General features: G+C 50.5%; 42 protein-coding genes (2 of these 42 cut by a window edge). 17 read left to right on the top strand and 25 right to left on the bottom strand.

What is annotated here, in order from left to right:
• Nucleotides 1–66: the 3' end of a GntR family transcriptional regulator gene (locus R9X49_RS00240; protein WP_319846744.1), read on the top strand. 621 nt of this gene lie to the left of the window's left edge; 66 of the gene's 687 nt are visible here — the last part of the coding sequence; its start codon lies off the left edge, out of view; its stop codon occupies nucleotides 64–66.
• A 66-nt stretch (nucleotides 67–132) separates the two neighbouring features.
• Here R9X49_RS00240 and R9X49_RS00245 read toward each other — a convergent pair whose 3' ends face one another.
• The 7 genes from R9X49_RS00245 to R9X49_RS00275 form a co-directional block, all read right to left on the bottom strand.
• Nucleotides 133–1,494, bottom strand: a complete 1,362-nt coding sequence (locus tag R9X49_RS00245; protein WP_319846745.1) for an esterase-like activity of phytase family protein — start codon at nucleotides 1,492–1,494, stop codon at nucleotides 133–135.
• A 33-nt stretch (nucleotides 1,495–1,527) separates the two neighbouring features.
• Nucleotides 1,528–2,874, bottom strand: a complete 1,347-nt coding sequence (locus R9X49_RS00250) for a phospholipase D-like domain-containing protein (RefSeq protein WP_319846746.1) — start codon at nucleotides 2,872–2,874, stop codon at nucleotides 1,528–1,530.
• Nucleotides 2,867–3,550 (bottom strand): MotA/TolQ/ExbB proton channel family protein, encoded by a 684-nt coding sequence (locus R9X49_RS00255; RefSeq protein ID WP_319846747.1) that lies wholly within the window; start codon nucleotides 3,548–3,550, stop codon nucleotides 2,867–2,869. The genes R9X49_RS00250 and R9X49_RS00255 overlap by 8 nt, the downstream gene beginning before the upstream one ends.
• A 195-nt stretch (nucleotides 3,551–3,745) precedes the next feature.
• Nucleotides 3,746–5,986 (bottom strand): TonB-dependent receptor, encoded by a 2,241-nt coding sequence (locus tag R9X49_RS00260; RefSeq protein ID WP_319846748.1) that lies wholly within the window; start codon nucleotides 5,984–5,986, stop codon nucleotides 3,746–3,748.
• A 90-nt stretch (nucleotides 5,987–6,076) separates the two neighbouring features.
• Complete coding sequence (locus tag R9X49_RS00265; protein ID WP_319846749.1) at nucleotides 6,077–6,823, bottom strand: energy transducer TonB; 747 nt, start codon at nucleotides 6,821–6,823, stop codon at nucleotides 6,077–6,079.
• Nucleotide 6,824: 1 nt separating this feature from the next.
• Nucleotides 6,825–7,229 (bottom strand): ExbD/TolR family protein, encoded by a 405-nt coding sequence (locus R9X49_RS00270; RefSeq protein WP_107168199.1) that lies wholly within the window; start codon nucleotides 7,227–7,229, stop codon nucleotides 6,825–6,827.
• A gap of 291 nt (nucleotides 7,230–7,520) precedes the next feature.
• Nucleotides 7,521–8,732, bottom strand: coding sequence for a multidrug efflux MFS transporter (locus R9X49_RS00275; protein WP_319848553.1), 1,212 nt, complete (start codon nucleotides 8,730–8,732; stop codon nucleotides 7,521–7,523).
• Between the two features lie 407 nt (nucleotides 8,733–9,139).
• On the opposite strand from R9X49_RS00275, the gene azuC reads away from it, so the two are divergent.
• A complete protein-coding gene (azuC, locus tag R9X49_RS23105) occupies nucleotides 9,140–9,217 on the top strand; it encodes a stress response protein AzuC (protein WP_014914323.1) in 78 nt (25 codons plus the stop codon).
• Between the two features lie 108 nt (nucleotides 9,218–9,325).
• On the opposite strand, the gene R9X49_RS00280 is transcribed toward azuC, so the two are convergent.
• From R9X49_RS00280 to R9X49_RS00295, 4 genes are all read right to left on the bottom strand, one after another.
• The gene (locus R9X49_RS00280) at nucleotides 9,326–11,191 is read right to left on the bottom strand and encodes an Svx/AvrXca family virulence/avirulence protein (RefSeq protein WP_319846750.1); all 1,866 of its coding nucleotides are present in this window, start codon (nucleotides 11,189–11,191) and stop codon (nucleotides 9,326–9,328) included.
• A 309-nt stretch (nucleotides 11,192–11,500) separates the two neighbouring features.
• The gene (locus R9X49_RS00285; RefSeq protein WP_319846751.1) at nucleotides 11,501–12,817 is read right to left on the bottom strand and encodes a cytosine permease; all 1,317 of its coding nucleotides are present in this window, start codon (nucleotides 12,815–12,817) and stop codon (nucleotides 11,501–11,503) included.
• 14 nt (nucleotides 12,818–12,831) lie between these two features.
• Nucleotides 12,832–13,521, bottom strand: coding sequence for a helix-turn-helix transcriptional regulator (locus tag R9X49_RS00290; RefSeq protein WP_319846752.1), 690 nt, complete (start codon nucleotides 13,519–13,521; stop codon nucleotides 12,832–12,834).
• Between the two features lie 29 nt (nucleotides 13,522–13,550).
• Nucleotides 13,551–13,964: a GNAT family N-acetyltransferase gene (locus tag R9X49_RS00295; protein WP_319846753.1), complete on the bottom strand. Its 414-nt coding sequence runs from the start codon at nucleotides 13,962–13,964 to the stop codon at nucleotides 13,551–13,553.
• Nucleotides 13,965–14,511: 547 nt separating this feature from the next.
• Here R9X49_RS00295 and R9X49_RS00300 point away from each other — a divergent pair.
• The 3 genes from R9X49_RS00300 to fhuE all read left to right on the top strand — a co-directional run bounded on the left by R9X49_RS00300 (nucleotide 14,512) and on the right by fhuE (nucleotide 18,933).
• Nucleotides 14,512–15,405, top strand: coding sequence for a LysR family transcriptional regulator (locus R9X49_RS00300; protein ID WP_319846755.1), 894 nt, complete (start codon nucleotides 14,512–14,514; stop codon nucleotides 15,403–15,405).
• 146 nt (nucleotides 15,406–15,551) lie between these two features.
• Complete coding sequence (locus R9X49_RS00305; RefSeq protein ID WP_319846756.1) at nucleotides 15,552–16,478, top strand: AEC family transporter; 927 nt, start codon at nucleotides 15,552–15,554, stop codon at nucleotides 16,476–16,478.
• 208 nt (nucleotides 16,479–16,686) lie between these two features.
• Nucleotides 16,687–18,933, top strand: a complete 2,247-nt coding sequence (gene fhuE, locus R9X49_RS00310) for a ferric-rhodotorulic acid/ferric-coprogen receptor FhuE (protein ID WP_319846757.1) — start codon at nucleotides 16,687–16,689, stop codon at nucleotides 18,931–18,933.
• Between the two features lie 116 nt (nucleotides 18,934–19,049).
• Here fhuE and R9X49_RS00315 read toward each other — a convergent pair whose 3' ends face one another.
• On the bottom strand, nucleotides 19,050–19,499 hold the full coding sequence (locus R9X49_RS00315; protein ID WP_319846758.1) for a hypothetical protein: 450 nt from the start codon (nucleotides 19,497–19,499) through the stop codon (nucleotides 19,050–19,052).
• A 427-nt stretch (nucleotides 19,500–19,926) separates the two neighbouring features.
• On the opposite strand from R9X49_RS00315, the gene R9X49_RS00320 reads away from it, so the two are divergent.
• Entirely contained in the window at nucleotides 19,927–20,676 is a 750-nt protein-coding gene (locus R9X49_RS00320; RefSeq protein WP_319846759.1) for an AAA family ATPase, read from the top strand.
• Between the two features lie 31 nt (nucleotides 20,677–20,707).
• Here the strand turns inward: R9X49_RS00320 and R9X49_RS00325 are convergent, their stop codons facing one another.
• The 10 genes from R9X49_RS00325 to R9X49_RS00370 all read right to left on the bottom strand — a co-directional run bounded on the left by R9X49_RS00325 (nucleotide 20,708) and on the right by R9X49_RS00370 (nucleotide 30,957).
• Nucleotides 20,708–21,760, bottom strand: coding sequence for a hypothetical protein (locus R9X49_RS00325; RefSeq protein ID WP_319846760.1), 1,053 nt, complete (start codon nucleotides 21,758–21,760; stop codon nucleotides 20,708–20,710).
• 66 nt (nucleotides 21,761–21,826) lie between these two features.
• The gene (locus R9X49_RS00330; RefSeq protein WP_319846761.1) at nucleotides 21,827–22,921 is read right to left on the bottom strand and encodes an HBL/NHE enterotoxin family protein; all 1,095 of its coding nucleotides are present in this window, start codon (nucleotides 22,919–22,921) and stop codon (nucleotides 21,827–21,829) included.
• Nucleotides 22,922–22,938: 17 nt separating this feature from the next.
• Nucleotides 22,939–24,015 (bottom strand): hypothetical protein, encoded by a 1,077-nt coding sequence (locus R9X49_RS00335; protein ID WP_319846762.1) that lies wholly within the window; start codon nucleotides 24,013–24,015, stop codon nucleotides 22,939–22,941.
• A 1-nt stretch (nucleotide 24,016) separates the two neighbouring features.
• A complete protein-coding gene (locus R9X49_RS00340) occupies nucleotides 24,017–24,409 on the bottom strand; it encodes a hypothetical protein (RefSeq protein ID WP_319846763.1) in 393 nt (130 codons plus the stop codon).
• Between the two features lie 18 nt (nucleotides 24,410–24,427).
• The gene (locus R9X49_RS00345; protein ID WP_319846764.1) at nucleotides 24,428–24,817 is read right to left on the bottom strand and encodes a hypothetical protein; all 390 of its coding nucleotides are present in this window, start codon (nucleotides 24,815–24,817) and stop codon (nucleotides 24,428–24,430) included.
• A 537-nt stretch (nucleotides 24,818–25,354) separates the two neighbouring features.
• Nucleotides 25,355–25,924 (bottom strand): fimbrial protein, encoded by a 570-nt coding sequence (locus tag R9X49_RS00350; protein ID WP_319846765.1) that lies wholly within the window; start codon nucleotides 25,922–25,924, stop codon nucleotides 25,355–25,357.
• Nucleotides 25,925–25,941: 17 nt separating this feature from the next.
• Nucleotides 25,942–26,976: a hypothetical protein gene (locus tag R9X49_RS00355; RefSeq protein WP_319846766.1), complete on the bottom strand. Its 1,035-nt coding sequence runs from the start codon at nucleotides 26,974–26,976 to the stop codon at nucleotides 25,942–25,944.
• A 16-nt stretch (nucleotides 26,977–26,992) separates the two neighbouring features.
• Entirely contained in the window at nucleotides 26,993–27,742 is a 750-nt protein-coding gene (locus R9X49_RS00360; protein ID WP_319846767.1) for a molecular chaperone, read from the bottom strand.
• A 37-nt stretch (nucleotides 27,743–27,779) separates the two neighbouring features.
• Complete coding sequence (locus R9X49_RS00365; protein ID WP_319846768.1) at nucleotides 27,780–30,320, bottom strand: fimbria/pilus outer membrane usher protein; 2,541 nt, start codon at nucleotides 30,318–30,320, stop codon at nucleotides 27,780–27,782.
• A gap of 88 nt (nucleotides 30,321–30,408) precedes the next feature.
• Nucleotides 30,409–30,957 carry a fimbrial protein gene (locus tag R9X49_RS00370; RefSeq protein ID WP_225087082.1) on the bottom strand — a complete coding sequence of 183 codons (549 nt, stop codon included), beginning with the start codon at nucleotides 30,955–30,957 and terminating at the stop codon, nucleotides 30,409–30,411.
• A gap of 692 nt (nucleotides 30,958–31,649) precedes the next feature.
• Between R9X49_RS00370 and R9X49_RS00375 the strand changes: the two genes are divergently transcribed.
• Together R9X49_RS00375 and R9X49_RS00380 are read left to right on the top strand one after the other, a co-directional pair.
• Nucleotides 31,650–32,423: a winged helix-turn-helix domain-containing protein gene (locus R9X49_RS00375; RefSeq protein ID WP_319846769.1), complete on the top strand. Its 774-nt coding sequence runs from the start codon at nucleotides 31,650–31,652 to the stop codon at nucleotides 32,421–32,423.
• The gene (locus R9X49_RS00380) at nucleotides 32,410–32,880 is read left to right on the top strand and encodes a FidL (protein ID WP_225087084.1); all 471 of its coding nucleotides are present in this window, start codon (nucleotides 32,410–32,412) and stop codon (nucleotides 32,878–32,880) included. The genes R9X49_RS00375 and R9X49_RS00380 overlap by 14 nt, the downstream gene beginning before the upstream one ends.
• 59 nt (nucleotides 32,881–32,939) lie before the next feature.
• Here R9X49_RS00380 and R9X49_RS00385 read toward each other — a convergent pair whose 3' ends face one another.
• On the bottom strand, nucleotides 32,940–33,512 hold the full coding sequence (locus R9X49_RS00385; protein WP_319846770.1) for a TetR/AcrR family transcriptional regulator: 573 nt from the start codon (nucleotides 33,510–33,512) through the stop codon (nucleotides 32,940–32,942).
• A 92-nt stretch (nucleotides 33,513–33,604) separates the two neighbouring features.
• Here R9X49_RS00385 and R9X49_RS00390 point away from each other — a divergent pair, with 92 nt between their 5' ends.
• Nucleotides 33,605–34,498, top strand: coding sequence for an ABC transporter six-transmembrane domain-containing protein (locus R9X49_RS00390; RefSeq protein ID WP_319846771.1), 894 nt, complete (start codon nucleotides 33,605–33,607; stop codon nucleotides 34,496–34,498).
• A 102-nt stretch (nucleotides 34,499–34,600) separates the two neighbouring features.
• Here the strand turns inward: R9X49_RS00390 and cueP are convergent, their stop codons facing one another.
• A complete protein-coding gene (gene cueP, locus R9X49_RS00395; RefSeq protein ID WP_319846772.1) occupies nucleotides 34,601–35,152 on the bottom strand; it encodes a copper-binding periplasmic metallochaperone CueP in 552 nt (183 codons plus the stop codon).
• 444 nt (nucleotides 35,153–35,596) lie between these two features.
• Here cueP and R9X49_RS00400 point away from each other — a divergent pair, with 444 nt between their 5' ends.
• Together R9X49_RS00400 and R9X49_RS00405 are read left to right on the top strand one after the other, a co-directional pair.
• The gene (locus tag R9X49_RS00400; protein ID WP_319846773.1) at nucleotides 35,597–36,199 is read left to right on the top strand and encodes a histidine phosphatase family protein; all 603 of its coding nucleotides are present in this window, start codon (nucleotides 35,597–35,599) and stop codon (nucleotides 36,197–36,199) included.
• A gap of 853 nt (nucleotides 36,200–37,052) precedes the next feature.
• On the top strand, nucleotides 37,053–38,105 hold the full coding sequence (locus R9X49_RS00405) for a hypothetical protein (RefSeq protein ID WP_319846774.1): 1,053 nt from the start codon (nucleotides 37,053–37,055) through the stop codon (nucleotides 38,103–38,105).
• A 430-nt stretch (nucleotides 38,106–38,535) separates the two neighbouring features.
• Here the strand turns inward: R9X49_RS00405 and R9X49_RS00410 are convergent, their stop codons facing one another.
• Nucleotides 38,536–39,153 carry a TetR/AcrR family transcriptional regulator gene (locus tag R9X49_RS00410; RefSeq protein WP_319846775.1) on the bottom strand — a complete coding sequence of 206 codons (618 nt, stop codon included), beginning with the start codon at nucleotides 39,151–39,153 and terminating at the stop codon, nucleotides 38,536–38,538.
• A 117-nt stretch (nucleotides 39,154–39,270) separates the two neighbouring features.
• On the opposite strand from R9X49_RS00410, the gene R9X49_RS00415 reads away from it, so the two are divergent.
• From R9X49_RS00415 to R9X49_RS00440, 6 genes are all read left to right on the top strand, one after another.
• On the top strand, nucleotides 39,271–39,858 hold the full coding sequence (locus R9X49_RS00415) for an NAD(P)H-dependent oxidoreductase (RefSeq protein ID WP_319846776.1): 588 nt from the start codon (nucleotides 39,271–39,273) through the stop codon (nucleotides 39,856–39,858).
• Nucleotides 39,859–40,064: 206 nt separating this feature from the next.
• Nucleotides 40,065–40,361 (top strand): hypothetical protein, encoded by a 297-nt coding sequence (locus tag R9X49_RS00420; RefSeq protein WP_319846777.1) that lies wholly within the window; start codon nucleotides 40,065–40,067, stop codon nucleotides 40,359–40,361.
• A gap of 143 nt (nucleotides 40,362–40,504) precedes the next feature.
• Complete coding sequence (locus tag R9X49_RS00425; RefSeq protein ID WP_319846778.1) at nucleotides 40,505–41,362, top strand: hypothetical protein; 858 nt, start codon at nucleotides 40,505–40,507, stop codon at nucleotides 41,360–41,362.
• A gap of 392 nt (nucleotides 41,363–41,754) precedes the next feature.
• Nucleotides 41,755–42,471, top strand: a complete 717-nt coding sequence (locus R9X49_RS00430; protein ID WP_319846779.1) for a hypothetical protein — start codon at nucleotides 41,755–41,757, stop codon at nucleotides 42,469–42,471.
• 90 nt (nucleotides 42,472–42,561) lie between these two features.
• Nucleotides 42,562–46,302 carry a hypothetical protein gene (locus R9X49_RS00435; RefSeq protein ID WP_319846780.1) on the top strand — a complete coding sequence of 1,247 codons (3,741 nt, stop codon included), beginning with the start codon at nucleotides 42,562–42,564 and terminating at the stop codon, nucleotides 46,300–46,302.
• Nucleotides 46,295–57,671, top strand: partial view of a LysM peptidoglycan-binding domain-containing protein gene (locus R9X49_RS00440; RefSeq protein WP_319846781.1) — the 5' portion only. 347 nt of this gene lie beyond the right edge of the window; only the first 11,377 of its 11,724 coding nucleotides appear in the window; its start codon is at nucleotides 46,295–46,297; its stop codon lies beyond the right edge, outside the window. Before R9X49_RS00435 ends, R9X49_RS00440 begins: the two co-directional genes overlap by 8 nt.

Consider the following 57,671-nt stretch of genomic DNA (forward strand, 5'->3'; position numbering starts at 1 on the left):
CAGGAAATGATCTATTCGATTACGCCGATTGCGCAACAGAATAGCGACTGGTTTGAGCACGCCTGATCGCGTTGACTTGAGTGCGTTGAATAGTGGCTTCCCCGTCTCCGGTGGAAGCCATGTCACAGAAGACTACTTGAGCGGCTGTGGCAGGGTAATCACCCACAGTTCGTTATCGGCTTCTGGCTTCTCCAACGGTTTGATGGCTAACGTTGTCTCGACCGCCTTGCCGTTCCGCGTCAGTTTGCCATCGGCAGTAACCTGATAGTCATCCGCCTTATCTTTTGCTTTCACCGGGGATTGCAGCACGGATTGTAGGCCAAAGTCGTTGTCGTTAATGACCGCCAGCGTTTGCTTATCGACCAGCGCCAGACCTTCCACTTTCTCCTGCTGCCAGCCGAGCTTACGCAGATCCACCAGCTCCTGCTTGTGCGCCAGCGTAATGCCGCGTTTTTCCAACTGGGCGAGATCGTCAAATTCCGGCGATTTGCCATCGGCATCGAACGGCGTCAGGTCGCTCGCTTTGCTGAGATCGACCAGATAGATGCGGTTCTGCATCTGTTTGTCTTTATCCGCGCCTTGCTCGACCAGCAGAATGCGCTGATTATCCAGCGCCACGATATCGCCGATTTTGGCATCCTTCGCTTTCTTATAGCTGTCGATGTTGATGGGGTAACCCAGCATGCGGCTGGTCTTGGTTTCCGGGTTAAACATCACCAGACGCGTAAACTGCGCTTTGTTTTTGCTTTTGCCGTCGATATCCAGCGTACTTTGTACAGCCATGACGATCGTGCCGTCCGGCAGGCGGGTCAGGCCTTCAAAACCCCGATTTGGCTGACGCCACTTGATGATATTCGGTAAGCCGCTGGCAACAGAGTGTTCATTGCCCGCAGGCGTCGGCCCGAATTTTTGCAGGATCTTCCCGCTGGCATCAACGTGGATCAGGAACGGGCCGTATTCGTCACACAGCCAGAAACCGCCGTTGCCGTCCGGCGTAATCCCTTCGGTGTCCAGCCCACGCTGGCTGGTACTGAGCGGTTGTAGGGCGTCATTCAGCGCCACTTCATTGGTGGTGCCGATAACGTCCGCAGGTAGCGGCAGGCCGGTGATCTTGCCCTCGACATCGTGCAACGGGCGTGAATTGCTCGCCTCTGCGAATTTTGCACTGACCCGAATATCCATCATCAGCGGCGCGTAATCAGGGCTGGCAAAGATCTTGGCCTCTTTCTCGCCGACCAACGGCGCATCGGCATTTGGGCCGCGATCGGTGACGGTGACGAACATCAGGTCGTCACCCTGTTTACCGGTAAAATAGAGGCCGGAACCAATGCCGACAGGCAGACCGTTGGGGAAGTTCTGGGCAAATTTGCCCTGATACGCCACACGCTCGCTGGCTGGGAAGGTGACGACATAGCGTGTCACTTTTTCTCCTGCGGCCTGAACGCTGAACGGCAAAAATCCGGCAACCAGCAGTGCTAACAACGTGTGTTTCATGCTATTCCCCATCAACGGTCATTCTGGTGGTGGCTACGGTGCGTTGACCGTGCCGCCTGTCGCGGACGAAGGGCTGTTTTCCTTCTCCTTATTTTTCTCTTTTTCTTTCATGCCACCCGGATCGGGCCGAGGGTAATCATAATCAATACGCAGAGGGTGTGCATAGGCGCTGTTCCACAGTTGTGTATAAAGCATGTCTACCCGCTGCGCCATCGCCGGGTTCTGAATCACCATCTCCAGATTGCGCGAGTTATCCAGATAGCCGCCGCTCCAGTTGCTGGTGCCAATCCAGGCTTTTTTGCCGTCGATGGTCATGATCTTACTGTGGATCACGCGGGCAAACGGGATGAAGCCGCTGCTGGCTTGCGGTATGGATACCGTTTTTATCTGGATGTTGGGTAGCACCGCCAGGCTTTTCAGGTAGGCGATATTCGGCATTTTGGTGCTCCATTCGGACACCATCAGCTCGATCTGGACGCCGCGTGCGGCGGCGGCACGAATGGCGTTATCGATAACCGCGTAGTACGGGCGCGTTTTATCCGGGCCGTAGGAGAGTGGGACGTAATCCATCACCTGAATGCGCACCTGCTGCTGGGCTTCGGCTAGCAAGCGGGGGAGTTCTTCTTCGGAATCTATCACGCCAGCGGGATTGAACGCTTTGGGGCTGGCAACCAGATAGTTGCCCGAACGGTCAACAGGTTGCGTTGTCGCGGGCAGCGGCGGAACGGTTTCACCGTGGGCCAGTCGCGCCTGCGCCTGCCAGTCTTGTTCGAAAATAGCGCCAATTTGCTTCACCACGTGTGGATCGTCGATCAATAATCCCGTTTCGTGAATGTGTTCCAGCGCCCGCCAGTCAAGATTCTGGCTGCCCATGTAGGCCTGTTTGCTATCAACCAGCAGGTATTTGGCATGCACAATACCGCCGCTCAGGCGTTCAAAAGGAATCACGTGCAGCTCCAGATTCGGAATCGTTTTGAGCTGTTCCAGCGTGTCCTGCGTAGAAATTTTTAGCCCTTTCTCTTCGAGCAGCAGGCGGATTCGCACGCCGCGTTCTCCGGCGGCACGCAGATGTTGTAAGACGTTATCAAAACGTGTTCCCGCCTGATTCGCGACATAGAATTGACCCAGTTCAATGGTGTGCTGGGCGTTATCAAACAGCGATATCCACACCGCATCGCTGGGGCGTAAATCGGGGGCGATCAGCGTGGTTTCTACCGGGGCGTCATACACTAATTCATAGCCGGGAATGCGGTAACCGCTAGCGCTGGCGTCGGCATGGGCTGACGCACTCACAATAAACAATACGCCTCCTGTCAGCAGTGTGTTGATGCAATGCTTCCAGCGTCGCCCCGGATTGATGAAACCACAACGATTAAGCATAGCGCTTCTCCGCCATCGCTTTTTCCGTTACGGCACTGTCTGTCATGGAATGGTGCGTTACCGCAGGGCCCGCTTTCTGTTGGCGAGTATGCGGCATTCCGGCGCGAATCAGCAGGACTTTCAGCATTTCGTTGATGTGTTCCATTCGGCTTTGCAGGAAATTGTTCCCCAGCAGGCAAACTAGCGCGATGGCGATGCCCAGCCCAGTGGCGTACAGCGCGGTTCCCATTCCGGCAGAAACCTGGCTCGGGTCGGAGATTCCCGCGGCGGACAGCGCTTTGAAGGTTTCGATAATCCCCATGATGGTGCCAAGCAGCCCCAGTAACGGTGCTGCGGTGACGACCGTCTCCAGAATCCATAGCCCGCGCGACAGCTGCGGCTTACTTTGCAGATATTGTGCGTCGATCAGGTCGTTAAGCGCATCGCGGTTTTCTGCCTGATGCGACTGCGCCAGCACGGGCGTGACGACAGTGATGGGCAGGCTGGGGCGCTGGGTCAGGGCGTCCGGCAGATCGTGAATGTGACGGATGCCCGCCGTCAGGGCGCGCTCCAGACGTTTGGCCTGTCGGCGCGTATAGGAAAAATAGAGACTGCGTTCGATGATGATCATCAGGGCGATCACCAGTGAGGCGTACATGATGTAGAAAATAATCTCGTGCAGCATATCGGCGTTCATGGCCTGATCCTTTTGTTGCCTTGTTAGGCATTGTTTGTGATTGATGACGATGCGCGTCGGGCGGGTGTAATGGGTAGATCGTAAAGACGCTGCAAGTACATCCTTGTAAGCTCGAGCCGCGCCATCCCTGGCGCGGACGCTTTACTCTTCTATCCCATTACCCCCGTTTTGCTCTGTATTTAGACTATTAACAGATTAGAACGTGGCTTCCAGTGAGGCGCTGAAGGTGCGCTCTTCCCCGACGTTGTAAAACGGTGTGCCTGCCGATACGCCGTTATACGACCGTGAGTTGAAGCTCACTGAACGTGCGGAGTCGAGGTACTCTTTGTCGAACAGGTTGCTGACGCCAAAGCGTAAGGTGGCGCTTTTCACGATCTTCTTATCCACTGGCAGATAGACACCGGCGCTGAGATCGAAAACGGTACGTCCGCCGATCTTCTCGTCATTGGTCATGTCGCCGTAGAACGAACCGACATAGCGGCTGTTCACGCCGGCATAGTAGAGACCGTCGTCATAGCCCAGCCCGAGGTTGAGCATATTTTTCGGCGCGTTGGCGACCTGCTTGCCCATAGTGGGGAGCTGGCTGCCACTGGTGGCGAGATTGTTTTTCTGCTCAGTGTCGGTATAGGTATAAGCGGCGAAGTAGTTGAAGTTATGTGGCAGCTTGCCGCTCCACTCCAGTTCCAGTCCTTTGTTTTCCACTTTCCCAGCGTTGATCATTTCGTAATCGCCGTTGGCGTCACGGCTGGAGATCTGACGGTCGGTAAACTGGATAAAGAACAGCGAAGCGCTCAGCAGCATGTCCTCGTTCTGGAAGCGCCAGCCGAGTTCCTGATTCCAGCTCAGTTCCGGTTTGGTATTGATGGAATCGCCAACGTTGTACAAGACGTAGTTGGGCGGGGTACGCATGTTGCGCGTGATGTTATAGAACACCTGATTTTCGGTATTGATGCGGTAGGCTGCGTTAAAGCTAGGCAGGAATTCGTGGTATTTCTTGTTCTTTTTCTCTGCGACGTTGTACAAGCTGCCGAGGTTAGTGCCGTCACGTTCTACGTGCTGATAGGCCAGACCGCCGGTGAACGTCCATTCCGGGGAGAAGAACCAGGTGTCCTGAACCCAAATTTTATGGGCTGGCGTGACGGTAAACTGGTTACGGCCTTGAACCACTTTCCCATTCGCGTCGGTGATCTGATCCGCATCGCCGGGTTTGCCGGAAATGTTAGCCGGGGTACCGTCGCTCTTAATCGGAATGAACGGCTGCGTTTGACGCTGACGGGCACGCTCGAACCAGTAGCCGATATCCAGACTATGCTCGTCGCTAATATCCCATTTCAGCTTGGTGGTGATACCCGGCCGCCAGGTTTCCGTCCACGACGGGCGATAGTAGGTGTTGGAGGTCAGGTTGCTGAGATCGTAGTTACCTGCGCGGTCCGACGTGGCGGATAACACGCTGGCAGTTCCGCTGCCGAAGCTACCGCCGTTCGTCGAGAAATAGTAAGGCTGTAACGTCAGCGCCATGTTATCGCGCAACTGCAACTTCTGGGTGAACGTGACATTCAGCGTTTCAAAGTTATTGCGGTTGAGTTTGTAGTATTGGGAAATTTGTCCACGGTTGTTGTAAACCGGCGTCGTGGCGTAATCCATCTTGCGCCCATTCTGCTCGAACTGCCGTTTGCTCAGCGTCGAGTAGTTGATGGTATCTTGCTTATTGTATTTCACAATCAGGTTACTGCTGTGGCCGTTTTCATGTTCATACAGGCCGTTCCATTCGACTTTATCGGCACGGGAATACCCTGCGCCACGCCATTTGTCGGAATCGGTATACGAGTAAGAGAGCCAACTGCTGAAGCCGTTGTGCTTACCGGTTTCCAGACGTGCGAACGTCTTGCTGAGGTTGTTGCTGCCGAACGTTTGCTTAACGAAACCGCCAAAATCTTTCGCCGGACGGTGGGAAACCAGCCCGATGTTACCGCCGCTGGCGCCGATGTGTGGGCCGTCCATTTCTGATGATCCCTGGGTGACAAAGATCTGCTCCAGGTTTTCCGGGTCGCCCATACCGTTCGGGTACACGGCGTAGTCGCCGGAGTCATTGACGGGAATGCCGTCTGATGACAGGCCGACCTGATCCGCACTCATGCCGCGCATGGTATAGCTGACGCCGCTTAAGCCGCTGGCGTCGTTACTGCTGACGTTCAGGCCCGCGGTGTATTTCAGTTTATCAATGGCGTTGCCAGCTGCGGGCATTTTATCCAGCGCGTCTTTTGTCACGGTTGAGCGCGATTTGGCGCTGTCTTCCTGAACCATTAATCCTGCGCCAAGCGGTTGCCCTTGTACGTTGATGGTGCCGACATCTGTCGCTTCCTCCGCCAGCGCGGAACCTGCCAGTAATGCGCCGACGACGGACAAACATACCCCAGAAAGTTTGAACGGTTTCATTTAATAATCTCAGTATTATCAGTGACTTATTAATCAACATGTTGTTGACGTTATTTTTGCTGATTCACTCTCTTGCTCAGGTGCGAAACGCTACTGCGCTTGATAATCGAACGTGGCTAAAAAGCGTTTTGTGCTTTGTCCTGCAAAGGCGTCGGCAGGGAAGGCCCGAACCTGTTTGATGCTCTGTAAGCTGGCTTGCGCCGCTCGGTTCAGCAGCATGCTGCGTGCTTTGCTACTGATTCCTGAATCGATGACGCGTCCTGTGCGATCGACCTCCAGCCAGACTTCAACCCGGCCTTCGGGGCGTTCGAGTGATGCCTGACGTCCAGTCGGGTAGCGTTTGGTTTGTTCAAGCTGCGCACGTAGCGCCTGCGCATAGCTATTTTCCAGCGCGGCAACATTCACCGATGGTGCGGAAGGCGCTGCCGGTGCCGGACGCTTGGTCGGGGCTTCCGGGCGTGGAGCAGTCGGTTTAGCCGGAGCGGGGGTCGGTTTAGGCTTGGTTTCCGCTTTGGGCTTAACCTCTGGTTTAGGCTTCGGCTTCACTTCGGGTTTCGGCGGTGTAACTGGCGGAGCTTCTATGATCGGATCCGGCTCATTCACCGGAATCGGCTCGGGTTCGGGTTCTGGTTGTGGCACCGGTTCGGGTTCCGGCTCAGGGAGCGGCTCGGGCTGGGGAATTGGTTCCGGTTCAGCCAGCGTGAGCGCCATGACCGTTTCGTCGTATTGCTGCTGAACTTTCAGCGGCGGCTGTTGGCTGGCGAAGAACAGGCAGGTAGCAAAGACCGGCAGCGGCAACCAACTGATGGCGTGGCGTGAGCGATAGAGCAGATACATGTCACGATTTCCGGGTAGCGATAGAAATGGACGAGAACCCACCCTGACGCAGGGTATCCATGACGGCCACCAGTCGCTCAACCTCGACGCTTTTATCGCTGTTGATAATGATGGTGGTTTGCTGGTCTTGCTGCTGCTGTTGCAGCGTCGTAACAAGATCGCTTAGCGCCATCGGCTGTCCGTCCAGCTCAAGGTGATCCTGTGCGCCAAGCGTGATGATCGCTTTCTTCTGCGGCTTGAGTTGCTGCGCGCTGCCGGCGGCGGGGAGCTGTGTTTTCAGGCCCAGCGCAGGAATAACGTTCATGCTGATCAGCACAAAAAAGACCAGCAGGAACATCATCACATCGATCATCGGAACCAAATCGATGTGGGCTTTTTGCTTCTTGGGTTCGTTCCAGTTTCTCATTACTCACTTCCCTACAGGCGCGAATGTCTGAATTTCTGAACAGGGCAATCCGCGTGGCGCCGAAACAAAGCAGCCAATATAGGTAGGGTTTGTTTAAGTTTTTTTACATTTATGTGATTAATTTTTCATGTTGATGCAATTTGATGGTAATTTTTTGCCAAAAAATAAGTTTTTTTGAGGTTTTTGCATCATTTCTAACAACAGAAGGGAAATACCCAAAAAGGGAGAGAGACAGCTGGTGGGGGATAACAGCGAAAAATACATGGCCAGCGGGAGCCGCTGGCCTGACAGTTATGTTTTTCCCGGTGGTTTCCTGAAGGTGGGAAGTTTTCTGAAAGCGAAAAAGAGCTGTAGCGTGTTGCACAGCACCAGAAAGGCGGTGATGACGAACACCCAGCGGAATCCCATCATGGCGGACACGCCGGAACCGACCAGCGGCCCTAGTACGTTGCCCAGATACATGAATGACTGGTTATAGCCGAAGATACGGCCTGTCACCTGCTGGCTGCTGTATTTAACCAACAGCGCCTGCACAGTTGGCATGAGTGCGCCATCGGCAAAGCCCAGCATAAAGCGCAGGATGCCGAGTTGCGTGGGGCTTTTTACCGCCGCCATGACCAGGAACAGCAGCACGCTGATCGCCAGTGCGGCGATCAACACGCGGTGTGCGCCGATCCGGTCGCCTAAACGACCCAGACGCGGTGCGGATAGCAGGGCGGACACGCCGGGAATGGCGGCAATCACGCCGCTGATAAAGGCAATGTTGTCCGTGCCGGGAGTCAGATCGCGGATGAACAGGGTGAGGATGGGGCTGATGGAGCCGTTCGCCATCTGGATCATCATCGTTGTAATGAACAGACAGATGATGAGCGCCGGATACGGCAGGGAAGCAAAGACGGCTTTCCCGCTGAGCCGATTCTCTTTGGTGACCTTAACCACGCTCTCTTTAATCGCGAAAAGCGTAATCAGGAAGCTGGTAAACAGCATACCGCCGGTGATGAAAAAGACGATGCGTAGCCCGATGTAGTCGGCCATAAAGCCGCCAAATAAGGGGCCGAGAATGACACCGGCGATCTGCCCGGTCGATAGCATACCCAGCGCCCAGCCGCTTTTTTCACGCGGAACCTGCGAGGCGATCAGCGCCATCGCGTTGGGAATGTACCCGGAGGTCAACCCCATGAGCGTGCGCAGGATAAACAGGTGCCACACGTTGGTTGCCAGCCCTTGCAACGACATCACGATCGCCATGCCCAGCGCGGCGCGCAGCAGCATAAGCTTGCGGCCTTTACGGTCGGCGAGACTTCCCCACAGTGGCGCAACGGCGGCGGAGACGAGAAAGGACGAACTGAAGATCAAGCCGGACCACAGGCTCAGCGATTCGTGCGAGTGAACGCCAAGCTGCTCAATGTACAACGGCAGGAAGGGTAATATCTGGCTCATGGCCAGCCCGGTGAAAAAGCATCCCAGCCAGGCAGAGAAGAGGTTAAGTTTCCAGGTTTCCATGGGGTCGGAATAGGCCTTCATCAGCGAATAACTCATGGCGAAACCGTGGTGACTGCGCGCGAAAAAAAGTGTGCTAACCGGCAGTGAATGGCGCTCAATTAATAACGGACAGTGACTAAAATTTCGTCTTTCATCATGAGCATAGCATAGCCTGCGGCGTATTGGTCACTGAGGGTAATGATTCGCAACAAAAGAGAATCAGCGTGGGGAGAAAGCGGGTTGGGGGGAAAGTATCGGTGGATTTTATTGTGTGATATACATCACAAAAAATTAGCTTTTGCTCAACAAGGGTTGTACAATTCATCGCCATAAGGCGGGGTCCTGCTATTAAGACAAACGTCATCCCATCGCGTCATTAAAATTATCGCTTAATTAAACAATAAGTTAAGTAAAACAAGGTGAAAAAAGTGCGTAACTTCTTTAAAAAAATGCTGGCGGCTTACCTGAATACTTATAAAGACGTACCGCCCGGCGCACTGTTCTAAGAATCTGTGCTATGCAAACAGGCCGCCATCATGGCGGCCTGTGTATTTATGGGGATCCGAGAACCAATGTAACGCGGTTCTGAGCCGGTTCCCCTTTTTGTGGTGATATTACTTCGTGCTGTAGACCGGAACGGCCGTCACTTCTGGCACGGCTTCGGTCAGGTAGGCACCGGCTGCGCTGCTTCTGACTTCATTTTCATCAATAAAGCCATAGAACACGCCTTGCGACGCGGAAGCGCCGCGAATTTCCGCATCCCCGCGCATCTGCGCATTGCCTGACAGCACAATGCCGCGTTCAAACGCGCCCGGCCCCATGAAGACCGTATGCAGCCGCGCGTTATCGCGTACGACGGTATTGCCTTGCAGCACTGTCAGGCCGCTAACGACAGCGCGCCCTTCTACCGTTCCGCTCAAAATCGTTGCACGATCTTCAATTCTGGCGTTATCCCTCACCGTACCGCCGATAACGCGAGCGTAAGGCCCGACGTATGCGGTAGGAGCAACATTTGCTGCGTTGGATACCCAGCCGCCACCGTTGGCGTGGCGAGAACCGTTAGCGGTTGGATTTGGCGCGCCAGGCTGGCTGCCTTCCGGCCAGACACCGGTGAAATCAGCCATCCACGGGTAGCGGTAAAGAGAGTAGTAAGCCTGATCCCACTTGATCTTCTGCATTTGCGACGGTGTGCCCATGACCACCATGTAAATGCCGCGATCGTCCTGACGGATCGTGAAGTTTTTCACCGTGGCAGACGCACCGCGCTGCAACTCGCTGTAGCGAGAAACGCCGTCCGAACCGATAGCAACAATCCCCCAGCGCCAGTCAGAATTAGGCTGCGGCATGGTTGCTGGATCGTTTTTCAGCCCAGGGAAACGGGTAATGGCAGATTTGCTCTGCACCATGCCACGGAATTTGACGGTGATTTGCGTCGCGCCACTTTCTGGGATCAGCCGGACGATGTTGTAGCCCAACTGCTGCGGAGCCTGATCGAACGGGACAGAGAAACGACGGAGGTTGGCGCTGGCGCCGACAACCGGCTCAAGCGTCGTGGTTCTCAGCAGACGGTCAGCGTTATTCTGGTTGGGTTGTACCGCACCATAGCCGCCGTAGGTTGAACGATAAAAACGGCCACGATCGAAACCGTCTGGATCGACGTAATCCCAGTTGACGTTGTGCATCGCCCAGTCGCCGAAGACATCGTTAAATTCAGACTGGCTCCAGCCCATGTTGGTACGCAGAACGGACAGCGGATCGGCGGTAGACTGGCCGCTTTCGCCCCATTTCGGCGCTTTTGCCCACATATCGTTGATGGCGCCATAGCCAAAGCGGTTCTTCAGGTATTCCATAAACTGCCAGTTGCAGTAACGGTTACGCGTCGAACCCAGGTAAATATGCGAATAGTTGACCTGCATTTCCGAACAGTGTGCTGACGTACCGCGGAATTCATCCATCTGGTGCGTCATCCAGTTCGCGTGGGATTCCCAAATCCAGCCAACGTAGTTATCACCCGAACTCTGGAAGCCGCCAGTTTGCCCTTGCAGCGCATGGGTAAATTCGTGTGCCAGTCCCCAGTTATCTTTGAGCGATGCAGGGCCGATCCACATGCCCATGCTGCCACCGCCCGCAATACCCCCACTGAGCCCAAAGGTGGGATCGATGTGAATATTGGCTTTATATTTCACGGTCTGCTTGCAATAAGGCTCGGGGAACTGAATTTGTTTAATAAACTTATCCCAAATTTGTTCCAGTTTCTGCCCTGCGGCAACCGCATCATTACGGTTAACGTCGTTATTATTCCAGCGAAAGGCAAAGTGCTCAGTCTGGTATTTTACGGAAGGCATATCGGTGATGGAATTATCCACCTGCCAGTTACCCGCGACACAAGCCTCAGCGGCGTTTGCCGTATTGACCATTAGGGCGCCGCTTAAAATGAGTAGACAGTTTAACGGCGTGAGAAGTGTTTTTATTTTTGGCATAAATCCTTTTCCTAGCATGAATATTGCTAATCAGCCTTATTATTTCAAGGAGGGAAATTCTCCGTTGATAGATAAGGCCCCATCCCAAGGCCATCATGGCCTATATCCGTCATACTTCAAGTCACCCGTGCGTTGGCTGTACTCGTTCACCCCAGTGACTTACTGATGTAATCTCCCGGGGATTTACTGCGTCGCTGCCTGCATGTGACTCGAATTATTTAGGATCTATTTTGCTTAAGTAAAAAACATATCGGCCTCTGTAAGAAGAGGCCGACTGGATTATAGATTAAATTTATCTTGTTACCTATTTCATTTTAAATTTTGGTTATGTTCAAGTTTCCTAAAATAAACGTGGTTATTGGTGTAATGCTTTATTATCCAATAAAGCAGACTGGCTGCCAGTAGCGAATTAAACGCCGGGACGCCCCATTCAAAGGCTAATCCAACGATAGCGCCGACAATACTGGCAATAATAGCGAGCCAGCCAATCAGCGGTGTTTGTGCGCTGTCAGGTAATTGGCCTTCGGCACGGCTGGCGTCGAGCAGCGCTCTGTGGGTTCGTAAAATATAATAATCAACCAGCATCACACCGATAATTGGGGGAAATAACACGCCTAATAGAGTCAGAAAATCGATAAAGCGATCCAGAATACCGGCGACCGAAAGCGCTGTGCCGATGAGGCCAATCACCAGCGTGATCGAGACATAGCGTAATTTTTTCCCCGTGACGCCCTCTATGGCATTGGCGATTCCCAAAGAGGAGGAATAAAGGTTGATATCGTTTACTCTCAGTGTTGAAAATATAACGGCAATCAGCCCGATGCCGCCAGCTGCCTGAGACATGATCGTCACAACGTCTGCGGTATTGAGCGCACGGGCAATAATGATGGCGAGGCCATTTACAATAAATTCCCCGACGATAATCGACAGCATCGTCATCCAGAAAACGTGTTTTCCGGTTTGAGAATAACGCGTCATATCTGGAGTAATTAAGCTGGCGACGATGCAGCCGCCTACGACCATTGTTGCACCGGCGCTAATAGAAATCGCCGCGCCGTTAGGCGCAGAAGCGATCAGTTCGGCAATATTGTGACCGGAGAGCGTCATGATAGAGATATAGCCGACGACGATGACAAACATCGGTACGGCAATTTTGGCGGTGAAGCGTAATGCTCTGAAACCGAAGGCAACGAGTAGCGTCAGCGCAATTCCAGACAGGGCGGCAGACCAGCCAAAACCGAGCTTATCCGCCATCGCAAAGTTGAGCGCTTTGGCGAATACGGCATTCTGGACGCCGAACCAGCCGATGAGGCTAACGGCGATGACCAGCCCAATCAGGACGGAACCAATACGGCCAAAGCCGCACCAGCGTGCGAGCAGGCTGCCCGACATACCTTCTTTCATCCCGGCGTAGCCCAGCCCCACGGTTACCACGCCAAAAATGGCGCTGCCGATAAAGATGGCGAGAAATGCCTGACTGAGCGTCATGGAATGGCCGAGCACGGCGCCTAACATAAACTGGTCTAGCGCGGTTAACATGCCGATGTGTACTAATGCCACATTTAAAAAAGGCAGCCGGACACTCAGCGGAACGCGGCTGACGGGGTAATCATCTATTTTTTCCATAGGGATATGTTCTCTTATATAAATTGAATGCCTTTCTCGATGAGAGAGTTAGGAATATAACCATCGATGCCAAGATGGCGACAAAATTCCTCAAATTGAGGTAAAGAATGCGCTTCTGCCTTTTGATACATGTTATATATTCTGTTCTCTATTGTTTTGGGTGATACGTTCATTTTTCTGGCGATTTCTTTATTTGATAAACGCTGTAATATCAGGAAAATAATATCCAACTCTGATTGAGTGAAAATGCTGGTTGTTAATTCGGTTTGTAACGTGGTCGGCTTCTTTTGGTCTATATATATGAGCGGAGACCGCGTATCTAGAGGCCTGGCATTCCACATCGTACCAATACAAAGCTTATTTTCATCAAAGATGGGGATCTTTTCACTGACGAAAGGCGTCAGCGTTTTCTTTCCATACCAATAGTGTGTTTCGATGACTGTGACTCTTTGCTCACTGTTTTCTGTCAGCCTGTCATGTTCTTTTAAATCATCAGAAAGTTCTGCCCAACTGGCAGGAAATTCATCATCTAGTCGCCCTTCAATATCAAAACGCGTTGGCGTATTGGTATAGAGGTAAGCGGCTTTATTCATGTAAACATGGCGTGATGATAAGTCTTTAATACCCCATGGTTCATTTAAACACTCCATCATAATAATCAGATTGCGAATATAATCAGTCATGTTTGTTTGTGATGATGGCATCCTGCCCTCCTTAATAGGCCGGAACTAATTCAACGGATCAATTTAGCTAAGTAATGTCGAGTATGCTTGTGCGCATATCCCGGTAGGTTTCCATATTCTTCGTATCCCAATTTTTCGTAGAACCCTTTGGCCTGGAACTCGAATGTATCCACATAAGCCAGATGGCAACCACGATTTAAAGCTTCTTTTTCAGCAGCCTGCATGAGTTGACGACCCAGTCCGCTTTTACGATATTTATCACTGACCCAAAGATATTGAACTTCTAATGCACCCCACCAGGTTCTGGAGATTAACCCGGCGATAATATTATTTTCATCGTCTTTGAAATTTAAAAAGAGCGGAGAAATATCAACAGCGTCGTACTGTTCGTTGTGTTTCCAAAGGCTTGCTATTACAAATTCTTCTTCATCTGAATCTGGTGTGTGAGTAATATTTAGATTCATTACAATAAAACCTCATTATTAGCACGCTAAATTATACTTCTAATGTGAATATTTCTTTATCATATCGAGCATATTTAGGCAAGAGTGGATTTCACCCGTTCTTAGGCTGCTGTATCGTTCTATGATAAGAAACATAATCTGATATTTGTTGATCGTATACAGGTAAAAATCAGAAAGTCAGCACGTATTTGCCCCACCAGGGAAAATATCCGATAATTTATAATGAAAACGTATGTTTTGTCGAAAAATATGTTTTTTATGAGTAGGTTACTTCTCTATTTTTCTCCTTGATTAACTTATCATTCTGCCCGGTTTATGTCAGCGAAATGCACCACGGTTTCGCTGGCGTTCCTCTCTCGCTCATCTCCTCTGCCAACGTATGTTGCAACCTATGCAAAAAGGCGACATTGTTATTCCCCGTCGTAGCATGGTTGCTTCAGGGCTGAGTTACTGCGTCTCATGACGTTGTTCTGGCGGAACGCGTACTCGCGCGCCATTTTTGCCATTCATGTTTTTCTATTCACGCATAGGCCGGAGAGTGGGTTGCATGTCGTTGAAAGCGTTACGCACGTTAGTCGCGATTGCTCAGTATGGATCGTTTGCCCGCGCGGCTGAAGCCGTGTGCCTGACGCAATCTGCCGTCAGCCTGCATGTTCGCAGTCTGGAAGAAGACTTCAAGGTGTTGCTTTTCGATCGTTCACGTCGCGTTCCGGTACTCACGGAAGCTGGACATCGTGCGGTAGAGCAGGCGCGGGATATTCTTGCGCAGTATGACGGCATTGCCGCCGAATTCGGCGAGGGCGGAGAACTGGCCGGGCGCTTGCGAATTGGCGCGATCCAGACCGCGTTGGCTGGTGTCTTACCCGCCGCGCTGGCCGCATTGCGTCGTGCTCATCCACGCCTGCGTGTACTGGTGAACTCTGGGATGTCGGCGGAACTGGCGATTCGCATTGATGCTGGCGAGCTGGACGCTGCCGTAACCACTGAGCCGGTAAAACCCTATCCAACCGGTCTGGTAAGTACGCCGCTGTATCAGGAAGGATTCTGGATCGTTGCCCCCTCGGCGCTGGCGTCTCTGGATGCCAGACAACTCCTGCAAGCACACCCTTTTATTCGTTTCGATCGTCGCGCCTGGGCTGGAAGAACCATCGATCGCGAACTGCGCCGCCAGCGGCTGCGGGTACAAACCGATATGGAGCTGGACAGTCAGGAAGCGATTGTACAGATGGTCGCCAGCGGGCTTGGCGTGGCGGTGATTCCGCTGTCCGAACGGGAGAGGGGCCGCCTGGATAATCTGACGTGTATCCCCTTTGGTGAGCCTCAACAGCAGCGGCGTGTTGTGCTGCTGGAACGTGACGATCGCCCGGCAACGCGCCTGGCGGCGGCACTGGCGGAAGCGATCCGAGCGCAGTCTGGTGAAGATGCCATTCATGAGAAATAATTGAGTTAACGTTGAGTTAATCTCGTTTTTTTCTCATCAGAAGTCCCGCTATGGTAGTGCCTGTTTCTTCAATTCAGGTACTGAGTCATGGCCTCCAATCCGCAATCCTTCTTTCTTTTATCTTCTGCGCCGTGGCGTGTCAGCCGATGATCGCCTCACTCCTGCTGGCGCTGTTGCCGATCGCGCTACTGATCGTGCTGGGATCGTGGTTACGCCAGCGATCTTTTTTGGCTGCGGCATTTTGGCCACAGGCTGAAAGGTTGGGTTATTACATTCTGCTTCCCGCGCTATTCCTACATGGGCTGGCGACGGCGCGTCTGGATGGCGTGCCGGTAGCGGCGATGATCCTGACGCTGGTGTGCTCAACGCTGGCTGTCGCTGCCGGGCTGGCTGTTGCGCGCCGCTTATTCCCCGTCAATGATGCGGCGTTTACCTCTCTATTTCAGGGAGGTGTTCGTTTTAACAACTACGTTGGCGTGTCTGCCGCCGCCGGGCTGTTTGGCGCACACGGCGTAGCGCTCGCGGCCGTCGCGAACGCGGCGATTGTGCCGACGGTCAATATTCTCTGTGTCTTGGTCTTTGCCCGCTACGGCAATACAGAGACTCCCTCATTCAAGAACATCGTGCGGCTACTGGCGCTGAACCCGCTAGTGGTGGCCTGCGCGATTGGCATCGTTTTGCAGATTACCGGATTAGGTTTGCCGCCGGGGATTGATCCAGTCCTGAAATCGCTGGGGCAGGCATCGCTGCCGCTGGGGCTGCTGTGCGTGGGCGCGGCGCTGGATTTCTCCGCTGCGCGTAGCTGGCTGCGCCCTGTGGTGATTTCATCATGTGCGAAATTTATTGCGATGCCACTCGTGACAATCGTCGCCTGCCATCTCTTCAATCTGTCTGGCCCGGCAGCGATTGCAGCCTTGCTGTTTCAGGCGCTGCCGACGGCATCGTCGTCCTACATCATGGCCCGTCAGTTGGGTGGTGATGCACCGTTGATGGCGGGCATCATTGCGGTTCAAACACTGGTAGCAGGCGTCGCGCTGCCGCTGGCTGTTCTTGGGCTGGGTAGGCTGCTGTAAATGTCTCGAATGTTCTTTTTGTAACAATGCCTTGTTAACGGCATGGTGATTTGTTCTTTTCTATCTAATTGTATTTTAAGTGAATTAATCATTTTATTGAAATGACAATAATAATGCGTATAGTTATCATTTACCTTTCTGTGCAAATGTTGACAAGAAACGCCTCAGCATCTCGCCAAAATCACCATCAGTTAACCGAGGATATACCATGTCTTTTGGAGTTACTCGCGCCGAAAAAACGCGCGTTTGTGATTCTTCGCTGGCCGGAGCAAAACCATTCGGAGTCTCTCTTCTCGCCCTGTTGATTTCAGCTTCTTTCCTGCCTGCTCAAGCCGCTGCCGAAGAAAATCCTGCCTCAGGCGATACGCTTGTGGTCAGCGCGACCGCCAATGCTAACGCGGAGGCCAGCGACCCGCAGGATTACAGCGTGAAAGTCACTAACGCCGGAACGAAGATGACGCTGACGCCGCGTGATATCCCGCAGTCGGTGAGCGTTATCAGCCAGCAGCGTATCGAAGATCAGGGGTTGCAGACGATTGGCGAAGTCATGGCGAACACGACCGGTGTGTCCTCTAAAATTATCGACTCCGAACGTGCAACGTACTTCGCTCGCGGTTTCCGTATCACTAACTACTTGTTCGACGGTATTCCGACGGTCGTTAACGAAATCTGGGATTTTGGTGATTCTGGCTCAGACACGGCAATCTACGATCGTATCGAGGTGGTACGTGGGGCGACCGGGCTAATGACCGGAACAGGTAACCCTTCTGCGGCGGTGAACATGGTGCGCAAACATGCGGACAGTCGCGAATTTAAAGGCTCGGTATCCGGTAGTTACGGCTCGTGGGATAAACAGCGGATGGTGGCCGATTTGTCTGCGCCGCTGACGGAGTCCGGCAACGTGCGTGGGCGTGTGGTTACGGGCTATCAGGATAATGACACCTGGCTCGATCGCTATAATAGCCGCAAAAAATTCCTCTACGGTGTGATTGATGCCGATGTGACTGATTCCACCACATTGTCAATTGGCTATGATTATCAGGATAGTCACATCACTAACCCAACGTGGGGTGGGTTGCCGACGTGGAATAGCGATGGTAGCCGCATTCGTTTTGATCGTAGTTTTAACACCGCACCAAACTGGAGCTACTCGGATAAAACCTCGAAGAAGGTTTTTGCCGATCTAACCCAGCGTTTTGATAACGGCTGGCAAGTACGCATGAATGGTACGCATGCAGAAAACGACTTTGACTCAAAACTGATGTATGCCAATGGTTTCCCGGATAAAGATACCGGAATACTGGTTGATCCGTTCGGCGGTAATGTCGGTGCTTATGGTGGATGGAATAAGGGAACACGTAAGGTTGATGCGATTGATACTTACGCGTCTGGCCCGTTCGAATTACTGGGACGCCAGCATGAGTTGGTGGTAGGCGGTAGCTATACTCGGCAGCGCAATCAATTCGCTAATGCCCAATCGACGATAAGCCCTGCGGATATGGGCAATTTTTACAACTGGAATGGCAATAGTGCCGATCCTACATGGGGGTCTTGGGTGGGTAGCACTTTTGTGCCGGGACTCTGGAATAATGATTATGAGCACTCAACCACACGACAGAAATCCCTTTATACCTCAGCACGATTCTCGTTAGCTGATCCCTTGCACCTGATTGCTGGCGCACGTTATACCGACTGGAGCATTATTGGTTCGACGGGAGATACCAGCAACAATCGCGTGACGCCTTATGTTGGTCTGGTGTATGACATCAACGATACCTGGTCAGCGTATGCCAGCTATACCGATATCTTCCAGCCGCAAACGCAGAAAGACATTAATAAAAAATATCTGTCTCCGACGACGGGTAAAAACTACGAAACCGGTGTTAAAGGGGACTGGTATAACAGCCGCCTGACGGCGTCGGTATCCGTTTTCCGCATTGAACAGGATAACGTGGGGCAATCAACGGGGATCGCGATTCCTGGCGGTGGCGGAGAATTTGCCTATCGTTCAGTTGATGGTGTCGTCAGCAAAGGTATCGAGTTTGAAGTTAACGGTGCGGTGACGGATAACTGGCAAATGACGTTTGGCGGTACGCGCTATGTGGTTGACGATCGGGACGGTAAGTCGGTCAATCCAGAACAGCCGCGCACGTCGTTCAAGCTGTTTACCCGTTACCAATTGCCAACGCTGCCGGAGTTAACCGTGGGCGGCGGTGTGAACTGGCAAAATGGTATCTGGCAGGAAGGATCTGGCCCGCAAAACACCACGCTGCGCGCCGAGCAGGGCAGCTACGCGCTGGTTAATCTGTTTGGCCGCTATCAGGTGACCAAGCAACTGGCGGTGCAGGCGAATATCAACAACCTGTTTGATAAAGAGTATAGCGACTACCTTGCGCCTTATGCCGTGTATGGCACGCCGCGCAGCGTCTCGATGACCGTTAACTATAATTTTTAGCTTGATGTTTTGAGCTGATAAAGAAGTGTTGGCTACAACATGTAGATGTAATATTACGTGTGTCTTAATAATGTTTCCTCGTTCATCATATCGATGAACGAGGAAACTATTGCTAATTAACCTGCGACTAACCAGAAAGAAAGCATCGGGATTTGAATGTAGAATAACGTTTTATCTTCAACCGGCCACAGTTGAAGGCTGACATTAAGGTTTTGATATTTTAAATTATCCAGGAATAAAGCGTTTCCGCCTTTATAATTGTGCGGATTATTAGCTTTTCCTTCATGATAACGAACATTCTCTGCGGAGCCTCCGTCGAAACTGACGGTGGCAGAGCCAGATGTCGCACTGGGATCTTTATCAAGCAAGTTAATATCCACCGTTGCATTAAAAGGAACGTGATGAATATTGACTGCGATAGTAATATTGGCACTGTAATCACTTATTGAATTAACTTTTATCGTGCCGCATTCACTCATGCTTCCTCTGGAAAATAGTTGCCATGATGCGGGCAATACTTTTCCTGCGGTGGCTGCTGTTCCTACAAATTGTGTGATTTTAGCCATTTTTATTCTCTCTCAATTAAGTTTTGTGTATGTCCCCATGCGTAACAAATGAAATAATCGGTCGCTCACATTGTTAATATTGAGTTTTGATATATTTTTTTGTTTGCATGTTAAATAAATTTAATTGTAATTAGGGTAATGCACAATATGACTTGTGGATGAGGGAGAGATGGCGTATGTCAAATTGAATACTATTTAACTCCATAATGAGTAATGTCTTCTTGTATCTCCTGGTTAGCTAATAATGGGCTGTTTTTAAATACTCGAACTTGTTGAAGGAAATTATTCTAAAGATTAAGTAAAAGAATATTCCCATCGACGGCATTTATGGGGGATAAGCGTCAGGCATTGACGCTTTTTGTTTGTTTGCTAAGGTAATGGAAAAAACACGCTATTCAATCATCGTTACCCGTCAGGAAGACTGAGAATGATCTCAACGCAATACGTCAGCCGAATCGCGCTGGCACATGAAAAGGTGGACTCATTCGAGGTTTATCCGTTTTCTATCCCGTCGATTCGCTCGCTGGATAAGCTGGAACTGCACCCGAAAGTCACCTTTTTTATCGGCGAAAATGGCTCAGGAAAATCCACGTTGTTAGAAGCCATTGCTGTTTCGATGGGGTTCAACCCGGAAGGCGGTACCCGCAATTTCAACTTCGGCACCCGTACCTCGCATTCCAGGCTGTCGCATTTCCTGCGTGTGGCGAAAGGGATTAAGAAACCTAAAAACGGTTTCTTCTTACGCGCCGAGAGCTTTTTCAATGTCGCGACGGAAATTGAGCGGCTGGATAGCGAGCCCAGTTTTGGTCCCCCCGCGATTAACTCCTATGGCGGCCATTCGCTGCATGAACAATCCCACGGCGAATCCTTCATGGCGCTACTGCTCAATCGGTTTGGCAAAGAGGGGATTTATCTGCTCGACGAACCGGAAGCCGCGCTGTCGCCCAGCAGGCAACTGGCTGCTATTGCCCGCATGCACGATCTCATCCGAGAAGGATCGCAGTTTGTTATTGCAACCCATTCTCCGATTCTGATGGCGTATCCCGACGCGACTATCTTTCAGTTCGGTGAAGACGGAATACAACAGGTCGCGTATGAGGACACGGAGCACTACCAGATTACGCGTGCTTTCCTGAACAACCCTGAGCGCATGCTGCGCGAGCTGATGGTGGAATAGTGCTCTAAGAGTCGGTATATAGCACATTCATTTATATCGTTTTAAATTGTGTGTTGAACTGAGGATTACTAATCGCCGTAATATGGGATTGAATAATCTGCCACTCTGCACAAGCACTTTGGAACCAGGCATTAGCGACAACAATGACGCTGTTATCTGTCGCTTGGCTCAAATTCTGAATAATAGCCTCCATTTCACCTTGATAGATATTCCATGTGGTGCGCATCTCATCCAGTGTTTGATTGATGGTATCAATGTCGCTGATGACGTAGCCACTGCTCAGAGTTAACCCCTTGAGGCAGGCCACCGTGCGTTCATCGTTACTCAGCCCCTCTTGCTGCGTGATAATTTTTTGCTGGTAATCGCTGATTTGCTTCTCCATATCAGCGAGTTGATCTTTGGCTTCGATGAGAGAGGAAACGCCAATACCAGCCAGTATGAGGGAGAGGCCTCCAGTAATCGGTGCCAGAAGAATGCCAAATATTGTTTCGAGAATGCTCTGGTGTTCGGCAGACTGCGCATTAGCGATCGTCTGTCGATCTTTTCCAATTTGAGTGCGCAGATTGCTGATCTGGGTGTTGATGGAGTCAATCGTAATGCTAATGCTGTCCTCCTGTGCCTGAACCTGAGCAATCGTCTGTTGCATGGTTTCTTCGGCATCCATCATCTGCTCTTCGAACCCCTTCAATGTCGAGATATAGTTGTTCATCTGGCTCTGCATTGCCTGTAACGGGGGAGATAATGCCTGTAACTGGCTCACGGCCTGTTCCCGTAACTCGGAGGAAAATTGCGTTTCCAGTTGCTGGAATAACTGAGTGAGAGGCCCCTGTGCGGCGGTGATAGCATCACCACAGGTAGCGATAGCGTTCAGAATGTCACTCTGGAAATATAGAGTACCGCTGCGGCGCCAGGCTACGACCAACTGCTGAGCATTGCCCAAATCCTGATCGAGTTGAGAATACCAGGATGCATTAACTGATTGAATTTCTGCTTCAATCAATGCCTGACAGGAAGAATGTAATAGCGCCATCGCGCTTTGGGAGCGGTCTATTTGCGTATTGCAGGCTTGCGCGTTAAACGTCATGAGATCACCTTGCTGGATTGTGTGATCTCGCCCTTTTAAAAGGGCGAGATAATAAAGGGCGTGATATCAGGCTGCTTGCTGTATGGTGCCGTCCATGTTCATGGTGGCTTTGGGGACAGAAACTGGCAGGTCCGCCAACTGCTGGGCGAAGCTGGTCGCTATAGCCCACTCACTGTCAGCCGCTTCTGAGAAGACCTCTTGGACAATGATATCAAGGGAGCTTTCCGCTTGTGCCAGCTTGTCGGCAACGCCCTGTAATTCGCCCTCAAATACAGTCCAACTGGTGCGAAAATCAGACAATGCGGAAGTGGCGGTATTGATGTAGGTGATAGCCTGTTGGCTGGCAAGGGCCAGACCCTGCAAGGCCACGATCTGTTGCTTGTCGGAGTCTAATTCTTTTTGGTCTTGTGCTATTTCATTGAAATTATTATTTATTTTTTCTTGCATTACTCCCCACCCAACTGCTCCTCCCACAGACAATAGGCCACCAGCTCCACACAGTGTTGCACCGACTCCGAATGTTTCCGGTATCAAAAGAATGCCGATTACAGCGAGAATGAGACCGAGGAACGTTGCGCCAATACTGGCAGCCAGCGCGATGTTTTCTGCGGTGATGATGTCGTGTAATGTCTTGATAGCTTGATTCATTTTAGCGACATCATTTTCCAGGTCGGTCTCTGCCGATTGAATATTACTAGCCCCTTTAGTCAGTGCGGTATGGGATTTTTGCATCTTTTCCCCCCATTTTTTGAGCTTTTGAGCGGTATCATCTGCATTGCTCACCATGCCAGTTATTTGCTCTTGTAGAGCGCTAATCAACTCGGCAACCTTTTTGACATTGGGATCGTTTGCACCCATCGCATCAGGATGCGCGTTTGCGATATCCTGGATTTTCTGAGAGAAAGCGGCGTAGTCACTCCCGTAGTTGATCACCGCCAGAGGAACACCGCCGGTGATATCCGGCGCCAGATTATTGATCCAATCGGAGGCGTCGGCCTGTGCTTCGTCCAGCTTGCTGGACAGGCTGTCATACCAACTGGGTTTTGGCTGTGGTGGAACAAACGTGGTGTTGAGAATGCCGTGGCAGGCCTGAGTGATCAGGTTTAGGGTGAGAAAGGCGTTTTGGGTTTTGTTTTTCAGGGTAGTGATATTGCTGCTCATATTTCTCTCCTTCGAGATTAGCCAGAATACTTGTTGGGATTTTGTGGGTCGAGAATCACAGGTGAACCAGCTTGGGTTACCTTCTGCGGAATGCTAGTGGCAAAGGCCGAAAGGGCCTGCCAGTTAGCGTTAGCGGTTGACAGCGTGACAAGATCGAACAATTGCGAGGGATCTGCATTGGCCTCAAGCGCGTTGATGGTTTCGTTGACGCTGTCGAGTTGCTCACTCCATAACGTTTGCAGATTGGAAGCCCCTTTTCCTATTTGGGAAAAGGTCAACTCGAGGTTGTTTAACAGTTGTAGAACCAGTTTGGTCCCAGCCGCAGCCTGTGCGGCATCAGAGGCTTGAATCTGAAGATCCGCAATTTCTTTCAGGGTACTTGCTACTTCAGCTGTATCCTCTATTTCTTCATAGAAGTACTTGCCGATGGTGATGGCTATCGACGCCATGTCCATAAAGGAAATACTTTCTTCTGCTGTTTCTGTGGCTACCTTGTAAAGCAGAGTGACGGTGGTGGTGGCGATTTCTTTGCCTGTACTGATATCCTCACTGGTGATACTGCTCTGTAAGGACGCGACCAAATCCTGCAAGTGTTGCAGTTTGGCTGCAATGTTCTGCATCTGCTGCTCTTCTTGACTCAGGGCGTTCCAGCCTTCGTTGATACTTTTATCTAGCAAAGGTTGGATATTGGCGAAGGCTTGCTGGTGCGTCTTTAACGAGTCAACTGCGGTGCCTGTGTCCTTCACTGCTTTGGTCAACTGGGGCCGCAGCACGTTCTTCAGGAGCTCCAGCCATTGGTCCTGTGACAACTTATTTTCTTGTGCTGTAGCATGAACTCCGGCAAAAGCCGTGGCGTAGTCAGGGAACTGAAGAAGAATACTCCCCCAGATATCTGGCCTGTCCTGAACCCATTGATTTCCGGCAGTACTCAGCATGGACATCCGGCTACGTACCGAGGTGAGCCAGTCGGGGTCATCCGGCAGTTTGCCGATAATTGTATTGTTACTGGTGAAAGCGTAGCTATCGAGCTGCATCACATTGTTGAAAGAGTCGGTGAGCAGTTCTTGTGCGTCATAAATGGTTGGGCTCAACATATCAGCTAATCTCTATGAAAGGGTCAAAAGTCATGGAACGACCGTCCAGATCTAGAACCACAGAATATTGCTGACCGCCAGTGGTGCCTTGTGCTTCCACCCGGCCTTGCCAGTACGTGCCATTGATACTGTTAACGGCGACAGGTACGCAGACTTTGTCATTCACCATTTGGCCTGTGAACGAAAGGATGGATACGTCACTTGACAGCGAAACACCAGTGACATGCCAGTTGATGACCTGACCATCCTGACAGGCCGTCTTCAGCTCCTCCTGACCTTCATTACCTGAACCCACATATTTGTTGGTATCGATCAGATAGACATTCGAACCCAGATCGTTGGATGCCAATGCATTTTCTGCATCTACTACAATGAGTACGTCAATTTCGTTCATTGCTCTTTCCTCGCTTTTTCACACAACATCGATTGCAGAACTGAGAGAAAATGTTTTTTCTCCTATCCGCACGTTTACTTCATAAGAGAAAAATGAGAACTGCCCCCGTGATTCGACTCTGCCAAGCCAGGGATTGCCGTTTGCTGCTTCGCTTTGTGGCTGGCAGATTGCTTGTTCCACCATTTGTCCAGAAAAGCCGGTGATGGTGATATCACCACGCAGGCTCACTGGCACGGCATGCCATTGAATCTGGTCGCCATCCTGAGCAACGGTATGCAAGGTTGCATCACCTTCACCCCAAGAGCCTATGAAACCGTTGTTATCCACTAAATAGGCATTATTCGTAATATTTCCTGACGTGAGAGTTTCTGCTGTATTGACCACAATAAGCACATTAATTGTCTTCATTTTTTTCCTTTTTTTTAAATATGGTTTTTAATTTTTAATTTGTTTATTAGATGAAATAAATAGGATTTATTTTTTAATTATGTTTATTTCATGGTTGTTTTTTTGTCAAATTAGCTTGGCTTTGTTATTTTTATTTGTTTGTATTACTATTTGTTTTTTATGGTGTTTTGTTTTTTCAGGTATTTGTCGTAGGGGGTTTGGATTAGGCCTTTTGTATTGGGGTGTTTGTTTTATGTTTTTGTGGCGGTTTTATGATTGTTATCGAGTGTATAATATAAAAATGAGATGGTGATGGTGGGGGAATATACTGTTTCTATATTGTAAATAATTGGATTCATATAAGGGAATGAATGACTCATGGTGTTACTCACCTCGTTAGCATACGTTCAACGTCAGGTGACAGCTTGTAGCTGCCTGAATCCCCTATTTTTTGTTCTCGAAGAAAATTCCACTTGTTTTTTGGCCGTGCGTGAATAATGCGTGTGCCGCCCGTGTTTGGTAAAGAGCAGGGCGGCCTTGGCTTTTCTCCTTAATTCGCTATAGATAGCTTAAGGTGAAGTTCGCCGTTGCCATGAAATCACCGGACTGAATCAGATCGTCGCGTATTTTTTCGATGCGGGCCGAAAAGGGAATAGTGTTGTCCCCGCTTTGCAGGACAATGTTGTCCGTACTGCTGTTGATACCGACCAGTTTGTCCGCATGATAAATACCAACCGCGATGCCTTTGGCACCGGATGAGGAATCCAGCGCCAGCCGATTAGGCAAGAGTGGCTCTTCTTTTCCTGAAAAGCGGATGGTGACGTTTTGGTAGGTATCCAGATTGCAGTCCGTGAGGTTAATCGCGAAGTCGTGCCATTCGCCGTAGCGATTAGCCTTTAAATAGCGCGAAGAAACCTCGCTCATATCCACCACAATCGCTTTGCTATCCGCACTGACATTACAGGCGGCGTTGACGACGAGAACGTGAAACGTTACTTCATGGTCGTCCATTGATGATACCTGCTGAGCGATGGACTCTCCCGAAGGAAGCGTCAGGATGCCGAGTGTAAACGCGAGCAGCACGCGGTATGGTCGGGTTTTTATTGCTGTGTTGTTATTGTTTATCATCGTTGCGATCCCATGGGTTAATGATAATTAAACCGCAGAATAATGTTTTTCTCGGTATCGCCTACCACCGCGGGGCCGGAGGCGTAGAGGCGTGCCGTATAGCGCCGTTCGATCACGCCGCTCGATGCCGTCAGGCCGTCAACCAGACCGATGAACTGGTTAAACACTACGTTATTGCCGCTGCGCGTATCTTCGATTTTCAGCGTGGCGCCATTTCCCATATTCATGCCGTCTATCCCGACGAGTGAATTTCCCCGCGACGAGGCATCAAAGTTAATGTCCAGATCGAACCCCTTGCCGCAGTCTTCTCCGCCGTCGGTTGATACGTTGATGTGGAAGTCCGTTTGCGCCAGTGCATTCGCTTCTGTACCGGCCCATGCTCTGACCGTACCAAAATCAACATAGCTGTCGGGCGAGACGTTAATCTTTGCAGCGCACTGCATAATGTCTATGCCGTGTAGCCCTGACAGGCTTAAGCCATAGTTGCTGTCGGGCTTATTATTGATGCCTCCTTCGCCGTCGATCTGGAAGACGCGCAGCGCATCCACGCCCGCCGTGGTATCGGTGATATTCCCCGTTTTTTCGAGATAAAGCTGCACTGTGACATTCAGCATGGTTGGGTTGGCAGGCGGTGTTGAACCGCTGGGGCCCGGTGCGATCCACTGCCCGGTGGATACACGGGAGGCGGTGGTGCCGCCATTGGTAATGACACCGAGATCCTGACCGTTATAGATGATGCCAATGCCAACCCCCTGACTGATGACCTTACCTTCGGGATTGGGATAGAAGTAGGACATCTCACCCTGTGGGCGTACGGATTTATATGCCCAGCAGGCCAGGCTGCGGGTATAGGGTTTTGACGTCCAGAGGCGGCTGCCAATAGGCAATGTCGCTGGGATTTTGAGCGTACCGATATCCTCATAATCGTTTACCGGGCCAGTCACGGTGCCCAGCCGACATTCCAGTGCGCTGGCGTTAAACGCCGTTAAGCCGAAAAAGAGCGACGCGCAGAGAGCGACATGGCGATGTTGATGAATAGCTAACCAAGACATGGCGGTTCCCTATTGTTTATTTATGGGGCGTGGGCTGGCACTGGTTTTGTACGCAGGTGAAAGGCAGCTCCAGATGGCCGCCGTAGTCGTTGACGTAGTACAGATAGAAGCGATCGATTGCCCCGTCATTCACCTCAACCGGCAGGGTTGAGCGTGGCGCGATCATAAAGGCGTTCCCCTTCAGTAGGCTGGCAGGATTGGTGCGCGTCGCTTTAGGTTGTTTCAGGATGGCGCTTACCGTGATGTAGTACGGCGTTGGGTTTTCTACCTGAAAGGTGTTTCCCGTTTTTCGGATCGTCAGTTTTTCCTGCCAGATTTCATCCTTAGCGGGTTTTACGCTGCGGGGACGGAAGAACACCTTAATTTCAGACTGAATAGCGATCTGTAATACGTTGGGTTTTTCCGCTTTGGGGGGAATTTCCCGGACGTTGAGGTAAAACAGCGATTCGCGGTCGGCTGGCAATTGGCTGATTTGCTCAGTCTTGACCAGACGGATCAGGCTATATCCTTTCGCTTCGATGCGCTGTAACGGCGGCAGCACCATCAGCGGCGTATTCACTTTATTGTGCTTATCGTCTGTCAGCCAGGACTGCGCCAGAAACGGATTCTCTGCGTTTTGGTTCATCAGCATGACCGTCGCGGATTGTTCCTCGTCGTTAAAAATAACGCGGGTGCGATCGAGACTCAGGGCGCTATACGCCGAAGGCAGCAAAAACAGGCCGCCGATGAGGAATCCTGCAACTCGCTGATAAAATGGGTGTTTCATAACGTACTCTCCAGACTTGTCTATTTCTTCGCGCCGCTTATTTACAGGGAAGCAGCAGCGCATCAAGGTGATTTAAGGTTGTGGGCAGGGTGATGGAACACTGTGTTCTTCCCTCCCAGATGACGGACAGCGTTTCACCAGGCGAGACGCCCGTGATATAGGCTTGGCCGCCGTTGGTGATCATGGCGATATCACGACCTTTCTTGTTTTTGATCTGCGCGGCAAACGGGGGATATGCGCCGTTGGCTAGCGCAATGTGCGCCATGATTTTTTCCCCGCTAACGACGTCGAATTTGCGGTAGCCGATTGCCCCTTCGGTCAGCGTGCCTTGCACCACCGTCGTCATGGCCTCGATGTTCTGCGGTAATTTCTGTACATCAATCCGGGTTGATACGTCGTAGTAGCTGCTGGTACCGGCAATAACGGCCAGACCGTAGCGGTTAGTTTCAACCTGGCTGCCAGTGAACGGCACGCCCGGCTGCTCGGTATCGACCATGATGCGGGTGCCACCCTGATTGCCTTTCGGGTGTGCCGCCACGCCGTGGCGAGTTGCGGTAATGCCGCCACGCAGTGAACCGTTCAGGTAGGTATAACGATCCTGTTGCCAGGAGACGCCCACGGTGGCATCCGTCATCGGCGCCAGATGGGTATAGTTACCGCTCAGGTAGGTACGCTCTTTGCTGTCGTACCGCGTGCTCAGGTTCCAGGTTCGGCGCGGGTCGGTGTTATTGGAATAGGTGAGTGCCTGATTGCTGCTGTTGTTATAGCGTCCCATGCTGTAGCTCAGGCGCTCCTTATCCCCGAGTGGAATGGAAAAGCTCAGGTACAGGCTGTCATCGGTACGGCGGTTGAATTCGGTGCGATAGGCCGATAAATTCGCGGCAATCCCTTTAAATGCGCCGATATCAAAGTACTTGTTCAGCGAAATCCCGTAGCGATCCTGCTCAGCTTCATTCCAGTAGGTTTGGCGCGTATAGGTGACGTAGGTCGACAGCCCGCTCAGCAACGAGGATGATTCCTGCGTCGCGAAGTTTTTGGAGAGCGTAACGGTGTAACGCTCTTTTTCATTGCGATAGCGGTTATCCAGATTCAGCGCATAGAGATACTGCGCCATGCTCATGTAGGTCTTTTCTGAAAAGCGGTAGCCCGCGAAGCTGATCTGGCTATCGATCGAATTGAAATACTTAGACCAGTTGAGTGAGAAAGCATGCCCGACTTGCGACGAGGACATGTCTGGAAGCGTCGCGCGTGACTGCGTAATGTCAGCGGACAACGCGCCCAGCAGGTAGAGGTTTTTCCCGATACCTGCTGACCAGGACTGGTAGCCATCGGACAAAATGCTGCCGCCGTATACCGACCACGCGTTAGATAGCCCCCACGAGGCTTCGGCAGCAGAAAACGCTGGGCCTTGCAGGCGATGGTTGGTATTCGAAGGTTTACCGGCGGCGAGTTTGTACTGAACATGTCCTGGCCGCGTCAGGTAAGGCAGGTTGGCCGACTCGGTCTGGAACGTCGTCACCGTGCCATCTTCCTCCGTCACGCGAACATCCAGCGTGCCGCTGACGCCGTTCTTCATATCCTGAATCGCAAAGGGGCCGGCAGGCACGGTAGTTTCATAGATCAGCCTGCCATTTTGCGTGACGGTCACCGTCGCGTTTGATTTGGCGACGCCGCGAATTTCGGGCGCGTAGCCACGCAGCGATGGGGGAAGCATGTTCTCATTATTGGCTAATGACGCGCCGGTAAAGCGATAGCTATCGAACAGGTTGCTGCTGAAATACATTTCACCCAGCTTGAGATCGGCCGAAAGCGTTGGCAGCGGGCGATAGGCGTAAAACTGATCCCACGAAAAGCTATCTCGGCTCGAGTTACGCGATTTTTGCAGAAAATAACGATAATCGGCACGGTAACGCCAGGCTCCCAGATTGAACCCCGTGGTGCCATAGCTGCTGAGATAGTGTGTTGTGCCTCTTCCATGGGTATCTCGACGGACGTTCCCGACCAGATTGTAATCCAATAGCGCGCCGCCGATGCCGTGATCCCATTGCTCGGGCGGAATCCAGTTTTGATCGCTATAGGCTAACCACGCCTGCGGGATCGTAATATTCAGCGTTCCCATACCGATCTGGTTAGAGACTTTCACACCGGCAATCGGGGTCAGATCGACACAGCTTTCGTTATGCCAGAGTGCGATTTTGTCGCGGGCTTCTTTCTTCAGCGCCAGCTTATCGACGAGTTCTGGGGGGAGGCAGGCCGTTGGGCGGGATTGAGTATTGCCTTCCGGCAGATAGTGAATGATCTGCTGTTGTATTTCACGCGAGTTCACTTTGATTGATAAAAGATAGGCTCCGGGGGTGACGTATTCGGGATCGGAAAAATGGCTAAGATCAATGTCACTACGCTCATCGACATCCAGTACATCAACGTTAAATTCCGTTGCACTGATCGATGTTGTACTCAAAGAAAAAATAAAAACGCTATAGCGAAATAGCGCCGATTTTACGTTTTCTTTGAGCGTTATATTCTTCATTGCCATAGGAATATGTGCTTGAGTAGATGCCGCGTTGTGGTTATTCATTCATGTCAGCCGACATGAATGAATAAGGTGCAAGGGGAGGATGTCTCCCCATTTTTTTTCCCATACTGTGTGGCTAGCTGATCAATATTTATTGATAGGACACGACAAAGTTAGCGGTGCTGGCGAAAGAACCTGTAGTCACGGCAGGTGCCTCTCCTTCCTGTGGAGTAGGAAGCTTGGTTACATAAGACGTGAAGGAGAAGATGTTGTCTCCATTTGCCAGTGGTGTGGCGGGAACGGCTGGCGTGGTTCCATCGAATTTAATCTTTTCACCGATGCGTTCGACTGCAATACCTGCACCCCCAGCACTGCCGTTTAATGCCAGCAGTTCATTATTGGTGCCGGATGCCACGCCGCCGGAGAAAACAATTTTGGCGCTGGTCGCGGTATCCAGACTGCAATCTCTTAATGTGATATCGAACGGCTTAATTTCTGACGTGCCGCCGTTTTCCAGCACGGTTTTGCTGATTTCACCAAACTCGATCGTTTGGTGCAGATCTTCCTGAGAGACGGAGCAGGGGGTATCAATAATTTTTCCTTTGAATGTCACAGAACCATTATGTGAATCTGCGGCATAGGCACTGAAAGAAAATACCACGGGGATGAGGGACGTCAGGGCGATCTTTGATAATTTCATATTGTGCTCTCTCTGTTGGTTACTCTATTTAAAAGATGAACGCTATGCACGAGTGCTTTTCCGTATTCATGCATAACGGATTGTTGCTGCTCTTTTTGAATGACTCTATTGGTTGGCTGATGGTTGGTTACCTTTCGTATGGCAATATATTCATCAGCCGCCAACCCAGATTGCTCTGGAACGAGGTGAATAGTAGGGTTGTGGGATGTAGCAGTCAAATATATTGATTTAAATACTTTTATTTAGTTTAAATGTTTTAAATTTACATTTATTTAGATTTTTATTCTGTTTGGTGTTTTTCTTCTTTCAGGAGGTATTAAGGGGTAAAAATATAAATTCAGACATAAATCATGTTAATTCAACGCGTTATTTAGTATTCCATTGATTTGTATGGCTATGGTGTAAGGTCTCTGTCTTTTTATAAAAATAATGAAATGTCTTTTTATTTATATTGTTCTTAAACGAATGTTAAATAACCTTTGACAATAAATTGGTAAGTTTTATATCCTTGGCTGATATAGCGACGTTGCGCGCTATATAATTGATTTTACTTTTATAGATAACGTATCGGTTGTTTTGGTGGAGTGCTATTTTCAGACTATTCTGTAGGTATTTTCATTAAAAAATAACGTATCTATCAAGCTACTTATAAAAAACGATAACGTCTCTTAATCGTGATGGAAAAAGGTCGTATGGTTTATTTGATTAATGATTTAATCATTTTTAATGAAGGAGAGGGGACACTTGCATGGATAGAACGTGAAAACGAAGCAACTTCTTTGAGTTTCCCTGTTTCTCGCTTGTTCTGCTTGCTCATTGAGAATCAGGGAGTTACGTTAAGCCGCGATTTTTTATTAAAGGAAGCATTAGAAAAACACGCACTTTGTCCTTCTCTTAATAATCTCAACAACTATCTTTCTCTCCTAAGGAAAGTATTGCGCGAATTTGACCTTTCAGATTCGATTGTGACTATTCCTAAATTGGGTATCATTTTTAACGTTAAAAGCGTCACTAACTATCCAGCAGTGGGTGAGGAGGAAAAAGAGAAAGAAAGGTTAAATCAGGAGGTTGAAGATAAAATTGAAGAAGATATCGATGACGGGGAAAAGTCATTTTCTATAGAGCATCACGCCATTCCTGAACCCGTAAAAAAGCAGAAATACATCATGTTCCTTCTCATATGGGCTGCGATAGTTGGGGTTTTTCTACTCGCGTTGGAGAACATTAATCGTTTTCCGTATCGGCCTCTTGTCGATGTGAAGATGAGCGGGAAATGCGATTTGTTTTATTTATATGACAGTGTTGGTTATCCTCTCCCCATCGATTATGAGAATCTCTGTTCAGATAACACATTGTTCTTCCTGTCTAAAAAAATTGTTATATCTGAAATGCTGGATAAAAAAAGTGAAATCGTTATTTCCTGCAGGAAAGATGGGAAGGGATGTGTAACTTATGTTAATAATTAAAGTCAGAAAGAAAATTTTTTGCACCACGGTGGTGCTTTTTATTTCATTTTCCCTGGGGATTATTTTTTATTTAAAAAGCAATTTATACAGAAAGCCGCTGATATGTCAGGGTGAGGTCACTTTTTATTCAGAAGAGCAACGTATCAGAACAGAATATGACGTCTATTTTTATCTAAATAATAAAAATAGAGCGCTGGTTTTAGTCAACGGTTTTTACCTCGGAAAGGATGGCGTGCCGCTGACGATTCGACGTACATTCAGCTTTGACTCCGTTTGGGAAGGGAACCGATTAATGGTGCACAATATCCTGATAAACAAGAACATCAATGACAAAGCCCCCAATGATGCGATCCCCATATTGGCGGAAAATGATGTTATCCAGTTCGAAATGCTGACGAAGCATGCCTATCTGATTAGCACTGTACAATCGAAGATGGCGTGTAATATCCGCGATTAATGGGAGCTGGAACAGCGTAACCTCATTAATCGCAATGCTTGGCGTGTTGCTTATGCGCTTCACAACACGTGTTGTATGAAATCATCAATATCTTCAATTGCCTGCTGAAAATCAGCAGGGGACGGGTTAATCATCAGATGATCAGAGTAGCCGTTTAATAGCGCATCCAACTGGCGGGAGACGCGCTGGGTATCCGTATTTTTAAAGGCACCAGACGCGACGCCTGAGGCAATAATCTCTTCCAGTAAGGCAGACCATTTCTCTGTCATGACATGGGCGAGTTCTGCGTAAGCGGTATTGTGAACGGCCAACTGCCATAGCGATCCATACAGATTCCAGATGACGTCAGTGGTATCCGGCAGGTAATTCTTCACCAGCTCATGCAGTTTCTCTTTCGGCGGTAACGTGGCGATTTCTACCGCGACTGCTTCCAAATCCGCCTGCATGAACGCCGTTAGCGCCTCAATCGACAGCGTCTGCCAGTCAGGAAAGTAGTGATAAAGATGGCTGCGCGAAATACCAACGTGTTCCGCCAGTTCGCGCGTTGTCACTTTCTCTATGCCTTTCTCAATAAATAGCTCGATTGCGCCATCAAGGATTTTGTCTTTTAGCGCTGTCGTCGTCTCTTTCATTACTGTCCCCGCGTTGACTTTGAGCAAGTGCTCAAATACAATTTTTGCTCTTGAGCAACCGCTCAAGTATAACTCTGTTAAATACGATTCTCATGCAAACCCATAATATCAGCGAACCAGTCAAGGTTTCGCATAGTGCCGCTGTCACCCTTAAAAAACTCGGAAAGCGGCATGGAAAAAAACTGATTCTCACCCTGCTGCTGGTGGTGGTGGAGAACGTGACTTACCTTCTTTATCCCCTGATGGCGGGCTTCGCCATTAACGCGATTCTGAATGCTCAGCCTTGGCACGCGGTGCTGTATGCGCTGATGGTTTTCATTATGTGGGCGATTGGCGCGGCACGGCGCAGCGTGGATACCCGCACATTCGCCCGTATTTATGCTGCACTGGCCGTACCGGTGATTCTGGCGCAGAGAAAAGAAAACCATAACCATTCGACCATTGCGGCGCGCGTGGCGCTCTCACGCGAGTTCGTGGATTTTTTCGAAATTCATCTCCCGGTGCTGATCACATCGCTGGCGTCGATCACTGGTGCCGCTGTGATGCTACTGGTGATTGAATTCTGGGCGGGCGTTGCCTGCGTCGTTATCCTGCTGTTTTTTGCTTTATTCCTGCCGGGTTACACCCGTAAAAATGAAGTTCTGTTCGGTAAATTAAATAACCGTCTGGAAAAAGAGGTTGGTTTTGTCAGTAGCGCGACGGCGGCTTCGCTCACCAAGCATTACCATGTGCTGGCCGGGTTGCGTATTCGCCTGTCGGATCGTGAAGCGCTGGGCTACCTGGCTATCGGTGCCGCCGCTGCTGTACTGTTTTCACTGACGATTTTGTACATGACGCTGAACGGCGGGACCAATGCGGGGCATATCTATTCGGTGATGACCTACATGTGGATGTTTGCCATGAGTCTGGACGATGCGCCCGGCCTGTTAGAAAAATACTCGCAGCTAAAAGATATCGGGAAGCGCGTAAACACGGGCGTGGTGTGAGTGAATCACGTTTGCGGGCGAGGGGATAATACGCTCTCCCGTTGAATAAGAAACCCAGCGATGCCGCTGGGTTTCTGAATCTGTGTTCGCGACGGCTTGCTGCTACGCCTCTTTCAATGGCAGTGTCGTCATGCAGGTCTGGCTGTCGTCATAGGTCGCAAACGGTGAACTGGCTACACGCCCCTGATAGGTGACATTAATGGTTCCTTCAATATTGCGCGGCAGCCATACGCCGACAAAACCATTCTGATGGCTGCTCAATGTTTTCTGCACGATAACATTACCGGCTTTATCCGTGATTTTTACCTCAAACGCCGTATTGGCGAGCTCACCCTGACACCCGGATAAACTGTGGTTAAAGCAGGGATGGGTCTGCTGAATATAAGGTGCGAATGAGAGATAAAATTTATTGCCCAGTGGATAGCTGTACTGCTGCTGTCCATCGGATAGTTTCAGTTCCTTGCTGGTAACCGACGCGCTGTAGGGCAATGGTCTTGCCTGCGGCGATTGATCGATCGTATCGGCAATCTGCTCGACGGTTTTCCCCGCCAGCCCCTGTTTGGCCAGGAACGCGTTGGCGTCAGTCGCCGCGGCGAAACCCGGACCGCTCAATGTCAGAGCGAGTAGCGCTGCCATCATCTTTATCTTCATCATCATTTCCCCTTAATAGCGTCATCATCTGGAATCACAGGCTATGACGTTACACCTTCCCCCTACGGGAAGGTCAAAAGATGGGATGTATAGAAAGGTAAAGTAATGTATTTACTGGTTTTTTATTGATCTTGGTCAATTTTAAACCACGCTAAATGGCCGAGGTGTCAGTGCCATTATTGATATGAGAGTCGATTCTGTCATATCAAAGTACAACAGTTTTGCTGAGAGACGCGCTTATTCCATTGCTATGTGCCTTGTGTCATTCCTATCTATCTTGTTTCCTGTTGATGGTTCAGCCAAATGGCTGGTATGGCTTTACGATTTTTTTAGTCTATTTTTTAATACCATACATCAATACTATGTGATGAAGAAATTTTGAGTCAGAGGTTACTCCCTGATTTAAAATATAACGATAGTTTTTAATGGTTATTATTAGGGTGGAATATGAAATTACGACATTTATTTCGCGGCTTAATTATCGGTCCTGTTCTTCTGATTATTTTTTTCAGTAATCTCTCTTATGCAAAACAGACCATTGTATTTGCTCGCCACGGGGAAAAACCGAATAACCAGAGTGGGCAATTAACGTGCAAAGGGCTTAATCGCGCGTTGGCGCTGCCGGAAGTATTGATTCCGCGTTTTGGCAATCCTGATGAGCTTTTTGCCTCCGCACCTCATCAGAATAAATCCGGCAGTTCACTGCGTGCGCTCTCCACGCTTATTCCTACCGCAGTACGCCTTTCGCTACCGATTAATTTAAAGTACCACGCGGATGATGTTGAGGATGTGTCTGATGAATTGTCGCGTAACCGCGATGGGAGCCACCTTACTTTTGTTGCCTGGGAGCATAAGAATCTGGTTCTGATAGCCAAGTCGGTGGTTAAAAAAGTGGGAGGAGACACATCGTTGATTCCAGATAAGTGGCCGGGTTCGGATTTCGACAGCATCTACGTGCTTACTATCGACAAAAGTAATGAAAAAAATCCGGTATCTTTCAGACACGATCAGGAATCACTTGATGGCGTCTCAGAGAGTTGCCCGAAGTAGACTGCAATGAGCCTCTCGGGAAAACACGGTTTTATCTGAATGGCTTTGCGAATAGCATAAAGGTTGTAAACCACACATGATAAAACCGGAGGGAGATGTTTTTTCTGGGCGGTTTTATTATGTGTTCCTCGGTTGCTACGGTGTTTTTTTTTGAGCGTATAGTACCTTGAGACCATTTTACACGCAGTTTGTATACCACCGGATATAAATACCTACACTTTTTATAACACTTTCCCGCGTGACACCAGAACAGTCATGCATGTAATGCATTTCATTTTTCAGATGGTATAAGGTTTCTTCGCATCCTGCATTATCAAGATAATACCCTTTTCACGATATGAGATGCGGTCGATTTGCATTATTTACATACTTTAGTTAACCCGGATATCGATAGTGTTCCCCTCCGTCGATAATGCCTCGTGATAGATATCTCTGAAGCCAAAATGTTTTGTTGTGATAAGGATATGTTATCCTTTTATTATAATTGTCAGGTTTGTAGAAGGTGGTTTTTTATTTTGTGGGTGGTGAGTGTGGTTATCTTGGTTTTTTATATTTTATAATGCGTTGTTAATTTAACTTTGAACATGGGAAGTTTCTTGGTGAGGGTTTGAAATTTATTATTTATAATGTTTTTTTTGGGGGCAGTTTTTAATATGGCCTTTAATATGGCCTTTTAGATGGCAAATGGCAAATGGCCTATTGCTTTTCGGGTATTTGGCAGATTTGTTTTTATCATTTTTCAAGAATAATTATAGCGTCACCATAAAACTTACGTGAAGCGATGTTGTTTTATGAGTGATTGTACTGTGTTAGTTTTTATTAATAGTTAAATTATCTGATGAAGGAAAGTAAAATGGCTAGTACAGACTTAATTACCTATCTGAATTATATATCTACTTGGGATACAGAAAGTGACTCCAACATTGATCAGTTGATTTCTGAACAATCTCTATTTGCTAACTTGGGTGATTTTGAATCAGACTCTATCATTGATTCAGAGTTCGATATGCTCGATGATTTGGCATGTGAAGTGAGAGATCTTACTATCGCAGCTGATGCAACTCAAATGGCAGCAGACGCTGCTGCTATCGCATCAATTTGGACGTTTGGACTTGGTATGGCTGTTTATGCCTCACTTGAAGTTGCCGAGGGTATTGAAAGAGCGGTTATTTCATCAAAATCAAAAGATTTAAATGCAAAACTGGCATCAATAGATAGCGATATTTCATCTAGAATAAGCCCTAATGTTCAATCGTATGTCAGTAAATACAAAGAGAATAATAATTTAATAAACTCAAAAGCACCACAAGGCCTTGATACTAGGACGTGTCGGGCAAATTTAATGCAATTTATGGCTCAAATACAAAGAAAACAAGGGAAGTTAGATGCCAATACTTTTAGAAAATATGCAGAGTCGGCTAGAATCGTATATAACTGTGATGAAATAAGTAAAGTATATGATGCGTTAGATGAATTGAATTTTAGTGATAAGTCGGATGCAGATGTCAAAAAATTCCTAAATGTTCTTGTAGGTCTGAACTTACCTTCAACAGCAACATATGGTATGACACTGGTTACAAGTGTGTCGCTTGGGATTATGCAGTACAAGTTAAAAATCGCAAACAGCACAATCGAAGCCCAATGTAAAGAAGCTGGTATCCCTGTAGAGGAATGCGATGCTACTGTATTTGAAACAATGGACTTTGTAGGTAAGTTTGCTACAGTTATTACTGTGATTATGTCCGTGGTTGATATTGTGCTGAATATTCTTGATATCGTCGATGTCGTTGAACAATGTAAAAAAATGTGTGTTCAGCTAAATGGGCCGATAAAAGGGAGTTATAAATCGTATTTTAATGGCATTAAAGAAGCATCTCAGCAGTACAAGGCTGCAATAGGTGGGTGATTAAAACTCTGGAAGTGGTAATTTATTTAAATTTTTTATATCTGTAGTAGCGTGGTTTTTGTTATCTCTGTATTAAGTATTTCTCTGGTTAGATAGATGGATTTGTTTTTTTCTCAAAAATGTAGGGGCTGTTGGTGAATAGCTCCTACATTAATTAATATAATGATATTTGAATTTGTTTTTATTATTTTCTCTAGGTGTGTAAATGATGGTGCTATTTCTAATTAAGGAAGTAAAGATGAAAATATTAAAAAATAAAGTCTATACTTTGAATTGTAAGTTTTTAAAGAGAGTCTGGCCAGGAATAATAGTTCTTCCTACAAAGGGAGCTAGCCCGAATATGTGAGTTGCTCAATAGGCTTTGCTGAATCATTCTGAGAACGGGTTGGTAAAGTGGTCAGGATGGCGCGCTGACCCTTTACGACTTCTTCTAATGGGAGTTGGTAATTTTATGCCCCGCGCTGCACCTTTGCACCATCGCGACAATCACCTGGAACAGTTCATCTTTAGCCTGTTGTTCCGTAATAATCCCTTTAACGGCGGCATAAGATAATCCTTCGGCGGAACCAAGCATCGCGCGTAATGCAGCATCATGAAGAGGTTTACCTGCGCAGAATGGGGCAAAGAGATCGCGGCATTTTTCCGTGAAGGTGGCATCGTACTCCTGCCTGATTTGCTCAAGCTCGGGGGTTCCGGTAAGCGCCGCCATGACATTAGGCATTTCACGGCCCTGAAGCAGTACGCAATCAATGTACGAAGTGGCAATCACTGCGGCCAGCTTATCAAGCACGGGTTCTGTCTTGCGGATAATGCCATCCATAATCGCCGTCTGGCGAGCGTCATACTCCTTGTAAAGAGCAGCTAACAGCCCCGAACGGTTAGTAAAGTGATCATAAACCACCGGCTTCGTTACGCCAGCCTGTTCCGCCAGATGCCCGAGCGTCAGCGCTTCCGTACCTTCTTCCCGAATAATCTGCCAGGCGGCTTTTATCAGTTGTGCATGGCGCTCTTCTCTCGATAAACGCTGTCGAGTCTGTGGTTTGGACATTGGCGATATTATCCTGTTGACATTTTTATATACCAAAAGTAACTTACCAATAGTAGGTTACTGTTAGTATATAAGATTATAACTGACGTCGTTCTATAGCAATAGGGAGCACCCAGAATGCATGCATTACTTGTCGTTTCTCATCCTGTTCATACCTCGCTAACCCACAGTGTCGCTGCCGCGATTACGCAGGGGATCGCTGAGTCAAACCCGGAAAATACGTTCGAAATCGCGGATCTTACACAGGAAGGCTTTAATCCAGTGTTTTCTGCATCCGATATGGCGGCTTTTCAACGTACTGGTGCAACGCCGCCTGACGTCATTGCAGAGCAATCTCGTATTGATAACGCAGATGCGCTGGTACTGGTGTTCCCGATTTACTGGTGGTCCATGCCGGGTTTGTTGAAAGGGTGGATCGACCGCGTTTTTTCAAACGGCTGGGCTTATGACGAAACGGCTGATGGGCAGGTGATAAAGAAACTGGGGCATTTACCGGTGCATCTTGTGGCGCTAGGGGCGGCCAACCAGAGAACATTTGAGAAACGTGGCTACGCGGACGCCTTTCATGCACAGATCGCACACGGGATTTTTGACTACTGCGGTGCCTCCGTTCTGACGTCTGAAATGCTGTTGATGCCGGAGTTGGGAACGCCGGAGGCGTGTATCGATAGCGCACGCCGTATTGGTGGGAGCATTTTCCGGTAATTGCGACGATTGATTCATCGTTAACACACCATACTATTAAAACAAAAGCGCATTTAAATAATGCGGCTTTACTCCCTTATTTATTCTGGCCGGGCGTTGAATGGCAGATTACCGTTCGGCCAAACGGATGATATGTTTTTAGCCCCATTGACAGTTTCTTTGAGGCGATTCCTTCTGGTTATGATATTTATCTGATTAAAAACATATTGCATAACTGGAACGATGAATTCTGCCTGAAAATATTAAAAGCAATTGCGCAATCACTTGGGCATTCGACGCTATTAATCATTGAACCTCTTCTGGAACATGACGAAACCTCCCCAAGATTATTAATGAATGCACTTTTTCAATCCGTTATCTGCCAGGATGGCACGCGATACAGAACCTTGGAAGATATGGAGGATATTCTGACATTAAGCGGGTTAACCATCGCTGGCACAAAGAAAATAACGACTGGGCATACGGTTATTGAGATTAAATTAAACGCGGCGCCGCAGAGGTGAAGATTGTGGAGGCTGTATATGACTTTGTCAGGCTTGATAACTATTTTGGTTGTTTGGTCATCCATCATTAAAAACCATGTAATACTCACTTAATAAGCCCTATCTGCCAATAGCCATAACAGGCGTGCCTCAGGGAGAAAAAAGTGAAGCGACGAGATTTTCTGGCTGGGGGGGTGGCAGCGATGGTGTCGCTGCCTTTTCATGCTCGAACTGAGGTACCGATGCAACAGCGGGTACCCAATCAATTGCCAATTGCTCTGCGTCAGCCGTTAAGCATGCAAAGCAGCAGTGAGCCCATGGTGTTGCTGGCGGACTCGGCGATTACGCAGCAGGCGACGACGCTGGGTATCAATCTGGTTGCGGGTACTCTACTGAATTTCAGCTATCACACTCTGAGCGGCAATCAGCCTGCGGATTATCAAAATCAGGTTTTTCTCTGGTCGGTTTCCAGCGATGACGTTCCGTGGAGCAGTCCTGCTGTGGCGCAAAGCGCAATCTTGCTCAACTTGCCAGATGGCGATCAAAATCTGGACAATGTAGAGATATCCGCTGGGGCTTACATTCTTGGTTATGCCGTCGGACCGCAGCATGCGGAAGGAGAGTGGTCCCGTTATCTGAACGTGGTGGCATCCGCTTATATTCCGGCACAGCTGCCGGGAGAGCAACGCCGCGCGGCAGAACCGAACAGATGCAGCATTACACCCACTTTCGTTGGCGTGAGTTCGCTTGCCTGCGATTTTGCGTTTTTACCTGGTTTTAATGCCAAGGCTTCTAATAGTTGGATTGGACTATGGGAAGGAGAAAGTCCTTCCTGGACGACACCGCCAAAGTGGTTTGCTGCTATTGCAATTGATACCAATGCTGGCACGGTGGGAATCAATGAACTTTCGATTGTCAGTGGACAAAAATATACCCTCGGACTTTACACTAGCGGCTACAGCTCTCAGGCTCTGACGCTGGATCTGCAACGCCTCGCCTGTACCGCGACCTTCTCAAGTTGATCGATCTGGGAAAGTACCAAGTCGGTTAAATAATGATCACAATAATTAATTCAATTTATCATTATGATCGGTTTAAGAATCTGCTCTAAAGATAAAATTCAGCGGTAAAAATGCCGATAGAGACTGTTATTTTTCATTTTTTAAAATATAAATCCAGTGATTTGTGTTTTTTGTTTATTTTATTCTTAACTTATTGCTTAAGATTGCGTTTATATCTTTTTTTAAAGAAATCTAAAGTTATGTATAAAAAGTGGTCTATTTTAAGATCACCTCTGCGAAAAGTAAGTTTATCTTACCTTTTGGGGGCATCATGTATGGATATGGATGATGCAGCTCTTTTATTGTCCTGACCATGGCTATCTGAATCATCGTATTGATATTAGGAAAATATTATGTCTGTTGATAAAGTCTTGCAGGTCGAACTCGGTCTTTCTGCCACTGCCGATCAAAATATCATTGTGACTACCGATTCCAGCTCGGTGTCGGCGGATCAAATTAGTGTTGATTACAGCGGGCCTAACGCTAACCAACCCAGCACCTATGGCAATATTCTCTATATCTGGCAATCAGGTGATGCAATTCCCTGGTCTACCGATGCCCTCGATTCTGATTCTCTGGTTGGCAATAGCCCTTCTGGTTCACAGTCTTTTGATGAGCTGGATGTCACCACGCTGTCCTATATTATCGGCTATGGCGTTGGCCCGTTAAACACCACTGGTGGTTGGTCAAAATACAATAACGTGGTTGCCTCTGTTTTTGTTCCTGCCATTGGTGGTGGTGATTTTGAAGTGCAAAAGTCTACCGTTGGCGTGAGTAAGCTGGGTTCTACCTCATTAGTGGCGCAAATAGATATGTTGTCTGGTTTTAACCCTGCGGGTTCCAATACCTGGGTAGGGATATGGGAAGGGGTGGCAGCATCCTATAACCAGAAACCTAAATGGCGTTCGCCAGCGACCAGCGGCAACGCTAGCAGCACTGTCTCCTTCAATAATATCCTGCTGAAGCGCGGTACGACCTATACGTTGGGGCTATTTTCCTCCGGCTACTCCGCTCAAGACGCACAGCTAAAGCAGACCACGCTGGCGGCAACCCACACCTTCTCGGTCTGATTCCGACTTACGCATATAGCAAAGACAATACGGCCAAAGGGAACGTTTCCTTTGGCTTAAACCGTACGTCTCTTCGTCGGAGGATGTTCAATGGCTTTTTTTGCACAGGCAGCCAGTTCCGCACTCTATCTTGCCAATAATGATGGCAATAATACGGGGGCGCTAGCCTTCGTTCTGGGCGTAAATGCGCCTGCGGCAGGGAAAGATATTGAACTCTCCGATGCTCTAACCAATACCAGTCTGGCGGGTATTTTTGTCTTCTGTCCGCAGGCATTGAATTTTAACGACGATGCTGATGTACAGCTTGCCTTTGTGTCTGCGGTGCAGAATACCGCGGCACGTCAGGCTGCTTCGCGCGGCATTCTCTGGTTATCTACCCCCGATCCGGTCGCGTTGGCACAGTCTAATGCCCCTATCTGGCTGGGGTTGGCGGGCGATGGTTCATCGGTGGTATCCGGCCTGGCTAACGCCAATATCCTGCCGAGTATGGCGCTTTCGATCCAGAACGGGATGAAGGTTAGCCTCGGCAACAATGTGTTGACGTTGAGTCAGGGCAGCGTGACGTTTACTGGCGCTTCGGCACCACAACGAATGACAGCGGCACCGTGGGCTACGCTGCCGTTTGCGGGCGCTAATCGCGGCTGTATCGCTTTTGATACCGCTATCCAGCGTTCGTCGTTATACAACAACTGGCATTGGGGGTTCCATTTTCTCTTTACCAATGGTGTGGCGTTTGATGGTTTGATTTCGGAATGGTTGCCGCTGGCCACGGGGTCGGACGGTGCCACTGATATGCTGAATTTTCAGGCCAACATCGACCCTGCTAACCCACTGAACGCCATCAATACCCTGAATAACCAAAACAGTAATCGTTCGGCGTTGCTGTTTGGCGGCACGAATCAGGATGGTCGCACTACCCAGCTCAATTCGTTCTATGTGACGGTCACGGGCGACGCTGTGACGCTGACACCGGTTATCGCCACGCAGGAAGACAGTCACCAAAACGCCGGGCTGGTGTTTGCCATCGGCCACCGTATTTCTGACAGCGTGACGGACTTTCATGCCGCACCTTTTGGTGACTTTTTGATTAGTGCACCACCTGGTCCGAACGGCGTTACCGCTGAAATACTGTGTGGACTTTCCGGCAGCGAGTTTATCTCCGTGATTCCCGGGGACTCGGTGGAAAGCGCCTCTTGCTTGCGCTTTATCTCCCAGATGGGGGCTTATGCGGTGGCGTTTCCTCCGCCTGCCGCCTCACCAACCGGGGCACCAACCGATAACAATATCTTGCTTAATCAGAGCTATGTCACTTCCTGGGCTACGGTATTGCCTCCTGCCGGCAAGCAGAATACCTATGCGGCACAGCCCGATGGTGCGGCGCTGTTTGGCTATGACGATTACGTGTGGCAGAAAAACCCGTCAATGCTGGGGCATGTCGATCCTGGCTATGTGCTGCCGGATAGCGGAACGGCACCTTTCCCGTTGGTACCCTATCGCGGTTTTCAGCCCGGTGACGGGGTTAATCTGTTTAGCCAGCCGCAGAGTCGCCAGTTTGAAACACTGATCGTGGGCCCGACGCGCCGTAAGGCTATAGGCAATAAAAATATGGGCCAGACGCTGTCGGCGCGACAGCACGCTGCCCGCCTTCCGTCACGTCTGGCAGCGAAGGCGGCGGGAGGAACGGTAAATTTCACCACTCCGTCTGGTGTGCTTGCCAGCGTGGACAGCTCATCCACCGGCGGCGCATGGGAAAAGATTTTGCTGGGGCAGGTGGTGACACCCGACCCGGGAGAGCTGGCGTTTAATCAGCCCAGCGCTGAATTGCAGCAGGCGTTCCAGACTAATCAATTATTTCTGGTGGCGGCCAACGCACAGCATTTTGTACGCAGCGGCGGAACGTTTAGCAATCAACTGAATATCGGCGGCTGGGTGATTGAAGCCGACGTTGGAACGTCTCTCGACTATGGCGATTACACCAATGTGATGATCGTAAAAAATATTACCGGTCCGCTGTGGGATCCCGAGGGAGACGTTGACGATAATCTGGTTGCCAGTCCATCGAAATGGACTCAGGCAGACACCTTTTCCGCGCCGACCATGACATCTGGCGCTACGCCGGACCTGCAGCAGATGGTCAATCTGTCGCAGTGGCTACAGGATTATTTTACTGCCGCTTTTGCGGAGGAAGATGACGAATTCTTCGGGGATTTCCGTCGCATTGCCGTCGATCCCAGTTGGACCGGTATTCTGGTATTACGCGCCAAAATTGCTACCGTACCGAACGACTTGGCGGGGATTACTGCGGGTATCCGTAACCCTGATAGATTTTACGCCCATCATTTAGCAGTGCAGATCAGCCAGATTAAAAGCGATCCGCAAGGGACGGGGATTCAGATTGATAAGCAGAGCTCGGTGTATGGCCTGATCTACTATGTTGATAACAGCTATGACACCAGTAGCGAGGGGAGTCCGGTAACCCCGGCTTACGGGGAAGATTATGACTTTATTACCCTGACGCTGAAGGTACTGTTTGAAAACACGGCGGTGAAACAGTTCTCCAGCTATACCCAACTGACGCTGAACAAGGTATTCGGCAGTGCGGTAACAGACATGGGGGATGGGGGCAATCAGTACAACTCAATTATTATGTCGGGTACCTTCCAAAGCAACAACGGCAGACCCACCTATGGCATGAAGACGCTCTCCGACTACAGCTTTCTGTTTAACAATAATGTGCTCTGCGCGGTGGAGACGTTGTCTGCTTCAATGAATACCGTAAGCTCCGATAGCGCTCAGACCCAAATCCGCTTTGATCTGACTGGCTATATGAGCTTCCTGAAGTTGATTGCCGTAGATGATGATGGAGATGAGGAGGACGATGAGGATGATGGCGACACGGATGGTATCTGCTTAGATGAAGATACAAGTACAGCGATCGATTTTTACTCCTTCGGACCGGAAGATAACGTCTATACACCACGCACTGGCCTGAGCTACAGCAATCTGGGCCTCAATATGTCGTTTGACACGCCCGCCCCCCTGAATAACCGGCAGATAACGTTCGACAGCAGCCAGATTGCTTTCAACATGGCGGCCAGCGTTGCGCGCGCAGGTAGCCTGTATAACTCGCTGTCTATGGAACTGGTGGGGCTGGTTAGCCCCAGCGATGATGAGGTGACGCCTGCATCGCTCGGCTATTTGGACGTCGTGACCAACATTCGCATGGGCGGCGTTAGCGGGGAGTGGAACGGGCTACAGTTCAGACTGAATCTCGGTACGGCTGGCGATCTGGCGGGCAAAGCCGGGCTGAATGCGTATCTGCTGCTAGCATGGTCCCCGGACAGTGAGGGGGATGGATACCAGACCACTACAGGGCTGAAAATGCCGGGCACCAACAATGGGGCACCGTTGATCAGTCTGCAAAGCGTGATTGCACTGTCTTACGGCACCATCCAACTGCTGTATACCGACAAACCGGGAACGTTACTGCATCCCACGTCGTTGAAGCCGCTAACCTGGCGTGCCGGTGATAACGGAAACGGAACTGGCCGCGCTGTGACGACGACATCGCAGAACAGCACCGATGGCACAGGCAAACAGTTCATGCTGGTCCTCAATGAAATCGCCATCAAATTCCTTGGTGTGTTGAAGATACCACCTAACGGTAGTACCGCATTTTATCTGTTCGGCGACGCCGACAGTACCACCGGCGGCGCAGCGCCCAAAACCGGCCTTGCCTGGTATGCCGTTTATAACAATGAGCCGAAAACCAAGGGCGACGACAGCGCGCGCCTTGCTTCACTGACGAAGGGGAGTGCCGGTAATGAGTGAACAGATCCTGCCTTTGCACCCGATTAACGCCGCACTGACTGGCGGTGGCGCACAGAATCTTGCTGCTTTGATCAACGCTTTCTCCGTATCGGCTCAGTCCACCAACGGTATTATCACCGCCCAGGGGCTCACCCGTCTGCAAACCTATCTGGCGACCCAGCCTCTGCGTTATTTTGTCTATCGCTCTTCCGGTTTTGGCAATCAGGCGAATACGGTGAATTTACTCAAGCGCATGATTGCTCTCGGCTTTACCAATCCCGTTGAACTGATTTATGACGCGACGAACGGCAGTGAGGTCATCGACAAACTGGCGGTACTGCTGCCTGGACTGAATCCAAAGAACCCACAGCCGTACACGCTAAACGGCGTGACTATTACCTTCTTTCCTTATCAGGAAAAACAGTCCGGAGACGGGGAGAGTCGTTCGGTTACTGGATTGAGCGGGCAGGTGCCACTGTGTATTAACGGCGGGGCAGAAGTTACCAGCATTACCAAACAGAATCTGGCAAATGCGCTGCAGGTGGATTTTTACCTGCAACTTCAGCCCTACATGTGGGAAATCGTCAATGAATCGGATAAGCCCCTCAGTTTGATTTTGCCAAAAGATGCCGATAGCTATATCGATCTGGCGAAACAGCAGAGCTTGCAGCAGGGGGCATTTTCCTATCGCGCTTTTGCCATGCCAACACCGCAGGAACCCGACTGGGCACAGCTGCTACAGATACCTAATATCAATAAGGATGTGATTAACCGGGCGAAAGCGGTCGTTGATCTGGTGATTGCGCAGAAGGTGCAAACCCTGCCTGTTTACGGCTTATATGACTCTGCCTGGGGACGCAAACCGGTCCTCGGTGGCGCGTCAGAAATACCGTTTGAGCTGGCTACGGCCTGTGCGCTGGCGCAAAAAACCGGTAAGCCATTTAACCAACCGATCGTGATTATTCTGTTGAATCAATTGCAGTCCACGACCTTCGATGCACTAAAAGATTTTATTCCCATTAACGCGGCCAAGCCGATAGCTGGCAATCCTGCCGATATGGATCAGGATGAGAAGATTGTTTACTACACCCAGCGTTGGTGCATCAACAAAGGGTTGTATCAGCCTGATACCAACTCGCAGTCACCTAAGCCGGGGAATATCTATATCGAGCCCGATATTTCCGCTGGCGATCTTAACTCGCTGGTGGGACAGCTCGCCGATCGCGGCGTGATTGTGATCAACCTGCCTGGGCTGCCGCAGGATCTGTTTAATTACTTCTATGAAATTGCTGCCCTGCCTTCCGTATTTGAAGGGCAGGGGACCGCTAATCTGGCGCTCAATCTCGGTAAGCCTTTCTTCAAGCTGACCAAGGCGGGCATCAATCCCTACCCCAGCAGTTTCGGCAGCCCACTTCTCGACGCTACCTCCTCTGTTAATGCTGTGCAGCAGCCCAGTACGCCCAGCATACTGAGCGATAAGCTTTTCCGTGCCACCTATGACCTGATTCAGATTGGTATCTACGAGTTTAAAAACGGTTATAGCGCTGAGACGAAGATGCCACCAGAAAGGCTGGCGGCATTGCTGGTGGAACAGGCTCGGGACTATGCGAAGAAAGACGGCGACTGGCGGCTCTACTTTGAAGGGCTGAAACGTTGGTTTAGCGACAGTGCTAACGATAAGCTTTTGCAGGCGCTGATGTTTCTGATGATGCGTGTTAATCCGACCCAGGTGCAATCCAGCAGTGCGCTGTGCCTGCGGGCGTTTGCTGCTGAGGGTGACGATGAAACACCGCTCGAACAGCTCGACCAGCAGTTACAAAACGCGACGTCAAAAGGCGCGTTGTCGCTGTTCCCCAGCGTATTTTCTTCGGGCTCTTTTAATAAATTTATCACCACCATTATTGGCGGCAATAGCTTCACTATTGGTTCAGCGCAGCAGTCGGTTGTGATCGACTATCCAGAAGGCGGGGATAAGATTACCGTTACCGGGCAGACGCTCAATTTTCTTGGGATGTCGCTGAAAACTGACATTGAATTCACCATGAACGCCGATGGGGAGTCGATTGATACCGCCTTTACGCTGGTACTTGGCGATGTGAATTTAAACGCGGTGGCGTGGTTTACCCTCGACAGCGTCATCGTGAATGCAACCATCCCCGGTAATGATGAGCGGCTTACCGGTGCCGTGGTCTGCAAAATCACAGTGGGTGGAAATCCCATTGATTTCAATATGGATTTCCCGTCTTCGGCAGAAGGGAAGATCGTTATCGACGGCGATCTCTCTATCAAGCCGCCTTCACTTAACGATCTGTTTGCGCTGCTTGGCGGTATCAACTTTATGAATACCCTGCCAGCGGCGATCAACGGTGCGGGTAATATTGAGCTACAGCGGCTGAAGTTTGGTTACGATTACGCGACGTCTGCTATCGACTCGTTCGAACTCTTGCTGGTAAACAACCAGCCGTGGGTATTGTTTCCAAAGCTTACTCTGAACAATCTGCAGTTTACGATGGGGATCGCTGAACCCACCGGCTCCCGTAGTTGCAGTTGGCAAGCCAGCAGTCAGGTCGCGATTGGGCCTGGCAGTATTGATGTGGCGGTGAGTTATCCAAACCTGACAGCTTCCGCCAGCTTGACGGAGGACAGCGAACCGATTCCGCTTGGCGATCTCATCTTCTTCTTCCTTCCTCCTGAGTACGGGATCAATTTGAATGCCGATCTCGGTAACTTCGAGATGACGGTGGTACCGAGTGAGAAAGGTTCTGAGTCCGTTTATAACATCAGCGCGGGCGTTAAGCTGAACAGCTGGGATCTGTCGCTGGGAGTGGCAACGTTTAGTCTGACCGATTTGTTTATCAATATTGAAGGCACGGGATCTGAAGTGACCGGTACCCTGTCGGCCGCCACCGTGCTGTTCTCTGAACAGCCGGATATTGCTGTGGATATGAGCGTCACCGCGATTTATGCCGGGGACGGTGCCTGGTCATTTGCGGGCCAGCAGGGTGACAGTGCGATTAAGGTGAAACAGATTATTCAGACCTACCTTGGCAGTGGCTGGTGGGTTGACGGTATGCCCAATCTGGATATCTCCGAGCTAATCTTTAAGGTGGAGTCGGCAAAAGAATCGGCGGGTGAAGGGGATGCAGATAAGGCGACATCCTATATGGTTGGGGGAACCATCACCGTATGGAATACGCCACTTGGCAAAGATTTTAAGTCGATTATCACGGGTAAATTTGGTACGGGATCGGCAGAAGAAAAAGCGCAGGCACATGCGGCGCTGGTGGGCAAAGCACTGGTACCCGTGCTGAGCAACAGCGGTGTCGTGGTGCCGATGCAGCCCAAGCCATTGTTGCTGGCGGCGGCTGAGAATGAAGACACCAGCTATGGCAACGTCTCTGCCCAGATTCTCTGGAACAATATCGATCTCACCGTATTCTATAACTACGATAAGGGCTATAACTCCTACGGCTTTTTCTGGGGGCCGCTGTCGGCTCAAGTTGACAGCAAGACCAATATCGCCACGCTGAAATTTACCGACTCCACCTCGCTGGGATCGATGGTAGAGACATTCATCTCCTGGATGACGGGTTCTACCTTTGGTCTGGCCGCGCCGTGGAATGTGATGAACAGTATCACGCTGGCCAATTTCTCGCTGATCTGGAACTTCAACGATAACTCGGTGAAATTCCGCGTCGATATCGGCCCGTTAGATTTGATCTTCGCCAAAATCACCGGCTTTTCGCTGGAGTATCAGCCAAAAGGGGAAAATAAGGGCGTACACGTCACGCTGGAGGGCGATTTCCTGTGGGAAATCGGCAACGACAGCAGGGCATTGACCGATGATGGCGGGTTGACGTGGGATGCGGCAGATCCTTCGTCAACGCCAGCGCCTCCAGGCAGCGGTAACAAGTATCTCGATCTGCGCTTGCTGGCGGCTGGGCAGCATGTTCAGGTTGCGGGGCTACAAAGTATCACCTCGGTGCAAGAGGCTATCGACTTGCTGGCTGCTTTGCCTGTACCGGACAGCAAAAGCGTGCCGCAGATTGGTTTTGATGCGGGCAACAACTGGCTGTTCGCCACCGATTTTGGCGTGCTGAAGATCGAGGACAAGAAAAATGAGGGGGATGATGATGGCAATGGCTACGTCTTTACCCTGCAGGTTGTGTTTACCGATCCCACGCTTTATGCGTTGCGTATTGCGCTGGAAGGCGAAGCAGCGAAGGTATTTGCGGGCCTCGATTTCCAGATTATCTATCGTAAGATCAGCGATGGGCTAGGTGTGTTTCAGGCAGAAATCACGCTGCCAACGCTGATGCGTCGTATTGATGTCGGGGCGGTCACCATCACGCTGCCCACCTTCGGCGTTGAGGTGTATACCAACGGGGACTTTAAATTTGATATCGGTTTCCCGTGGAACCAGAATTTCTCTCGCTCTTTCTCGGTAGAAGCCATTATCCCCCCAGGCATCCCCGCGCTAGGGTCTGGCGGCTTCTATTTTGGCAAGCTGCCCGCGGTGGTGGTGACTCAACTGCCGCTGGCAACTAACGGTTTCTTTAATCCTAATCTGGTGTTTGGTTTCGGCGCACAAATTGGTCTGGGCAAGTCGCTGGACGTCGGGATACTGAAGGCCGGATTTAGCCTGACCATTTTCGGCATTATTGAAGGGATCCTCGCCAAGTGGAACCCTTACGACGTCAGCAACACCGGCAGCAGTAATGCGATGACCATGCAGGGGCAGTACTATTTTCAGCTACAGGGTACTTTCGGCATCATCGGCCACCTCTATGGCTCCGTAGATTTTGTGATTATTAAAGCGTCGGTTGATATCAACCTGAAGCTCTATGCGCAGATCACGCTGGCATCTTACTCGCCCATTCCCGTCAGCGTCTCCGTTGAGGTAAGCGTGAGCGCCAAAGCAGAGATCAATCTGGGACTGTTCAAGATTTCGCTCAGCTTCAGTTTTTCCACCCACATTCAGGAATCGTTCACTCTGGGGTATCTGCAACGGCCCGAGGATGCACCATGGCGGGTGGCCGCGAAGTCTGATGGTGGTCGTTTGCTGTCGATGAAAGCCAACCGCTCTCGCCTGAGAGCTTTTACGGCAACGGCACAAAACATCACACCACAGTGGAGCAATCTGCTGACGCGCACGAGTGGTGATAACAGCCTTATCGGCTATCTCGGTTTTGCCCCAGGCATCGCCGGAGATAATGCGTTCGCTGGCTCCACCGTCGATATCAGCAAGCAGTTCCCTTGTTATGTTGCCAGCCTGTTTATTGATGCCCCCGGCTCGGCAAGCGGTGATAACAGTACCAACCTGCTGCGCGCGGCGGGTAATGCACAGGACACGTCGTTTGAAAAAATAGCCAAAATGGTGGCCCGTTGGGCCGTAGCGGCTATCCAGCCTGCAGCAATGACGCCAGAACAGGTCGATGCCGCGATCGTGACCGATGAGGCGTTGGTGGCGCTGATCAACTACCTGAACGACGCGGAAAATGTGCCGATGCCGCTCAGCGTGGCTGACATCGAACAGTTTATGAATAATCAGTTCCGCCTGACTGTCAGCCTACCTACCGATGCCGGCACCGCCGAAGCGGCCTATTTCCCGATGGCGGTGAATTTAAACATCGCGATGCCGGGCTGGGGTGGTCAGCCGGATATTGACTACACCTTTGCTGACTACAACAGCGTCAGTGATGATTTTGTTACCTTCCTGCGCGAATACTTTAACCAACTGGCCGTGCAGGTAGAACAGGAGAGCAATGGTGCGGGTCTGAAGGCATTCACGGCTTACCGTAACAGCGAATTGTCTGTCGCTTCCTTTATCTTCAGTGACTATTTTGTGCTGATAATGCGTCAGATGCTGCAGGCGATGCGCGATGGACTACGCGACTTTAATTATCCTCTGGCAGCGGGCGATTGCGGCAACAGCATTGTTAGCTGGGTTAACACCACGGGACAACTGTCTGCCGTGGATGACACGCTGTTCTCTCTCTACGATCTGTTTAAAGGCAACGAGTCACATCCGCTCACCGCAGGTAAAACGCTGCAACTGCCGCTGGTCAGCTACGTGCTGTCTGCGACGGATAGCTTCACGTCGGTGGCCGCGCAGAGTCAGTACGGCGGCGCCTTTGATGCGGCGGCGCTGGCGATAAACAACGCCGATATTGCCGGTATCCTGCTCTCTGGTGCAACGGTGACCTACTCTGGTACACCTTATATCATTTCCGGGTCGGAAACCCTGACGTCGCTTGCCGCGCGTATTGGTGCAGGGATCTCTCTGGTACAGCTGTTTGCCAGTAGCGATATTCTGACGCTCACCAGCCTCTTCCAGTCCAATGCCACGCTGACTGTGCCGCCGTTCGGCTATACCCTTGAACAGGGCGATACATTGCAGAACGTCTCGACAGCTTACGGCATCACGGTTAAGGATCTGGCCGGGGTGGATCGCGAGGATGTCGACAACCCGATTACTACGCAGAACGGCAATATTATCGACCTGTTTGTTGCACAGGACGAGAACCAAAATCCGCTGCTGCTGGATGTCGTGGAACTGCCGCAATTCCAGGTCTCCGCGTTGCTGGCTGAGGCCCAGCGGGTGAATGCGATCAACCATCTGAGCGGCATGGCGTCGCGCTACTACTTCCATGGCCTGCGTCTGCCGACCAGCAAGATCACGCCGAACAAACCGGGCATGTGGGTAACGAAGAATACTCAGACCGGGGCGTTAAGCCTGCCGGATTACGCCGGCCTGTTTGCGCTTACCGGCCAACAGTTGCCACTGAGTACGCTACCTGATTCGCCGTTGGCGATTACCCTGAGTAAGGGAGGTGCTGTTGATTGGCTCTCCTTTGCCAACGGTGAGTCCGCGCTAACCTTCACCGTTGCGCCACCGGATGAGCAGCAGACGCTGGGGGATATTAACTATCAGCGCATTGCCGCGCTGAACAGCTATGCCACGACGACGATTCTTCCTGCCGGGCCGGATACGATTGATGCCTGGGTTACCGTTGACGATGAGCCTGCACGCTATCCGCTCTCTAACGGTATCCGCTGGCAAAGTATCAATCCGATTATTTTCCCGTCTGGTACCACGGGTGAGCAGACGCAGATTTGGTCGTTGCCGGATTCTATGCTGGCTCTGACCAGCCTGAGCGCCTCCGATCTGGGCGATCTCCAGGCCGTCAACAGCCCGAATTTTGACCTCGAAGCGGTGCGCATGAATGTGGCCACCGGACAGGTGGAAGATACACCGGTAGAACGTGTCGCCTGGGCCTCTTCCGTAGAATTTACGGTGAAGAAACTTGCCGCAACCGGTACGGCGAGCAGTGCCAGTCAATGTACATATGAAGTGATGGGGGCCAGCGCTAGTGATGCCCTGATCCTCGAACGTATGGTGCAGTACGTACAGAATGACGCCGACTATGCCTCGATGGTTGTGGGGTATCAGGCGGCTAGCAGTAGTAGCGGGGCCACTTTCTCTGCGGACACTGGCGCTGGCGTCACCTTCGGGATTTCGCAAACCAACTTGTCTACCGTCACGCTGCCACCGTCTGCGTTTTTGGCTGCGGCACGTTTGGGGGCTGAGGATGAAACCAATAGCAACATCCTCAATAAACCCACGGAGCTGGTTCGCCTGCTTTGGGAGGCAAGCATTACGCGTTCCGGCGGGTTCTTCCTCTACTATTTCGACGCCGACAGCGGCGCGGGACTGCCGGATGCTGCCTTTAACGACAAAGGTGAAGCGACCGTTAATCTGATCGTGATGTATGTGCCACAGCCACGCCTGCAATCTTATATGAACGCCGTAGTGACTGGTGATGCCATCGATACCTCCAGTTCAACGTTAGTTGCTAAGGCGCGTTCGCAAGAGGTCAGCCATTTAGTGCAGGCGGGTGACAGTCTGACAGCGGTGGCATCGCACTATTTCAGTAATCTGGTGTCGTTGGTGGATAAGACACTTGCTGCCGGCGGAGATATTGTGCTAACGGCGGGTGCAAAACTGGCGGTTAACAACGGCCTGTACCGTGTGCCCGTTGACGGCAGCGCGCCGGGCGGACAGCTGAGCGCGATCGCCAACTGGTTCAATATGGATGCTGCTGCGATTAAATTGGCAAACCCGCGAATTACCGATGCTCAATGGAACAGCGGTTTGGCAAACGGCACCGCTATTCGCCTTCCTGCGGTGGTGCTTACGGTGGGCAGTTCTCCCGGCGGCACGACGCTGGTGTCAATTGCGTCGTGGTATGGCACCAGCGTAACGGTACTGGCTGGACAGAACGCTACGGCTACATCCTTGCTTAGCGCCGGCCAGACGCTGACGCTGATGAGCGGCCCGTTATCGCAGTCAGCGACAGAGGTTCCGGGAGTGCAGCCGATTCTGGCTACGCGTGCCGGGCTGCCGGATATTCCAGCCGATCCGACCAATCCTCAATTTGCGGCGGATTTCTTATTGAACAACTTTACGCTACTGGCGTATCAGGTGGAGGGGAATGTCGATTTCAGTGCCAGTAACGTGGGGCTGCCGTTAGGACAGCAGTCTGATGATGCCTCCAGTGGTAATGGTAAAGTGCGTTTTGTGCGTGAAATGACCCGTGAAGATGCGCTGACATACTCGACGTCGATTCCGTATACCCAATTTGTGCGGGACAGCATCAATCCGGGGAATCCATACAGTGGTAATGGTCGTATTTTGCAGGTTGGCTATGGCTGGAACGATCTCTACGGCAACCGCATGGTTTCAACGCTGGATGACAATCACAGCGTGGCGGGAGCGAATAACAACGCGCCAGCGCTGACGGGATATACCGATAACCTGATGACCGTTGCCCAGTGGCCGTCCATTTCCACCAGTTGGTCGGTGGCAGACACCGCACCTGTCGGCCAGAACTTCCAGATTCAGTTGACCAGTGCTTTCGATCCCAGCGCGTTTAACCCCAGTCAGGACGACTCTGTTAGCGCCTGGCAATCCCGTGCCAATTCGTCTTTACAGACGCTGAACGCGATTTTGTATCAGCTTGACGATCCTAACGGTATTGCACTGTTCATGGAAACCACGCTGGTGGCAGACAGCTTGCAGATCAGCCCAGAACAGATTGGTTTCGGTGACCAGTATGGTGCTGCGGGCACGCTGACGGGATGGTTGGTGAGTATTCAGACATTCCTTGCCGCCAGAGCGCAGGGGAACACCAGCTTACCTGATCCAACGCCGCTGAGTTTTATGCTTTTCGTGACTGCCGCGAAGCAGGCGTTGAACCCAGCGAGTGTGTTTCCGCTGACGCTGAGTGTTACCATTAAGCGCACTGGCGGCATTGCAGAAGGGGATTTTGCTGCTGTCAGCGAGACGCTGGCTGTGACGTCTGTCATTTCGGCAAAAACTGAAGCTGGAACCCAGAGCTCGTCAGCAGGTAGCAATCAAAATATCCTGCAGAGCTTCGCCCGCGATATCGACGAGACGCTTTCTGAAGAAGGGGCATTTGCGCTGGTGATTGCACAAGGGACCGATCGCTACCTTCCTTCTGCTGGCGTCAGCCAGTCGTCGGTGTGGGCGACGCGTATGGCGGTGAATGGTTCTGGTAACGGTATTGCCTGGCAGGCTAACGATAAGGGAACGCCAGAGCTGTTTGCCCCAGAGCCAGTATCCAACACGCTTGTCACACGAGATGCCCAGGTCTGGCCATACAGTAAGCTGACGGACTTCGATCCGACGACCAACAGCTTCACCACCACGCCAGCCAGCAATACCTGGTCCGGCACGGATATGGACAACTGGTTGAGCAGCTTCTTCAGCTTCTTCGATACGCTGTTCTCGCCAGAATTTACCTCATCGATTCTGGTTATTGATGCTAAAGCGACCAATAAGCCCGCGGGTGTAGAAAGCTTTATGGCGGAACTGGCTAAGCAGAAGGACTCGCTGGCTGAGGCTGCATCAAAACTGATGGGCCCCGTGTATGTCGGGCAGAGTAGTACCCGACTGGCGTCTGCTCAGGAAGAATTGTATCAGAGCCTGCTTGTGAAGCTTTCTAATCTCTATACGGTACGTGCTGCAATCTCCTTTGGCGCCACCGTGAGTGCAGATATTCCACAGCTTGCCGACGAAGAGAGCCCGCAACTGTTCGGCAACCTGACCTGGAACAGTGACAGTGAAGAAATTCAGAGCTTGGTGACGTTAACGTCGCCCAAGATGCCGCTGGTGAATGGCAATAATCAGCCTATCACTTTCCTGATGTCGTCTCCTGGTAACATCAAAGTGAAGGGTGAAGTGGTTCAGAGCGTGACGCTGGATCTGTCGTGGACGGGGGCATCAATTGAGCATCAGGTGTCGGCGATACCGGGCATTGAGGGCTATCTGGCTTCCAGTTGGTTGTCACCTATCTGGACCGATAACAACGCAATGCTGAGCGGTAATCTGGGACAGTTCACTGTGCCGCTACTGCTACGTGATTTCCCTGCTACGCCGCGCATGATGACGCAAAACGGTGTTGCGACCGACGCGCAGGCCAGCGAACTAAGCCAGTTAACCCAGTGGAATTACAGCTACACCTACAGTACGGACTTCCATTTCGAGCAGGATCGTATCTATAACGAAGTCTCTTATAACCTTCAGGATAACAGTATGTTACGACTGGCTGGTTATATGGATGCGTTCCAGGGGCTGGCGCAGTTTATGAGCAGCCAGAAGACGTTGACGCAGCTAATCGGCCAAACGGTGCCTTTGATTGATGCCCGCACGACCGATCAGAACACGATTAACGATGCTTCTCTGGCATTAGGTGCTTATCTGAAGATAGTCACTGATATTGCTACTCAGGCGGGAGCCGGTGGAATACGCATTGCATCACCAAGCGCGCCACAGTTGAGCGGGGCAACCTGGCATTTCTGGATTGCTGAGGAAACTGGTAGCGTCAAGATTGATAAGGTTGATCAAGCGGTGTGGGTTGTCACGCTGAACTCTACCGACGGAGCGCCAACCGGGATGGCGGAAGATCCTGTCGTAAATATTCAGGGTTATACGGCGGTACCTATTGAGGCTATGAGCGATCCAAGTGTTGGCCTCTATGCCTGGTACTATCTGGATGGCAACCAGCAGCCGTTGACTGCAGAAGTTGCGCAAAGTGTGGCTGCGCGTACGGTGTTACTGCCGGGTATGCAGATTCTGGAACGGCAGGATGCTATCTCGACAGTATACCTGACGCGTAATGAGGATATCGGCGGCAGCATCAGTCAGCCGTTTGTCTTCACTACACCGGAAGTCTCGTTCGGTAACCCGCTGCATCCGACGCTACGTTCTGACCGACCGGTGAATATTGCCACGTTGAATTCGCCGGACGGTAACCCGACACTGCGCACGCTTGAACTGCATTTGACCGCTTTGTTTAACGCACTAT

This window comes from Pectobacterium carotovorum (genome assembly GCF_033898505.1).
Lineage (GTDB): Bacteria > Pseudomonadota > Gammaproteobacteria > Enterobacterales > Enterobacteriaceae > Pectobacterium > Pectobacterium carotovorum_J.

Bases quoted from the DNA above. Each gene is read 5' to 3' on its own strand.
- R9X49_RS00405 (WP_319846774.1), top strand. From the start codon at position 37,053: ATGGCTAGTACAGACTTAATTACCTATCTGAATTATATATCTACTTGG.
- R9X49_RS00345 (WP_319846764.1), bottom strand. From the start codon at position 24,817: ATGAAGACAATTAATGTGCTTATTGTGGTCAATACAGCAGAAACTCTC.
- R9X49_RS00265 (WP_319846749.1), bottom strand. From the start codon at position 6,823: ATGTATCTGCTCTATCGCTCACGCCACGCCATCAGTTGGTTGCCGCTG.
- R9X49_RS00290 (WP_319846752.1), bottom strand. From the start codon at position 13,521: ATGCCATCATCACAAACAAACATGACTGATTATATTCGCAATCTGATT.
- R9X49_RS00320 (WP_319846759.1), top strand. From the start codon at position 19,927: ATGATCTCAACGCAATACGTCAGCCGAATCGCGCTGGCACATGAAAAG.
- R9X49_RS00330 (WP_319846761.1), bottom strand. From the start codon at position 22,921: ATGAGCAGCAATATCACTACCCTGAAAAACAAAACCCAAAACGCCTTT.
- R9X49_RS00360 (WP_319846767.1), bottom strand. From the start codon at position 27,742: ATGAAACACCCATTTTATCAGCGAGTTGCAGGATTCCTCATCGGCGGC.
- R9X49_RS00305 (WP_319846756.1), top strand. From the start codon at position 15,552: ATGATCGCCTCACTCCTGCTGGCGCTGTTGCCGATCGCGCTACTGATC.
- R9X49_RS00380 (WP_225087084.1), top strand. From the start codon at position 32,410: ATGTTAATAATTAAAGTCAGAAAGAAAATTTTTTGCACCACGGTGGTG.
- R9X49_RS00385 (WP_319846770.1), bottom strand. From the start codon at position 33,512: ATGAAAGAGACGACGACAGCGCTAAAAGACAAAATCCTTGATGGCGCA.
- R9X49_RS00410 (WP_319846775.1), bottom strand. From the start codon at position 39,153: ATGTCCAAACCACAGACTCGACAGCGTTTATCGAGAGAAGAGCGCCAT.
- R9X49_RS00300 (WP_319846755.1), top strand. From the start codon at position 14,512: ATGTCGTTGAAAGCGTTACGCACGTTAGTCGCGATTGCTCAGTATGGA.
- R9X49_RS00285 (WP_319846751.1), bottom strand. From the start codon at position 12,817: ATGGAAAAAATAGATGATTACCCCGTCAGCCGCGTTCCGCTGAGTGTC.
- R9X49_RS00350 (WP_319846765.1), bottom strand. From the start codon at position 25,924: ATGATAAACAATAACAACACAGCAATAAAAACCCGACCATACCGCGTG.
- R9X49_RS00280 (WP_319846750.1), bottom strand. From the start codon at position 11,191: ATGCCAAAAATAAAAACACTTCTCACGCCGTTAAACTGTCTACTCATT.
- R9X49_RS00295 (WP_319846753.1), bottom strand. From the start codon at position 13,964: ATGAATCTAAATATTACTCACACACCAGATTCAGATGAAGAAGAATTT.
- R9X49_RS00340 (WP_319846763.1), bottom strand. From the start codon at position 24,409: ATGAACGAAATTGACGTACTCATTGTAGTAGATGCAGAAAATGCATTG.
- R9X49_RS00390 (WP_319846771.1), top strand. From the start codon at position 33,605: ATGCAAACCCATAATATCAGCGAACCAGTCAAGGTTTCGCATAGTGCC.
- R9X49_RS00400 (WP_319846773.1), top strand. From the start codon at position 35,597: ATGAAATTACGACATTTATTTCGCGGCTTAATTATCGGTCCTGTTCTT.
- R9X49_RS00325 (WP_319846760.1), bottom strand. From the start codon at position 21,760: ATGACGTTTAACGCGCAAGCCTGCAATACGCAAATAGACCGCTCCCAA.
- R9X49_RS00255 (WP_319846747.1), bottom strand. From the start codon at position 3,550: ATGAACGCCGATATGCTGCACGAGATTATTTTCTACATCATGTACGCC.
- R9X49_RS00355 (WP_319846766.1), bottom strand. From the start codon at position 26,976: ATGTCTTGGTTAGCTATTCATCAACATCGCCATGTCGCTCTCTGCGCG.
- R9X49_RS00435 (WP_319846780.1), top strand. From the start codon at position 42,562: ATGGCTTTTTTTGCACAGGCAGCCAGTTCCGCACTCTATCTTGCCAAT.
- R9X49_RS00245 (WP_319846745.1), bottom strand. From the start codon at position 1,494: ATGAAACACACGTTGTTAGCACTGCTGGTTGCCGGATTTTTGCCGTTC.
- R9X49_RS00415 (WP_319846776.1), top strand. From the start codon at position 39,271: ATGCATGCATTACTTGTCGTTTCTCATCCTGTTCATACCTCGCTAACC.
- R9X49_RS00260 (WP_319846748.1), bottom strand. From the start codon at position 5,986: ATGAAACCGTTCAAACTTTCTGGGGTATGTTTGTCCGTCGTCGGCGCA.
- R9X49_RS00370 (WP_225087082.1), bottom strand. From the start codon at position 30,957: ATGAAATTATCAAAGATCGCCCTGACGTCCCTCATCCCCGTGGTATTT.
- R9X49_RS00375 (WP_319846769.1), top strand. From the start codon at position 31,650: ATGGTTTATTTGATTAATGATTTAATCATTTTTAATGAAGGAGAGGGG.
- fhuE (WP_319846757.1), top strand. From the start codon at position 16,687: ATGTCTTTTGGAGTTACTCGCGCCGAAAAAACGCGCGTTTGTGATTCT.
- R9X49_RS00365 (WP_319846768.1), bottom strand. From the start codon at position 30,320: ATGAATAACCACAACGCGGCATCTACTCAAGCACATATTCCTATGGCA.
- cueP (WP_319846772.1), bottom strand. From the start codon at position 35,152: ATGATGAAGATAAAGATGATGGCAGCGCTACTCGCTCTGACATTGAGC.
- R9X49_RS00335 (WP_319846762.1), bottom strand. From the start codon at position 24,015: ATGTTGAGCCCAACCATTTATGACGCACAAGAACTGCTCACCGACTCT.
- R9X49_RS00315 (WP_319846758.1), bottom strand. From the start codon at position 19,499: ATGGCTAAAATCACACAATTTGTAGGAACAGCAGCCACCGCAGGAAAA.
- R9X49_RS00275 (WP_319848553.1), bottom strand. From the start codon at position 8,732: ATGGAAACCTGGAAACTTAACCTCTTCTCTGCCTGGCTGGGATGCTTT.
- R9X49_RS00430 (WP_319846779.1), top strand. From the start codon at position 41,755: ATGTCTGTTGATAAAGTCTTGCAGGTCGAACTCGGTCTTTCTGCCACT.
- R9X49_RS00270 (WP_107168199.1), bottom strand. From the start codon at position 7,229: ATGAGAAACTGGAACGAACCCAAGAAGCAAAAAGCCCACATCGATTTG.
- R9X49_RS00250 (WP_319846746.1), bottom strand. From the start codon at position 2,874: ATGCTTAATCGTTGTGGTTTCATCAATCCGGGGCGACGCTGGAAGCAT.